The following is a 57,405-nucleotide window of genomic DNA, read 5'->3' as shown; positions in this document are numbered from 1 at the left end:
TGCCTGCTGACCGCCAGCATGATCACAAAGCCGTGTTCGGCCTGCCGTCGCAGTGTTTCCAGGTCGGGGCTGCCAAGAAAGCCCTCCAGGCCGGGAAGGGCCCGGATGCGGGAGAGGAGCGCGTGCCATTCCGAGTCCATCGCGGTCCGTTCGGCGGCGATGCGCCGTACGGCCTCGCCAGGGCCGTTCACGCCGTCGGGATCGCCGGATCCGCCGTCCTGCGCCCCGGACGTCTCGCCGAACTGCTCAGCGAGGCTGATGTGGTCGGCGGCGTCCCGCCTTGCCCGGAGCGCTTCGAACGCGTCGGCCAGGTCCGGACAGGTCGCCCGTAGCTCGTCGACGTCGCCGCGCATGTCGAGGGTCTGGTTGAGCATCACACCGCGCGCCTGCTCCAGCAGTTCGACGGCCCGCCCGGGATCACCGCAGCTCAGCGCCGCCCCGGCGGCCTCACTTCCCAGTCCCTCCATCTCCCCGAGACCGAACTCCCTGTCCGCGCGCGACAACCGCCAGGGAGCCAGCTGCCCGAGCAGGTCGACCGCGCTCTCGTAGGCCTTCAGGGCCCGGCCGGTCTCGTCGGCCTCGAGGGCGGCACGGCCGAGGGCACGGGCCGCCCTGAGCCGGTCCCCGACCGGGCTGACCGTGGAGAGCGCCGCCCGGTAGAGGAGGCGCAGGGCTTCTTCCAGCTCCGCTCGACCCGCACCGGCCCGGTACGCGGTCCGCAGCGCGGCGGCGCAGCCGGTCAGGACGGAGGCCTCGTCAGGGTGGTCGAGGGCGAGGGACACCACAGCGCGGCGGGCGGTGGCCACCGCCTCGCGGAGAGCCCTGGGCGAGGCGTCGTGACGGTACCGCAGCCGCCATGCGGCCGTGAGATTGGCGAGCCGGTGCGTCTGGTCGGGGTGGCCGGGCGGGGAGAGGGCGACGGCCCGGCGGCCGGCGGTGACGGCGGCGGCCAGCTCCCGCAGACCGCCGGTGAAGGCGTACTGGAACATCAACGCCCCGCACAGATGGGAGAGGAGGGCGGGCAGGTCGGGATCGCCGAACTCGGTGACGACGACCGCCGCACGGGCGGCGGTGACCGCTTCGCCGATCGTGTGCGCGGCGTCCGGCGGGTCCTGCCGTTGGTGCAGTATCTGCAGGGCCGCGGAAAGGTTCGACTGGTACATGGCATGGTCCGGGTGGTCGGACGGGCACGAGAGGACGGCCTCGCGTGCCGCCTTGACCGACTCGGTCAGATGTCGCAGCTCACCGCTCCGCTGGTAGCGGGCCTGCAGCCCCAGGCTCATCTGGGATAGGAGTTGAGGCCTGAGCGGATGTCCGGCAGGAGCGAGGCGCAGTGCCTCCTCGGCCGCGCCCATGCCTTCGCGCAGTACGTCGGGATCGCCCGTGCGCTCGTGCCGGGACCGTGACGCCATCGCGAGGTTCAGCAGGTAGAGCGGCCGGTCCGGATCGTCGGGGTGCGCGGTGCGGACCGCCGCGCGGGCCGCGTTCCAGGCATCGGTGAGCTGGGCGAGAACTCCGGTCCGCCGGTAGCGGGCGAGGAGGATGCCGCAGTGGTTGCTCAGCAGAGCCGGTCGCGCTGTGTGGGTCTCCGGCACGGCGTCCACCGCCAAGCCGGCGGCGGTCACGGCTTCCTCGCCCGCCTCGTTGTCATGAGCCACTTCGCTCCACTGATGGAGCGTGGTGGCCGTGTTCGCCATGCGCAGGGGGTACTCCGCCTGCCCCGGTGTGAGCGTCGACATGAGCCGGCGCGCACAGTCCGCGGCTTCCTCCAGCGCGGCACGGCTCCCGGTGTGGTCGTAGACCATCCGGAGCACCCCGGTGAGATTGGAGAGCCGTCCCGCGAGCGCTGGTGAGCCGACGGGTGTCGCGCGGACCGTCTCCCGCCTGAGGGCCACCGCTTCGTCGAGGGCCTCCAGCGATCCGGTCCGTTCGAAGAGCGTCGCCAGCGCGACGGACAGGTTGGACCACGCGGCGACAGCGGTGGCGCCGCCCGCGCTCGCCCTGTCCACCGCACGTCGCGCGGCGGCGATGCTCTCCGTCAGGGCCGACGGGTCTCCCGTCGCCTGATAGCGGACGAGTAACTGGTGTGCCAACGAGGTGAGATGGCCGGCCTCGTCACGATGGCCGGGAGGAATCGTGGCCACGGCGCGGTGACCGATCTCCACCGCTTCGTCGAGGTCCGTCATGTCGCCGGCCCGACGGTAGCGGTCGAGCAGGGAGTTGGCGAGATTGCCCTGGATCTTGAGAAGTGCGGGATCGCCCTGGGCGGCGGCCTCCGCGGCGAGCCGACCGGTGTTGATCGCCTCGTCCAGAGCCCGGGGATCACCGGTTCCGTCGTAGACGTCCTGCAGGGCGAGCATCAGGTTCCCGAGGGTGTTCGCCCTGCCCGGGCTACCGGGCGGTGTGGCCGCCGCCGCTTCCCTGAGGGTGTCGACCGCGTCGGACAGCACCGCGGCGTCGCCTGCCGCGGAGTGTGCCTGCGCGCGCAGAGTCCGTCCGAGCCTCAGCAGATAGCGGTACCGCTCGGGGTGGTGCGCGGGCAGTGAGACGAGCGCCGCGCGGCAGACCGCCGCACACTCGTCGAGGACAGTCGTGTCGTAGGTCGTCTCGTACAGCTCGAAGAGGGCCTGGGCGAGCGGGAGCACGAAATCCTCGGGGCCGTCGAGAGCGTCACCACCGCGGAGCACGGCCCTTCTGGCCGCGTCCACGGACTCCCGGAGCATGTCGGCGTCCGTGTTCCGGGACCCCAACGACCCCAGAACGGCGGAGAGGTTGGTGAGTAGCAGGGCGGTCCCGGGGCCTTCGGGCACGAGGGCGACGGCCTGCCGGGCGTGACTCGCCGCCTCGACGAGCGCCTCCTCGTCATCGGTCCTCTCGAAGTGGGACAGGAGCGCCAGGGAGAGGTTGCTGAGATTACGTGCCCGGCTCTGGACAGGTGCGGAATCGAGGGAGGCGGCCTTGCGGCCGGCTTCCAGGGCGTCCCGCAGATCCTCCGGGGAGCCGGTTCGGCCGTAGCGGGCGTGCAGCGCCCCGATGAGGTTCATCAGGCGGTCCGCCAGGTCGTGCTCCACCAGGTCGTGGTCCGACGGGGCGGCGGACGATCCGTCCTGCACGGTGGTGCCGGTGGAGGTGTCCGTGCCGGTGCCGCCGACGTGACTGGTGCCCGTGGCCGCGGTCTCGGTCGTACGGACGGCTTCGCGTGCCGCCGCGACGGCTTCGTCCAGCAGCCCCGCCTCACCCTCCTGGCGGTAGAGCGTGAGCAGAGCACCCGAGAGGTTGGACAGCCAGGCCGCCCGCTGGTCGGTGCCTGTTGTCGAGGTCGCCGCGAGGTGCCGGAGGACGAACAGGGCCGGCCGCAGGGCTGCGCCGCCCCGGGAGCCCGCCCCGTGTCGTTTCATCGCCGTCACCACCCGGTCCTGGCAAGCACGGAGGGAAAGCCCGGGGGCGGTCGGCGGCCCGGCGCCGGGCACATCCGAGACTGCGGCACGCGCGTAGAAGTCGATGACGGCCCGGGGCGGATCCGCCACACCCTCCGCGATCACAGACAGGAAGTACCAGGCCGCCGTCCGCAGGTCCGCTTGCGCGGCGTCCTCGTCCGTCTCCCGCACCGCGGCGCGCCGGAGATGCAACTGCCCCGCCGCGACAGCCGCTTCCACGTCGTCGAAGAGGTCGCCGACCTGGGCCAGCAGGCGTCCGAGAGCCGCGAGGGAGTCGGCCCCGGTGGCTCCGCCAGCCCCGTCGTCGTCGACGGCGGCGTCTGTGTACGCGCGAACGGCTGCGAGCAGATCCGCGCGCTCGGAGAGCGGGTGGGTCATTCCGCGCTCCCGGCACTCGGTGACGTGTACAGCCACGCGTCCGCCTGATAGTGCTTCACCACGGCGGTCACCCTGGTGAACTCCTCCCGGTTCAACCCGGGATAGCCCGGAGTGAGAACCTGTCCGTAGAGGAACTGGCTGATCAGCACGCCCAGTTCGGCGCCCTCGTGGGCCTTGAGGGCATCGCGCAGCGGGAGGCTGTCCAGCAGGCGGCAGAAGCTCAGGACCGCCTCGCCCTCGTAGCCGTTGGCGCCCTTCTTGAACGTGCCGACGTCGCAGGCCATCCGTAGCCGCATCCGGTCGTCGTGGCGCTCGTTGTCCTCGCGGAGCTGGGCTCCCATCGCGTTGACCAGCCCCGGGAGCGCCCGGGTGATGTCGGTGTCCAGGGGCAGGACGACGTTCATGCCGTCCCCGTTGCGCTGGTGCTCCAGACCGACCAGGTCGAAGCCGATGTCGCCGAGGACCACGCGTACGAGCCGGTCCAGACGGGTCTGCAGTGCCTCCCGGCCCAGGGCGTCGCGGTCGGAGTACCCGACCACGTCGACACCGAAGCCCATGCGCGTTTCGGTGGAACCCCTGAGGGCCTCCGCGGTGACCGCCGTCCCGTGGACGAGCTGCCGCGTCGAGCCCTGCGACGGCGGCACCGACGGCTCGGGCACCTCCGGGATCGGAAGCCGTACGGTGAACTCGTCCCTGCCGGCATGGGGTTGCATCCCCATCGCAGCCTCCTCGGTGAGGTTGTAGCCCGCCCTCGCCGTGACGTGCACCTCGTCACAGCCGGTCGGCGCCAGAAGGACAAACCAGCCGACGTGCGAGCCCAGGCGTACCTCGCCGCCGTCCACCGCGCGATGCCGCCAGCGACAGGCGCGTCCCCCGACCCCGAAGACGGTGATGTCCGGCGTGAGGGCGGGGAGCGGCACTCGCGCCAGCGTCCCGCCGCCGCTTCCGCCTCTGTCGCCGCGCGAGCCCGCGCCGCCAGGGCCGTCGGTGTCCGGCAGGGCGAAATCAAGGTCGTGCGTCAGTACGTACGTCCGCGCCGGCTCGGGCCCGGCCACACTGGTGGGCAGCGCGGCGGTGACAATGAGGTCCCCGGCGTCGAACGAGAAGCCCGCCTCGGCCCATCGAGGCCCCGGCACCTCCGGGTCGAAGTCCACGTCGTAGCGCGCCTTGACCAGATACGCGTCACGGCCCGGCAGTTCGAGCGACCTACCCGGCAGCGCCCGTACCTGCCAGCCGTGGAAGACGATGTTGCCGACCACGGCCCCCGTGGGATGCGGTTCCCAGGAGCGGACGTCGTCCCTCAGGAACAGCCCCACCTTCGCCAGCGGTTGCACGTCCTCGGACGATAACTCCGAAAATCCCTCGACGGGTTCGGGCGGGAACTCCATAAACGGCTCGCTTCCGTTCGCACGCGGGCCCGTCGGCCCCACGCGTCGATGACCATCCACACCTGGACCGTTTCGCTGCATGGCTCGCTCTGTGCAGTGTAGGCAATACGGAAGGTAGTTACCGGGGGGACGGAAACTCGACGAAGACAGGACGCATATGACGGTTCCCGAGTCCGACGGCTTCGACAGGTCGGATCAGCAGTCCCTCGACGAACTGATGGACGCGTACGGGCGCACAGGGGATCTCGACGTCCTTCGGCGCATCGTCCGCGTACTGAGGAGAGCCGTCGCTGCCGCCGACGCGCGGGACACCCTTCACTTTCAGTTGACCGGTGCCCTGCAGATCCTGTTCGCGCGCACCGGCGAGATCGCGCTTCTGGTCGAGGCCGTCGAGACCGGGAGAGCGGCGAGGAGCCGCGACGCGGCGGCGGGCCAGCCGTCGAAGGCCGCCCTGCTGTCGAACCTCGGATCGGCCTTGGAGGAACTCCATCAACGTCAGGGCGGCACACACCTGTTGACCGAGGCCGTCGAGGTGAACCGCGAGGCCGTACGATGCTCCGATCCGGGTGACCGCAACCTACCGGGGCGCATGGCCAACTTCTGCAACGCCCTCCACTCGCTGTACTGCGAGAACATCCGCGAACGCGCCGCGCTGGACGAGGCGGTGGCGGTGGGCAGGAAGGCGGAGGCGCTCACCCGGGACCGGCAGGGGCCGCTGCGCGCCATCGTGACGGGCAATCTACAGAACGCGCTGGTGTCCCTGTTCACACGAACCGACGACGACGGCCTGGTGGACGAGGCGACCATGATGGGGGTGGCGACGATCGCGGCCTTCGCCGCCGAAGACCCGCGCCGGGCGGTCGCCCTGTCCAACCACGGCAACGCACTGCGGGCGTTGGCCGCTCGCACCGGTGACCGCGCGCTGATGGACGCCTCGCTCACCGCCGCGCGGAACGCGGTGGAAACCGTCGGCGGCGACCCCTTGGACCGCACCCTGTGCTTGTCCGGTCTCGCGGCGTCCCTGCGCCTGCTGTACACCGACACCGGCGACGACACACACCTCGAGGAGTACGTCCGCCACACCTCCACCGTCGCGCGCGAGGCGGCGGACGGGCCCAGGGCCGCGATGGCCCTCGCGGATCTGTGCCTCGCCCTTCGGTGGCGCCACGACCGGGACGGCGACCTGCAGTCCCTGCTGTGGGCGGTCGAGGCGGGCCGCCGGGCCCTGGCCGCCACCAGAGAGGGGCAGGCCCACCGCGTGATGGTGATGAACCGGCTAGTCAACGCGCTCCACGTGCTCTCCACCCGCGAACAGGACCCCGAACCACTGGCCGAGGCCGTCACACTGGCACGGCTCGCCGTCACCTGCTACCCGCCCGACCACCCCCATCACGCCGGGAACCTGTACGACCTCGCGCGGCTGCTGCTGGAGACGGCTCGGAGCGGCCGGGACCCCGCGGCCGCACGGGAGGCCGTCGACATCTGCCGCTCGGCCGTGGCCGCGCTGGACGAGGACAATCCGGACCGGGCCGGCGGGTTGCTGATCCTGTCCCAGTCCCTGTGCGAGGCGGGGCCGGAAGGGGAGGCGCTACCGCCGGGCAGCGTGACGCACCTCGAGGAGGCGGTGGCCTCGGCCCGCGGAGCGGTGACCATGTTGCCCGCGGGATCCACGTTGATGCCTGCCGCGGTACGTACGCTCGGCCAGGCGCTGTTCGCTCTCGGCACCGCCCATCCCGACCGGGACCGAGGCCGCGCGGCACTCGAAGAGGCCCACGACGAGCTGACGGAACGCGTCGCCGCACGTCATGATGCGAGGGCGGAGGACCGTATCGCGGCCGCGCGGCTGGCCGGCCGGGCGGCCTACCTGGCCGGGAACCACACCGACGCCCTCGCCGCCTTCGAACGGGCCGTCGATCTGCTGCCGAGGATCGCGCCCCGCGAACTCCTGCGAGAGGACCGGGAATCCGGCCTCGGCGCGGTGGCCGGGCTGGCCGCGGACGCGGCGGGCGCCGCCACCGCCGCAGGACGGCCCGGACGCGCCCTGGAACTGCTGGAGCAGGCACGCGCGCTGCTCCAGTCGGAACTGGTGGGAACCCGGACCCCGTTGGACGCGCTGGAGGACCGTGAACCGGGCCTCGCCGAGGAGTTCCGAGCTCTCCGCTCCCGGACCCAGGCGGCGGAAAGCCTCTCGCCCACGGCCACCGGCTCCGGTCTCGACCCCGCCCTCTCCGACCGCGCCGCCGCCAGGCGCCGCAAGGAATTCGCGGACGACTGGACGGATCTGCTGGCCCGTATCAGGCGGTCCCACGACGACTTCTCACGCTTTCTGCTGCCGCCCACATTCGGTGAACTGCGCGCGCAGGCCGCCGAGGGACCCGTCGTCACCATCTACGCGGGCCCCCTGCGCAGCGACGCGCTGGTCCTGCGTCCGGAAGGTGATCGGCCCGTCGACGTCGTCGAACTGACCGGTCTCTCGTGGGACATCGCGCTGGACCTGGTGGTACGGCTGCGGTCGGCCTGTAGGCGCGTCTACGGCGAACCGAGCTATGGCGGCCGGAAGACGGCCCAGCGGGACCTGAGCAAGGTGCTCGGCGACCTGTGGGACAGGGTCGCCTCGCCCGTGCTGGACGCCTGCGGCATGAGCGTCCCGCCGCCCGGGGGAACAGCCCTGCCCAGACTGTGGTGGTGTCCGGTGGGCATCATGGCCTTCCTCCCGTTGCACGTGGCCGAGCGGTACGCCGAGGCCGGGCGCGGGCCCTCGGTCCTCGATCGCGCGGCCACCTCGTACACCCCCACCATCGGGGCGCTGGCGTACGCACGCCGGGCGACGGGCCCCGACGGCGGGCCGGGCGCCGACGACCCTCCGCCTGCCGACCGACGCCCCGAAGGCGGCACCCTGATCGTCGGGCTGCCGGACACACCGGGCGCACCGGCCCTGCGTTCGGCCGAAGCGGAGTGCGCCGCCCTGGAGCGCCTCCTCCCCGACGCAACGCCCCTGTACGGGCCGGATGCCACCCACACCGCGGTGACGGCGGCCCTGCGCCGCAGCTCAGTGGCCCACTTCGTCTGCCATGGGGTCAGCGACCTACGCGGCCGGGGTTACAGCAGGCTCCTGCTCCACGACCACCAGGCGCGGGCGCTCACGGTGGCCGACGTCTCCCGGCTCGACATCCCCCACGCGGACCTGGCCTATCTCTCCGCCTGCGAAACGACCGACACAGCGCCGAGGTTCGCCGATGAGGCGCTGCACATCACGGCGGCCTTCCAGACCGCCGGGTATCGCAGCGTCATCGGCAGCCTGTGGAAGGTGCAGGGAACCGCCGGCACGCGCATCGCTGAAACTGTCTACACACAGCTGACGGCGGAGGGCACCAGGCCACCGGACCCCACCGCCTCGGCTCGGGCACTGCACACAGCTGTAGCCGCCGTGAGAGCCCGGCATCCGCTGTCCCCGAGCCTCTGGGCGGCCCATGTGCACTTCGGCCGCTGACAAAGGGGGGGGAAGCTCAGTTGTCCGGTCGGTCCCCGGGGGCGGACGAGGCGGATGTCGACAAGGCAGCTTCCTCCCGGAGCAGTTCGATCACGCCGAAAATCAACAACGCCGTGCAGGTACAGATTTGTTTCCCGCACAAGGAGCAGATGGCGCGCCCGATGGTGTGACTCCAGTCGGCGAAGCGGTCTTCCTCGCCGATCAGGTTGTCCGGGTCGAAGTTGAAGGGGGGTCTTGGCGCAGGTGATCCCGGGTCCGCTGATCTGGACGTCCAGGCCACCGAACTCTGCCAGGAAGGCTTCAGCGGCATCGTGCATGCGGACCAGGCCGGTCTTCTCGAGCGTCTTGCGCCAGTGGTCGATCGCGACGTGCCGTCCCGGTCGCCAGCCTGCTGCGCGCAGTGAGCTCTTTCAGTGTGGCCACTGATCGGGTGAGGGGATCGATGCCCACAACGCACGAGGCTCCCGTGCCGTTGGGGGAGGTGTTCGAAGTCTCAACCCACAGGCACAGGAGCCGCGTTGGTTCCGTATTCTGCCGCACTCGACCTGCCCCATGCCCTGGTCGAGTGGGTGACCATGCTCATTGTCGCCCGCGAGGGTGACCGCCGCTGCAAGCTCCCACCGCACCAGCGTGCCCTGGTCGGCCTGGTGTACCTGCGCCGGCACGACACCCTCACTCAGCTCGCCGCCGGGTTCGGCATCTCCGTCGGCACCGCCCACGCCTACACGACAGCCGTCGTCGACCTGCTCGCCGACCGCGCCCCCGGCCTGCTGCGCGCTCTGCGCGAGGCGGATCCGGACTACGTATTGCTCGACGGCACCCTGGCGGAGTGCGACAGGGTCGGCGACAGCCGGGCCGACTTCTCCCACAAGCACCGTCGGCACGGGGTGAACGTGCAGGTGGTGACCGACCCGGTCGGGCAGCTGCTGTGGATCTCGCCCGCACTGCCCGGCCGCGCACACGACCTCACCGCGGCCCGCACCCACCGGATCATCCGGATCTGCGAACGCCAGGGCATCCCCATCCTCGCCGACCGGGCCTATATGGGAGCCGGCCCCTGGGTGACGACACCCCTCAGACGCCCGCCGGGCCGCGATCTCACACCCACCCAGCAAAGCGTCAACCGCGCGCTGTCCGCAGCCCGGGCCCCGGTCGAGCGCGGCATCGCACGACTGAAGTCCTGGCGCATCTTCCGCAAGTCCCGGTGCAGCCCGAATCGAATGACGTCAATCGCCGCCGCAGTCCTCACCCTGGAGCGGCAACGCTGAAAGACCTCAGTGCTCCAGATCCCGCTTCATCTCCTGCGCCCCTGCTTGCCACGGTGGTCAGCGTGCTGCTCACTCAGTCACTGCTGCCGGACGAAGCCTTCATGAAACTCCTCGACCAGGCGTTCACCAGCGGACTGTGGCACAAACTTGCCGCCGGCCGCCCCTACGACGAGCTGGCCGACTTCCTCACCTCTGACGACTACGCGGCCATGGCCGCCTTGGCCGATCCGGCCGTCGGAGGCGCCAGCCCCAGCAAAGGACAGCCCACTTCGACCGCCCTGCAGGCCAAGACCGGGCCCGGCCCCGGCTACGAGCGTGGCGCAGCACTCGACGCCGTCCGTACTCGCTATGCACGCATGCTGCCGATGGTCCGTTTCACACTTGCGCGCCTGGGCGCTGATCCCGTCTTCCAGCGCACGGCCGCGCGGCTGCGTGAACAGGGCTGGCGTGACTGGCACCTGCTGACCGCCATCGTCAATCTGGTCGGAAACCGCCGTATCCAGCGGAAGGGTCTCCAGCCGGCCCTCAATGATTCTGCAGAACGCCTCAGCCAGCTCCACGCTGTCATGACCGCTTCGGAGCGCCCCGAGGACCCGCCTGTACCAGTCGAAGCGTTCACTGAATCCGCCCTCCACTCGCACTTGCATACCGCCACCCTGGCCACGGTCCGTAACCTTGACCTCGTCATTCGCCGCAGCCCTGTCGACCCCCAGGCACTGCTGTCCGTGCTCGGTGACCGTTACGGCTACTGGAAGGACGATGTAGACCATCCCGACCTGTTCGGCACCGCCCAGCCCCGGGCGACGCCCCGGCCTGACCCCGCGCCTCATGACGCTTGAGGCGACAGGAGCGTGAAGAGATAACTACCAGACGCTCGGCATCGCGGTCATCCATGGCGCCGGGCCGGTCTTCCTCGCTGGCCAGGTGCGGGGTTTCGAGGCCCGGTGGGACAGGCACAGCGGCCGGCCGATCAAGCCGGTGAGGCTGTCCGCTGTGGAGAAGGAGCTGCTGGAGTACCTACTGCGGGCTGGTTCCGAGGCCGGACCGGTCCATGCGGAGCTGGCCGCGGAGGTCGACGAGGAGCGGGCTGAGCTGACGGTCTGCCTGCACGAGGGGCGCCTGTGCGCGGTCTACGAGAGCAGCCTTCACACGGTCAGTGAATCGATCCGCAAGCTCAGGCGTGGCCGGCTGGTGTTGCTAGGGGGTGCAGGAGAGGGCCGGTGAGGAGACGGTCGTCGACCTGGACCTGACCTCCAAGGGTGAGCGGGTGGCTGCCATGCGCTAGATACCCTGACTTTCTCTCGACAACGTCCACGACAGGGCCCGCAGCTTCAGTCTGCGGGCCCTGTCGCCTGTTCCGAGTTGGTCACTGTCCCTGCACGGTTTCCATTCGCGAGGTCTTTGCCAGGGTGGGGTGGACGCTGGGGACTTTTTCGCCCGTCGCCGAGGTGAACAGGGCGACGTCGCCGGCCGTGCAGAACTGACCCGGCCCGCAGCCGGACACACCACGGGTCCCGGGGAATCAGCCATGATGTCCCCGGAGCCCGGCTTTATGGAGTCACCCAGTTCAACGAATCCGCTTCCGACGCGTCACGCGCGTTGTCAAAGCGTGCCGAGAATTTCGAGGCGTTCAGGCGTACCGGCTAGCTACGCTCTGTGCATGTCGGAAAAGCGGCGCCCTGAGGGGACACTGGGGCTGGATCCGTGGAGCAAGGGCTCACGCATCTGTGGCCTGTGCGGTGAATACCGCAAAATGACCAGGGCTCACGTGCCGCCCCAAGCTGCCGGGAACACGGGCAACGTGACCAGCGCGACGGTGCGCGTGTACAACGAGGAGCGCACCACTGGTCGCCCCAAGACCGGGGGAATGTGGTTGCGAGGGCTGTGCGGGGACTGCAACGGTCTCGCCGGCGAGAACTACGACGCGGCCTACGGCGACTTCGCCGCGCGCCTTATGGCCTACTTCGGTGCGCGCACGCGTCTGCTCCTGCCGGCAGCCGAACCCGCGCCGCCCGTCGCGGTAGCGCCCGGCCGGGTCGCGCGATCGGTACTGATTGGGATGTTCGCGACCACGCCGCACCTGCGGAAGATGTTCCCCGGCCTGGCACACGACCTTCAGCATCGGCGCCCGCACATCACCATGCCCGACGGTGCAACGCTGAGGATGGCGCTTTACCCCTCGCGCAGTACGCGCCTGGCAAGCATGGCTTACGGGATGAGGGTCCTCACCCGCCGGCAGCACTACAACATCTTCTCCGAAATCTACTTCCGTCCGCTGGCCTGGACGCTGAGTCCCAGTGACGACCGCCTCGACGGCGCTGGGTTGGGGGAGTCGGTGCTCAGCTCGTGGCCGGTCGTGGACCAATGGCTGCGGTACGGAGACGATGTCACCGCACTCGATCTGCGAGACCTGTGTCGCCGTGGAATACCCACAGTCGGTCACCCTCTGCGCGACGGACGCGGTCAGTGGATAGAGACCTTCCAGAACGACACTGCGGCCTTCCTCGAAGGGAACATCCCGGCCTGACGCCCGCTGACTGCCGATCGCCTGCCAGTCCTGCCTGCTCTTGGGAGGCATTCTGCGCCCACCTGCATCGAGGCCAGGCGCGGCCGGGTGTAGGCAGGTAGGGCAGCCCGTGAACAGCACCCCTGGAGACGAGACCTCGTTCTCGTGTCTTCCTGAGTGGGGATCGTGCGTCGACCGGCAGCGCCGCTCACGGACCGGGACCGCCTGCGGTCCCGGGGTCCCGAACCGCGGACCGGCCTCCGGCCGAGACCGGTCGGCGGGACTGTGTGGGAGGACCGCGACTCGGGCCCTGCGAGCAAGACCGAAGGAGAAGCCCTCGGCGGTGCTGGTGCGCAGCGGTCGCTGGGAGTTTCGTGGGCGTCGCCCGGCGCCGACGGGGAGGCGGCACCGGGCGACGCCCAGGAGGACGCCGTGGTGGTGGCCTCCGCCCGGTCTACGACCTCCTGCTCCTTGAGGCTGACGCCGACGCACGGTAGGGGCTCACGCGGTCCGTTCGCCACCGCCTCGCCGTCTCTCTAGCGAACATCTCCAGTCTCCTGCTCCGCGGATGCATGTAGACGTAGCGGTCGGCGGCGAGGATCTGCACGGTGTTGAGCTTGTCCATGAGAGCCCGGGGGATCGTGCCGGCTATGTTCTGCCTTCCCAGGGCCAGCAGATGGCGGGGAGTGATGGGTAGGACGATGGAATGCGCGTCACCGAAGGCCATGTTGTACGACCAGGGTGTGGTGTCCGCGCGCACGGACACCGCCGGATTATCGCCGACCAGGAACTGTCCGCTCTGCGGCGTCAGTACCTCCAAGTGCCATTTCGACGCCATGGCACGCACCTTGTTGAACATGCTCTCGATGCTGGTGCGAAACAGCGCGCCTGTCCCGAAATCCCGGGTGACGTCGGACTGCTGGACGAGGCGCTCGGCGAAGGCATCGAGGGATCCTGAACCTGCCAGATGCAGCCCGGTCTGCCGCAACGCCTCACGGCGCAGCGGCTGCGGAAACCGCTCGACGAGCTCACTGCGGACCTTCACGCGCACAGTCTCGAACGCATTCGTGTACACATCGCGATAGCGGTGTGACCGTACGTAGTGCAGCACGATCAGATCACGCAGGGCCTCAACGTGCAGGGGGTCGGCGAACGGCGTGCCAGCGTGCACAGCCTCGAAGGCAGCGGGAGCCCGCCTTTCCACGGAACTCCACAGATCCTCGGCAGACTGGGAGCCGAAGGCGACGAAGGCGTCGACCCAACCGCATGCCCGGGTGCTCTTCAGCTTGTTCGAGCGTTCTGGGTAGCGCACATCGACGGGACGCACCTGAGGGCCTCGGGCATCCGGCTCGGCCATCGTAAACTGCTTGAGCAGAACCTGAGAGACGAGGTGCTGCCGGGATATCTGAGCTGCCTTCACTCTCCCGATTCTGCCAAGCGCCCGGCGTAGGGTGCCAAGAATTGTCATCCTCCAGGCAGCTGCCTCCGTCAACGGCGTCGTCCTGGTCGTCGTCGGGGGGAGGTGCAGGAAGAGGCGCAGCCGTACCCCAGGCACCGGCCTCTCCCATCGGGAGGTTGATGCCGGTACGGAGGATGAAGTCCGCGGTGGGGTTGCCCTCGGCGTCCCGGTCCAGGTTCGGGGACATGACGTTCTGCCCCATGGGCAGCACCCCCGCGAACGGCTCCTCACGGGCGAGCTTGAGAAGCCGGTCGCGGTCGGCGGTGGAGTTCTGCCCGCTCAGCCGGATCGGCGCCTTCAGGTCTATCAGCAGGGGCCGGGGCGCGTCGTTGGCATCGACCCGGATGACCACCACACTGCACCCGGTCCCGTCGTCGAACGGGACGGGGATGAAGGTCGGCTCCCAGGGCGGGTCGAACTTCTCGCGGCACCCGCTGGCGATCTTGTCGATCGTGTCCTGGGCGTCGACACCGACGACGCGCTCGGTGCCCGGCTCCACCTTGTCGTTGATGCCCACCAGGATCATGCCGCCATAGGTGTTGGCCATCGCCGCGATGGTCGCCACCAGGCTCTTGGAGTACTCGCGCTCTTCCGCACGTGCGGCTGCTGCAGGTTGCCGATCCCCATGGCGTACTCGTCGAAGTGCTTGATCACGTCCCGTGCCTTCTTGCCCCCGGCACTGCACGGTCGAAATCGGTAAGCGCCTCACTCAACAGGTTCTGCGCTGCCTCGGTCTTCAGATGCTTGCGGGTCGCGCAGAACCTGGCGCATCGCGCGGTCGGGGTCTCCCTCGTTGAGCAGCCGATGCACGTCGAGGGACACCTTTCGGTGAGCCATCCAGGCGGACGAATGACCGATATTGGCGCCGTACTCAGTCGGCCGCCATGTGCTCGTGGCCTCGCTCATTCCCCGAAACCCCCTGCAAACGTGGGCAGAACAGGTCAGATTACGGTGCCGGCCGTTCGGGGTGAATTGGTTTTCCTGATGCGCCGTGAGGACCTTGAAGGCGCTCAATGTGGTGATATGCGCGATGCCCGGCCGCCCCCGTAAGGGTGACCGGGCTTCGTGGTGTCGGACGGGTGGAAGGCAGCCGGGCCCCGGGGGCGAAGGCTGCGTCCGTCAGTCGGCTGGGGCGCGCAGGAGCCGATCCCTGGTGCTCTCGGGAAGCACTCGCCGCAGGACCGGTGCGGTGGAGCTGAGGGAGGCGGCAAACGCGGCAACGAGGTCGTGCGGCACGCTGGCGGCGAACGATGCAGCCCACAAGCAGGGGGCGCCCATTGACGGCTCAGCCCATGCCTGCCACCCAGACGAGCCCGCCTCGCCGCCCTCGGTCACCAGGGCGCGCGGGTCGGCATCCTGGATCAGAGGCGGCACCTCACCGAGGCTGAGGTGAGAGGTGAAGGTCGGGTCCACCGCTCCCGCATGCGGCTGGTCGATGTCGCGGAGCCAGCCGTGCGCGGCGACGGCGTCGAGGACCTGCTCGGGACCGGCGAGCGGCGCGGCGGGCTGATCGCGGGCGTCGAGCGCGACGAGGAAGTCGACGAGAACCTCTCCGGGGACGTCGGGGGTGAAGTAGGCGGACCACTGCGCGACCGGCGTGGTGACGTCCTCGCGGGCGGAGACGTGCCAGGCGATCGGCAGCTCGCCCAGGTGGAACGGCTCGTCCGGCAGCACCCACTGCGCCCAACGGAGTGTGTCGGGGCTGATGTGCAGGACGGTGCTGCGCAGGACCTGGCGGTCCTCCGGCGCCTCGTCCGGCTCCTGCCGCCCTCGGATGATCGTCAGACTCGTCCAGCCGAGGCCGGCGAGCGTGTCGGCGACGGCGTCGTAGAGCCGTCCGTCGTCACCGGCCAGGTGCCGTGGGCCGACCCAGTACGCGGTCTGGGCGCTGGTCGGGGTGGACGGGTCGAGCGGGGAGTCGGGGTTCAGGGGCGCCTCCAAGGGGCTGGTGGGAATCTACTTGCCGCCGGCGGTGCGGCGGGGACGGCGCGGGGGCGCCTGGACGGGCACCTGCCAGGCCAGGGCGACGGCGACCTCAGGCGGCAGATGGCCGAGCTGGGTGTCCGCATCCCGCCCTTCGGCGAGGTAAACGACGGGCCGTCCGGTCTCGTCCGTGGCCTGGATGACCTGTTCGAGGCGGTGCGCCATGGGGAAGAACGGATTCATCGCCTGCCGCACTGGCATGCCGCGGTCGAAGGCGGACAAGAGGTCGATGAGAGCGCCGACCGTCATCTCCGGGTGTGTCATGGACAGACTCCTTACGTGGGGGACAGCAGATGGGGTGGCGGCCCGTGGATCGCCCATGGCGGGAGCGCCCCCGTCGGTTGGGGACATCCGGCCTGAGTCCTTAGTGCTAGACGCGCCGGGCGGTCAGCAGCACGCGAGCAACGGCGGCGGCGACGATCTCGGCCGGTGTCTCGGTATCGAAGGACACCTGGTAGCCGCGCACCTTGGACGTACCGGTGACAGCGATCTTCCAGCCCTCGCCGTCGGTGCCTGGGCGACCGAGCGGGAACCAGCCGAGATAGAAGCGCCCATCCTTGCTGTTGACGTGTACGTCCGCCCGGTCATCCACGACGACGTTGAAGTCGTCCGCGGAGAACTGGTCCATGACGAGCGTGGGCTGGCCCGGGCCGAGTTGCCACTCGCGCAGACGCAGCGCCTCGACGGTGGTGGAGAATCCAGGGCTCGCGGAAGCCACGGTCACGAGACATCACCTCTCTGACCTGGGGTTTTCGGGGAAGGTCGTCTACGTTGACATGCTCCTGGCGTATTGGCCAGTCTTTCGCTGATCTTTCCTGTCTGCCCCCGGCGAACTGCTGTCCTTCGTCATCCAATCGAGGCGTTTGACAGCGAACCCAGCCGTTTCGGTCTTTCTGATAGTGAAGCTAGTCGGAGAGGTAATCACGCCGGGGGGACGAATTCCGGTGGTGGAGAGTGCTGCCCCGTACATCGAGGTGTCATGTCGTGTGGCCGGCCAGCGCGGGAGTAAGCGGCGCCACCCATTGTTGGACTGCGCGACGGCTAGTACTCCAGCCGTAGATCGTGATCTTCATGCTTGAGCGGCTTGTCGCCGGTAGTGGCTGGTCTGGGATCGGGCCTGGTGGCGGCGTCGCCAGACGGACCAGCCAAGCCGGTGGACAGGGTCAAAGACGCGTTGGATGACGAGCGTGATGAACAGTCGTTGGATCTCGTTGCAGGTAAGCGGGATCAGCTCGTCGGGTGAGGGATGACGGTCGTGTTCGTTCGCGCGGACGACGGCGAGGAAGGCGTGCGCGAGCATGGCCAGGGTGACCCAGCGGGACCAGGACGGGTAGCGGCGGACCTGGTGCTCGTCCAAGGCCGCCAAGCCCTTGCCGGACTGGAAGAACTCCTCGACCCGCCATCTTGATCCAGCGACGCGCACCAGGGTGGCCAGCGGCACTGTGGTCGGCGAGTAGCAACGGTAGTACGCGAGTTCGCCGGTGCTGCGGTTGCGGCGGATCAGCAACTGCCGGCTCCCGGGCCGGGGGCCGGTGAGGTCGATGACAGCCCAGTCGTAGAAGCGGTGGCCCTTGGCTCCGACCCCTGCGGACAGCTTCTGCCAGGCCCTCCTGGGTACCTTCCTGGCCAGTGTGTCCGCGCGGAACTTCCCGGCTCCTGTGGTGACTTCGTGTGAGCAGGCCACCGCGAGGACGTAGCCGGTGCCGCGTTCCTCCAGCGCGGTGCGCAGCCTCGGGTTGCCGCCATAGACTTCGTCTCCCGCGACCCATGCGGCCCGGTGGCCGGCGTCCAGGAATCGGGTGACCATGCGAGCGGCCAGCTCCGGCTTGGTCGCGAACTCCGTCTTGTCACCAAGGCCGACGGCCCGGCAGCGGTCGGGGTCGGAGGTCCAGGAACGCGGAACGTACAGTTCCCGGTCTACCGCGGCGTGCCCGCGGTGGCCTGCGTAGACCAGGTAGACAGCGACCTGGGCGTTCTCGATCCTGCCCGCGGTGCCGGTGTACTGGCGCTGGACACCGACAGTGTCGGTGCCCTTCTTCACGTCGCCGGTCTCGTCGACCACCAGCACCGCCTCGTCGTCGTGCAAATGCTCCACCACGTAGTCACCCACGTCGTCGCGGACCTGGTCGGCGTCCCACTTGGCCCGCCCGAGCAGGTGCTGCATGCCGTCCGGGGTCCTGTCCCCGGCCCACTCCGCGATGGTCCAGCAGTTCTTGCGCGGCAGATCCGACAGCAGGCCGAGTACCAACTTCCGGGCCCGGCGCCGCGATTCGACCCGCGTGAACCGTCCCGCTATCTGGCTCATCAGGCCCTCGAACTCCTCCTGCCAGCGGGCAGGGTCTACGCTGTGACCTGCGGCCACCGCATGATCTTCAGTCTTCACACACCGATGATCAACGGTGGCCGCACCCGTCTCAACAGCGCGTCAGGGTCGCCCAGCGTCTGCCTGCCGTCCTGTGTCTGGAGGACTTGTGCAACGCGGCGAAGTCTGGTGGGTCCAGTTCGACGAGCGGAGATTGGTCGTCCTCCTGTCCACCAACCTCCGTTAGGGCAACCGTCACGATACCTGGCGAGCTGCGCTGAGGCGTAGCCATGAAGGTCGAACAAGGACGTCGTGGGGCGGGCTCGTTGTCAACGCCATCAAGGGCTGGCCACATCCCAATCCCGGCAGCATCGACACGCTCACTATGGGCGCCTGTATGCCCGCGAGCTGCACCTCGGGCGTCAAGTCCGCTGCAGGCGACCGGCGCGTCGCGCACTGCCGCAGTGGAAGAAGGGCGGCATCGACAGCGCGGAGAACGGCGGCAGCTCCCTCGCGATCCCCAAGGTCGAGAAGAACAAGCAGCTCGCCCCAGGCGGGTGGGCATCGCTGCCTGGCTGCGTGAACGTCCTGGCCGGTTCGCGGTCATGAGCCGGCGCTGAATACGACCGCGCTCCCGCCCGGACGTTGTCTCCGGGCGGCAGCGCGATCGGTGCGCAGTCGGAGGGGGTGGGTCAGGACCTCTACGCCTTGACGGTGCCCCGCTCACCGAGGTCGGGATTCCCGTCCGCGGGCGGGCCCGCGTCGGCATCGGCGAGGGCATCGGCCGGGGTGTCGGTGCCCGCGACACGCTGCGGCAGTTTCGCCGCGATCGCGATCGTCACCACGGCGAGGGCTGCCGCGACGCCGAAGCCCAGTTTCATACCGCTCACCTGGGCGGGCACGGCGGCGACACCATCGGCGATCTGGCTGGTGGTGCGCGACGACATCACGGTCACCATCAGCGCGGTGCCGAACGCCGCGGCGACCTGCTGCAGCGTTCCCAGAATCGAGCTGCCATGGGAGTACAAGTGCGAGGGCAGCGCGCCCATGCCGAGGGCGAAGACCGGGGTGAACGTCGCCGCCAGGCCCACCATCAGCAGCACGTGCAGACCCAGAACCTTCCAGTACGGCGTCGTCATCGCAATCTGTGCGTATCCGGCGAGGGCGAGCGCGATGCCGATCGAGCCGGGCAGCACCAGCGTCCGGCTGCCGAACCGGTCGAACGCCTTTCCGACGGTCGGTCCCAGCAGGCCCATGGCCAGACCACCTGGCATGACCAGCAGGCCGGTTTCGAGCGGGCTGAGGCCGCGCACGTTCTGCAGATACAGCGGCAGCAGAATCATCGAGCCGAGCATCGTCAGGAAGCCGATGGCCATCAGGGCCAGGGACAGGGTGAAGGTGCCGTACCGGAGGGTGCGCAGGTCCATCAGCGGTGTACCGTCGCGCTGCAGCCTGAGCTGGCGGAGCGCGAAAACCGCGATGGCCGCGATACCGGCGGCGGCGATGCCGATGCCGAGCGTCCTGTGGTCGCTCTCACCGACCAGGCTCAGGCCGTACACCAGGCCGCCGAAGCCGAGCGCCGCGACGCAGACGCTGAACCAGTCGATGGAACTCGCCTGCTGCTCACCGATGTTCTCCAGCTTGCGCAGCCCGAACAGGGTCACCCCGGCCGCGATCGGCAGCACGACCACGAACAGCAGCCGCCAGGAGCCGGCCTGCAGGATGACCCCGGACACGGCGGGCCCGAGCGCGGGCGCCACCGACATCGCCAGGGTGACGTTGCCCATCACCTTGCCGCGGTTCTGCGCAGGCACCACGGTCATCAACGTGGTCATCAACAGCGGCATCATCACGGCCGTGCCTGTGGCCTGCACGACACGGCCCGCCAGTAGCACCGCGAAGGCCGGGGCGAGGGCCGACACAGCGGTACCCACGAGGAAGGTGCCCATCGCGAGCACGTACGCCCGCCGGGTGGTGACCCGCTGCAGGAACCACCCGGTGACCGGAATCACCGCGGCCATGGTGAGCATGAACGCGGTGGACAACCATTGTGCCGACTGCTCGGTGATGTGCAATGAATCCATCAGCCGCGGGATCGCGTTGATCATGATGGTCTCGTTGAGGATCACCACGAACGTGGCCAGCACCAGCAGCCGCACCACAATAGGTGTGCCGCCGCCCGCCTCCGCAGCGGTTGGTCGTTCCGGAATCGCAGCTGACATGACAGCACCTCACTGGGGTTCCTGGTCGCAGTCGCCCCGTAGCCGAGGGTCGCCGGACTGGATGGTCGGTAGTCGCACCGATACAGACCGGCGGGCACACCAGAACTCATCGGCCGCCTGAGTGTGCCTCATCGCCGAGTGGATCACCCCCGAATTAAAGCGTGGTGCACATCGCGCCCTGAGGGGGCATCGACTGATCACCTGCATGATCCGATCACGAAGGTCCGGGTCGGCAGCCGGCGCAGGGACCTGGCCTGGTCGGCAAGCTGCCGTAGCCGGGTGTGTGCAGCCGGGATGAGAGGGAGTGGGAGCAGCCGGATCCCGCCGAGGCCGCCGCGATGGCCGAGATCGGACTCCCCGACGAGGAGATCACCACCTGGGTGGACACCACCGCGTTCGGTGGTCAGAAGTTCGATGCGCTGGCCGCGCACGCCAGCCAGGGCGAGAACATCTTCTTCCTCAAGATGGGCCAGAAGAGGTTCACCGAGTTGATGGGCGTCGAGACCTTCGTACGTGTCCAGGACACCACCGGCGCGGCCGTGCCCGAGAACGACCTCTTCGCCGGACTACGCTGATCCGCCCGCCTTCCCGGTTCGAGCACGGCGGCCGCAACCCCACGCACCACACGTACCGAGAGATCATCTCCCGGCCGTGGCGCGCCTGGTGAAAGCAGTGATGGGCCGCGCAGTGAGCCGACTGGGCCGCTACACGGGGCCGCTTCTGATCATGCTGATCTCCGCCTCATGCGGATTCGTGATCGGCTTCGCAGTCGCCGCCGCCCCGAACGGCCCCTGAGCCCCCGTCCCTGCCGGAATCCCGCCACCCCGACAGCCGTAACACCAGGTCAGGCCCGGTACTGAGAGATCAGCACCGGGCCTGATCTGCTGTATGCCTCCGCTTTGGGAGCAACCTCTTGCCCCCACCTGACTCGCCTGGGTGCCGAGTTCCACGAGTTCTCCCCCACCGAGTGCCGCTTCACCGGCCCGCAGCGGCTGACCGGCCAGAGGTGGAGGCCACCGACATCCGCACAGGGTCCGCCCTGCTCATCGCCGGCCTCACCGCTCGCGGCGTCAGCGGGAGTGTCCTGGCGCGCCCTCGGCGCAGCCGCTTCCGGTTGCGGCCGACGTACGGTTGAAGTACCGAGGGCATCACGCACTCCGGCCGCCATGCCGGGTCGTCCTCGGCGAGAGACGAGTCCGGGCCGCCCCAATCGTCGGCGCGGAGACGGGTCGGCATCATGTCCGCCGCGGTCGAAGCAACTCCGCGCGAGCTCATCATGGCTGGGGCCGCACTGAGCACCCGCGCGGGTCCGCGCCCCCACCAAGGGGAGGCGTGATGACCCTTTCCCGGCTGGACATTCATAGGCGGAACCGAGGGGAGCGGACGTTCGTCACGCTTGCCGGTGACATCGGGCCGGCCACGACGCCGCTGCTGCGGGCCGCGTTGGAGCAGTGTCTGCTGGACGGTGTCACCGTGATCGACATCGACCTGACCACGGTCGGCTCCTGCGACGCGGGGGGCCTGGACGTCCTCCAGTCGGCATCACGGCGCGCCGGCCGGGTCCACGCCTGCCTGAGGCTGCAGCACCCGTGCGCGCAGATCACCCGGCTCCTCGATGTCACCGGATCCACTTCGCTGCTCCTTACCGGCCAGGTGAGTCCCGTGCCGCCCACCGCATCCGGCGACCTTCTGAGTACCGCGCCGCGGGCGCCCGGGGACCCCGCTCGTCGGCCGGATCAGCCGGTCCTCAAGGACGGGATCCGGCTTCGCCGGCTGACCCGCTGGCAGGCCGAAGACATGCGCGAGGACATCGCGGACCTGGCTGCGGAGTCCGTCGCGGGCACCCCCGGCGAGGCGTACCACGACCGTGGAGACTTCCTGCACCGCCTGGCGCTCACTGCCCACCGCCCCGGCTTCGCCCTGCTGGTCGCAGAGACGACGGTGCTGGTCGGTTGCGCCTTCGGTTTTCCGGTGGGTCCTGACGGTTCCGGCCGGCGGGGGTTCGACGGAACGCTCCAGGGGATCATCCATCGGCTCACCTCCCGCGCACGGTTCGTCGTCCTCACCCAGGTGGTGGCCCATCCGCACGCTCAGCACCGCGATATCGCCCGCCGCCTGCAGCAGCGTCTGCTCACAGACCTGCACTCCCGCCTCGGGGTCACCCTGCTGCATCCTGCCGACCAGGCAGGACAAGCCGCCTTCTCGTCCTGGGGTTGGCAGAACATGGGTGAGGTCTTCGGGCTGCCCGGCGCCGTCGCCCCCTGTGTGCTGACCCTGTCCGTCGAAGGGCTGGCCTTGGCACGCCGATGATTTGGCAGAGGGGCGATGAGCCGGCGGTCGTACCGGCCGGCTGTCTGCCTCTCCGCGATGGCTGCGCACCAGGCCGCCCGCCACGGCCGGGAGTAGCCTGACACGTACCGAGAGCTTTCGGGCGCACGACCACGGCGGCGCCGTTCCCGGCGAGTGGCAGACACGGGCGGCCGGAAGCCGCCCGGAACGGGATCGCACGATGAACGCCATCACAGAGCCCGCCGAAGGTACGGCACCAGATGAAGGCCGCTCCTACCGGATGCCCTTGCCCCGGCTGCGCCTCACGGCGGGCGTCAGCCATGGCCCGCTGGACGGCGCGTGGTGGCCGCGCTGCGACGCACTGGAACTGGAGCTGCCCGCGCTGGTCGGCTCCTTGGATCCGAGCGTCGGCACCGTCACCCGCGTCACCGTGGGGACCGCCACCTGGCCCGATGCCCCGCAGGAGGTGATGGCGCCCGGCCATGTGATCGAGGTGGTCCTGACCGATCTTGCCGCCGAGGTGCATGCCATCACCGTGGACTGCGGCACCGTGGGACGCTGGGAACTGCTGGTGATCCCCCCGGACGAGCCGGCCGGAGCCGCCACCCGGCTGCTGACCGCTGCCGCCGACCCCGGGAACCCACTGTCGGCTCCGCGCCTGCTGGCACTCGTCGAGAGCGGCCTCGACGGACAAGACACATGGGAGTCGGAAGGAGGGTCCGGACTCAGGTGAGAGGCCCGATCCGGACGGACCCGGGTGACGGGGCCAGTCCCGGGGCATCTACGACCCGTCGATGGAGCGATGACACTGGCAGACCCTGCACCGTCCCAGCCCGCCGCTCCGATCGACTCGGATCATGGCGGGTGAGGGGATGACGGCCGGACAGCGCGCGGACCGCTCCGAGAGCTTCGGGGAAGCTCTGCTGGGAGAGGTCCTCGATCGCGCGCATGAACTGCCGCCCCATCTCATCGGGCCATTGGTCGCTGATGTGGTGGAGCGGCTCGGGGGTCGCCGGCCGCAGGTGCTGCTGCAGGACTACGGCCAACTGCTGCTCGTCCCCCTGCCCGGCGACGGCCTCACGGACGGGGAACCACAGGTGATCGACGACTCCGAGGCGGGCCGCTGCTTTCTCGACGCTCACCCCGTCGAGCTGCCCGAGGACGACGGCGTGCGAATCCTGCTGCCGCTGCTGGACGGCGGCGATCAGGTCGGAGTCATGGCAGTGACGTTGGACAGCGTCGATGAACACGACCGCCGCATGCTGCGCAGGCTCGCCGGCCTGGTGGCCGACCTACTGGTGACCAAGCACGGCTACTCCGACCTCTTCATCGGTGTCCGACGCCGCGAACCGATGAGCGTCGCCGCCGAGATCCAGTGGGCCCTGCTGCCACCGCTGGCGATGATCATGCCTCAGGTCGCCGTGGCCGGGATCCTGGAACCCGCCTATGACGTGGCGGGTGACAGCTTCGACTACGCCCTCAACGCAGACGTCCTCCACGTGGCCATGATCGACGCGATGGGACACGGCCTGGACGCGGCCACGATGGCGACCGTGGCCATCGGCGCCTACCGCCACGCCCGCCGCGCCGGCACCGGACTGCCGGAGATCTACGCCTCCATGGACCGCGCAGTGGCGGACCAGTTCGGCCCCGAGCACTTCGTCACGGCGCAGATGCTGCAGCTGGACACCACGACGGGGCATCTTCAGTGGGTCAACGCCGGGCACCCGTCACCGATGCTCGTCCGTGATCACCGCGTCACACTCCGGCTGACCGGTCCGACGACCCTCCCTGTCGGCTTCGGCGGTCCGCAGCCGCAGACGAGCGAGATGAAGCTGGAGCCGGGGGACCGCCTCCTCTGCTTCACGGACGGACTGATCGAGGAGCACAAGACCGGGGAGGACGAGTTCGGGGAGGACCTGATGATCGACTGGGTGAACCAGTTGGAGAGAACCGGCCGCGGAATCCGGGCGGTGGCGCGGTCCCTGTCCCACACGCTCAAGCGGGCGCGGGGCGGACACACAACGGATGACGCGACGCTGCTCCTGGTGGAGTGGCGCGGCTGACCTCACTCCGGCGGCACCTGCGCGCTTCGGGTGTCGATGAGCATCTGATTCGCCTGGGTGACGTTGTCGGCCCGGACGGCCTGGGCCATCGCGGCGCGGGCGGCCTCGGGTGCTGTGTCCGGCGGAACCACCAGCAGCGAGAAGATGTCCTGTTCGCCTCGGGTGATCAGCACGGTGTCGTCGCCCAGCGCAAAGGAGTCGATGCGCACCACCCGGTCGTCGACGACGATCCGCGTCGGAAGCCCTTCCCAGGCCGTGGTGTCCAGCCCGACGCGCGTGAGCGGGCCGAGATGGCCGGTGAGGGCGCTGAGCAGCGCGGGCAGCTCGGCGGCGATGTCACGCGACCGCGGCCACCACGCACCGTCGAGGACACCTTCGCGCGACTCCGTGGTCTCCAGCCGGAGCAACGCACACCCCGGCTGCACGGCCTCGTGAACACCGCTGGGCAGATGCCGGGAAACAGGCCGTGCATCGGAGCCGGTCATGAGGATCACCCGTCTTCGGGAATCGGGGCGATCACAGGACTCGCCTCGCCTTTTACACGCTACTCCTCGTGCCACGGGCGCCGACCTGCTGGGCACGGGGTCAGCTCGGTCGGGGTGAGGTGCTTCTGTCCGAGGAGCCTGAGCTGGGCATGGCGGGTGCGGTCATGTCGAGCAGAAGCAGGGCATCGTGGTCGGGAGTTCCGGGTTCGGCGGTGTAGACGCCGATGCGCTGGCCTGGGGTGCCCTCGACGTGCAGGGACTGGGATGTGAGGGTGAGCATGCCGACCTGGGGGTGCTGGAACGTCTTGTGGGCGGGCTTGCGTCCGGTGACTTCGTAGCGTTCCCAGAGCCCTGCGAAATCGGGGCTTCTGAGGAGGAGTTCGCCGACGAGGTTGGTCAGGTCGGGGGCGTCGGGGGCGGTTCCGGCGGTGGCGCGCAAGCGGGCGACACAGGCGATGATCTGCCGGTCCCAGTCTTGGAAGAGGTCGCGGGCCGCGGGGTGCAGGAAGAGGTAGCGGGCGAGGTTGCGATGCTTGGCCGGCCAGTCGTCCAGGCCCGCGTAGAGGGCGAGGCCGCCGGGGTTCCAGGCGAGCATGTCCATGCTGCGGCTGATGACGTAGGCCGGATTCGGGCGCAGCGATTCGAGCAGCAGCTTGAGGTGGGGGCGCACGGTGCGGCTCGGGACGGGCGGGGGTTCGGGGGCGTAACGGGCAGCCCGGGCAGCGAGCTCGCGCAGGTGCTCGTGCTCCTGGTCGTCCATGTGCAGGGCGCGGGCGAGCGCATCGAGGACGGCAGGGCTGGGGCGCGTCTCTTTGCCACGTTCCAGGCGCACGTAGTAGTCGATGCTGATTCCGGCGAGGGTGGCCAGCTCCTCGCGGCGCAGGCCAGGGGTGCGTCGGATGCCGGCGCCGACGGTGAGGCCGACGTGTTCGGGGCTGGTCTGGGTGCGGCGGGCGCGCAGGTAGCGGCCCAGCTCGGCTCCCTCGCTGTTCGCGCTCTCGGATGCCATGGCTCCAGTCTCGCCCGCCGGCCAGCCGCTGCGCGGGTCGGTGGGGGGCCCTGTCATTACCCCCGCAGAGCCCGCCCTGCCACCCACACGCAATCCGGGACAAGGTGAATGAGGAAGACGCCGGCACCCCCGCCGCTCGAACCACAGCAGGCACGACCTGCTGGGTCGGGCCCGAGTGAGGGGCTGCGCAACGACATGAACCAGAGAGAGCGAGATGCGGTACATCAAGCTGCGTGGCCTGGAGGTTTCCCGGATCGGGCTGGGTGCGATGGGGATGTCCCACGGCTACACCGGTTCCGGCACCAACGATGCGGAGTCGATCAGGACCGTGCACCGAGCGCTGGAGCTGGGCGTCACGCTCATCGACACCGCCGAGATCTACGGCCCCTACACCAACGAGGAGCTGCTCGGACGGGCGCTGAAGGGGCGCCGGGACCAGGTGGTGCTGGCCACGAAGTTCGGTCTGGTCTCCCACGGGGGCGAGGGCGCCTGGAACCTGGACTCCAGCCCGGCCAACATCCGCGCTGCCGTCGAGGGCTCCCTGAAGCGGCTGGGCACCGACCACATCGACCTGTACTACCAGCACCGGGTCGATCCGAACACGCCGATCGAGGAGACCGCCAGCGCCGTCGCCGAGTTGATCGCCGAGGGCAAGGTGCGCGCCTTGGGTCTCTCGGAGGCCGGCCCGGACACGATCCGCCGCGCCCACCCGGTCACCGCGGTGCAGTCCGAGTACTCGCTGTGGACGCGCGGCATCGAGAAGCAGATCCTGCCCGTTCTGCGGGAGCTGAACATCGGCCTGGTGCCGTTCTCCCCGCTGGGCCGGGGTTTCCTGACGGGCACCGTCCGCTCCACCGACCAGTTCGACGCCTCCGACTTCCGGCGCGGCAACCCGCGCTTCACCGGCGAGAACTTCCAACGCAACCTCGCGATCGCCGACGAGGTGCAGGCCGTGGCCGCCGCAGTCGGCGCCACGCCCGCGCAGGTGGCGCTGGCCTGGCTGCTCGCCCAGGGTGACGACATCGCCCCGATCCCCGGCACCAAGCGGGTCAGCCGCGTCGAGGAGAACACCGCGGCCGACGCCATCACGCTGACCGACGAGCAGCTCGACAAGCTCAGCAGCCTGCCGCCCGCCGCCGGCGACACCCACACCGAAGCCCAGGCACAGATGCTCGAACGCTGATCTCGTCCCCGGCGCGACAGCCCACCCCCGTTTGGAGTAACCCCCTCTTATGCGTGCAGCAGTGATGTACGAAGCCGGAGACGTCCGCGTCGAGGACCGGCCCGACCCGAAGATCGTCAAGCCGACCGATGCCGTGGTGCGCACGGTGGCCACATGCGTGTGCGGCAGCGACCTGTGGCCCTACCAGTCGATGCCCGCCACCGACACCGGCCGCCCCATGGGACATGAGTTCCTCGGCGTCGTCGAGGAGACCGGCGCGGACGTGACCGGCCTGAAGGCGGGCGACCTGGTCGTCGCCCCGTTCACCTACAGCGACAACACCTGCGACTACTGCGCCAAGGGCCTGCACATCTCGTGCCGCAACGGTGGCCGGTACGGCTTCGACGGCGTCGACGGCGGGCAGGGCGAAGCCGTCCGAGTTCCGCATGCGGACGGCACCCTGGTGAAGCCACCGGTGGCCGCCGACTCCGCGCTGCTGCCGTCCCTGCTGGCGCTGTCGGACGTGATGACCACCGGCCACCACGGCGCGGTCACCGCCGGCGTCGGCCGCGGGGATGCGGTGCTGGTCGTCGGGGACGGCGCGGTCGGCCTGTGCGCGGTGATGGCCGCCAAGCGGCTGGCGCCGAGCGGATCGTGCTCGCGGGCCGGCACAAGGCGCGCACCGGCCTGGGCCGGGAGTTCGGCGCCACCGACGTCGTCGCCGAGCGAGGCCAGGAGGGCATCGCCCGCATCCGTGAGCTGACCGGCGGCGTGGACAAGGTGATCGAGGCCGTCGGCACCCGCCAGGCCCTGGACACCGCCCTGGGCGCGGTCCTGGACGGCGGCACCATCAGCCGCCTGGGCGTCCCGCAGTACGAGCAGAGGCCGATCGGCCCGGCCGAGTTCATGCGGAACATCACGCTGACCGGCGGGGCCAGCCCGGCCCGCGCCTACATCGAGCAACTGCTGCCCGACGTCCTCGACGGCACCATCACTCCCGGCCGAGTCTTCGACCGTACTTTCGCCCTCGACCGGACCCCGGACGCCTACCGGGCCATGGCCGACCGTCAGGTCCTCAAGGCCCTCATCCGCCCCTGACTTCCCCCCTCCCACCGCACCGCGAAGGACTTCCCGCTCATGCAGTACGTGACCTTGAACAACGGTGTCGAGATGCCGCTCCTCGGCTTCGGCGTCTACCAGATCCCCGCCGAGGACACCGAGCGCGCCGTCTCCGACGCGCTGGCCGCCGGGTACCGCCTGCTGGACACCGCCGCCGCCTACGGCAACGAAGAGGCCGTAGGCCGCGCCATCAAGGCCAGCGGCATCGCCCGCGAGGACCTGTTCGTCACCACCAAGCTGTGGGTGCAGGACGCCCCCGCCGAGAACAACACCCGCCGTGCCTTCGAGACGTCACTGAACAAGCTGGGCCTCGACTACCTCGACCTGTACCTCATGCACCAGCCCTACGGCGACGTCTACGGACAGTGGCGCGCCATGGAGGCTCTCAACCGCGAGGGCCGGGCCAAGGCGATCGGCGTGGCCAACTTCTACCCCGACCGGCTGCTCGACCTGATCGTCAACAACGAGATCACCCCGGCGGTCAACCAGATCGAGACCCACCCGTTCTTCCAGCGCACCGACTACCAGGCCCTGATGCGCGAGCACGGGGTGCAGATCCAGTCCTGGGGCGGCTTCGCCGAGGGCAAGAACGACCTGTTCACCAACCCGCTGCTGGCCGAGATCGGCAAGGAGTACGGCAAGTCGGTCGCCCAGGTCGTGCTGCGCTGGCTCACCCAGCGCGGCGTCATCGCCATCCCCAAGTCCGTGCGGCCCGAGCGCGTGGCGGAGAACATCGACGCCTTCGACTTCGAGCTCACCGACGACCAGATGGCGCAGATCGCCACCTTGGACACTGGCAGCTCGCTGTTCTTCGACCACCACGACCCCGAGATCGTCACCTGGCTCGCGGGGCGCCGCCTCGACGCCTGAACCGGACAGACCCCGAACAGAGCCAGCCCGCACAGGGCAGCAGAACTGGGAGCCATCTGGGAGCCAACCCGCTCCCCAAGCCCCTTCGAGACCATCCGAGACCACCGCACCCCAACGCCCTGACCAGGCAAAACAGCAAACCGCCCGGTGGCGATCATGACCGAACCTCATTCGGGACGAAGAGGTCGTGGGTTCAAATCCCGCTACCCCGACGCCGTAGTACCAAGTCAGGGGCCTGATCCGCTTAGCGGGTCGGGCCCCTGGGTGGTTTCTGGGGCACTCTTGGGAGCCGTTTGGGAGCCAAGGACGGGAGACGGCTCCCAAAGCTGCTCGCAAGATCACGTATTCGCTGAACGGTCGCTCTCGCCGGTCGCAGACGCTCGCCCCCCGCCCTCGGGGTCCTGAGTGAGCGGTGGCACAGCAAAGAATCGTGGCTACTACCAGCCCAGCGTTTCCTGACTCGCCGCAGCCAGTGATGCAGGTGCCATGCCGAGGCCCACGACAGGGAGCACGGGGCGCGGATGCAGAGTGTCGGCGCTGGTTATTGACGGTTCCGGGCAGGGGCGCCCGGCTCGCTGTCGGTGGATGCTGATGGCGAGCGGGCGGGCAGCGATGTGGTTGTGGGTGTCGTTCGTCTCCGGTCGGTCATGTGGGAGGGGCAGGGCCGTTTCTCGGCTGCCGGTCATTCCTTCGCGGCGCTTGGCCGCATGGAGCATTACGACGTGCGGCAGGCGGGGTCAATCAAAACCGCGACCGCGCCGTGTGGGGGTCAGACAATTGCCCGGCCTCGCGCCTGCCGCGTCCGGGCTGCTCATCCCGCCTGCTCGGCCAGGGAGCGGGCCAGCGCGCGGATGTGCCCGTCGCGCAGGCCGTAGTAGACGAGGGTGAGCAGTTTGCGGGCCGCGGCGACCTTGGCGATGTTCTTGCCGCGGCGGGCCTCGATCCGGGCCCGGTCTCCGGTGATCTTGGGAGTGGCCTTCCGCTGGATCGCCTCCACGGCCGCCCAGCGGACCAGCCTGCTGCCCTGCTTGGTGACGTGACCGCGCCGCACCAGGGTGTCGGACTCGTAGTGGCGCGGGGTCAGCCCGGCCCAAGAACACAACTTCTCGGCGGAGGCGAACCGGTGCACGTCGCCGATCTCCGCAACCAGGACGGCGGCCAGCACCGGGCCGACGCCGGGTAGCCACAGGATGGCTCCGCAGCCGGGGTGCCCGCGCAGCCGGCCGGCTATGCGCTGGTCGAAGATGGCTACCTCGGCGTCGAGGATGTCGATCAAGTGCAGCAGGGAGGTCACGCGCTGGGCGTAGGCGCCGGGCAGGGGTGTCTGCTCCAGCCGACTGCGGCCGTCGAAGCCGAACAGGTCGGAGACGGCGATGAGCACGCCGGCTTTTGCGAGCACGGCGTGGACCTGTGCCTTCAGGCCCGAGCGCAGCGCGACAAGTTTGGCCCGGTAGCGCACCAGTTCGCGAAGTTCCCGCACGTCGGGCGGGGCGATCCAGGACTCCGGCAGCCGGCCCATGCGCAGCAGGTCGGCCAGGTCCGCGGCATCGCGGACGTCGTTCTTCACCCGCCGGTAAGCGAAGCCCTTCACGCCCAGCGGGTGGGCGAGATGGACCTCGGCCCCGGCGGCCCGCAGTGCGTCGACCGCCCAGTACCAGCCGTAGGTGGCCTCCAGCACCACGTCCGGGCGGCTCCCCGCCTTCTCGATCTCAAGCCCCAGCGCGACCGGGTCATTGAGGATACGCACCGTGCTCAGTTGCTCTCCCTCAGCAGTCTGTCGCACGATCACGGACCGCCTGCGATGCAGGTCGATGCCGACGTACTGGTGTCCGTCATACTCACTCACCAGGGGCCTCCTTCGCCGTGACGAACGTGAGCACCCGGGACCTACCCGGGAAACCCACGGGGTGGAGGCCCCGCCCCTTCATCGCATCAAGAGCTGTGGATCGGTGGGCGGAGGTGAGGGCGAGGGTGCCCTCGTGCTGTCGTGATTCCATCGATGGTTCGGTGAGTGCCGAACTGTCCGGCCGATAGCATGCGGAGTCTTGTGCGGGAGATGCCCGCGCTGGTGGCGCCGGAAGCAACCCGATGTCGGAGACGGACCTGAAGCAGCAGCTCGCCGAGCGGTTCCGCGAGGTCAACGGCGACCATCCAATGACCGACGCAGATGACGTATATGTCAGCGCGCAGTTCGTTGCCCTGGAGGAACTGTGCGCAGTCCATGGCCGCGATGCCTATGCGGTCCGCCGGCTGATGCTGGGGCAGTATCTGCCGCTTCCGGGATATCTGCGCTCCAACGGTGCTGAGATGGTGCCGGCCGACCTGTTCGCTCTCGCCGACGAATCCGGCGGCGTAGAGCTGCTCGAAGCGTGGTTCACCGCTCACTGGGCCGACCCGATCACCGGGAAGGCGGAGTGGAATGCGTATCTCAGCGGACAGTACGTGTGTCTGCATTCGGTGACCCCGGCCGCCATTCAGCGCAAGGATTTGCATCGACGCCGTGCGCGCCCGCTTCTCGCGCCCGTGACCCGGAGCCATGGGTAGCGTTCTGCGGATCGGTTGCGGTCGTTCATGCGGCGCGGACTTCGGGACGTTCGACGAGGTGGCCGCGTTCGAAGCGGGCGCCGGCGCGGACGAGGGCGACGAGGTGGGGTGCGTTCACGGCTCGCCACCGCTGCTGGGCGGACTCGACGAGCTTGAAGACCATCGCCAGGGCGGCGGTGCGGGAGCCGGCACCTCGGGTGACCTTGGCCCGTAGGCGGACGGTGGCGAACGTGGACTCGATCGGATTCGTGTCGACGCCCTCGCTGCCATACTCGCCGAGGCCGAGGCCGCAGGACACGACCCCCAGCAACTCCTCCAGCAAGCCGCCGATCAGCGAGCTCTGGACGATGCTCGCCACCCAGCACGGGTCCTGACCTGGCGTGTCCAGCGTCTCAGCGCAAGGCCGGTGCCCAGCGCACGTGCCCGTGCAGCGCAGGCCCGCAGCGCAGCGTGGCGCCCTGGCGAACCAATACAGGCAGCAACGGCTGCGCCGCCCTCGCAGGCGCCGCACATTCGGCGACGCTGATCACACCCGCTCGGGCAGCCTGGGGGTGAGCAGCTCCAGCGCTTCCTCCCAGCGGAAGCGGTCGGCCCCGCCGCCGACCTTTGGCCGGTGGGGCTCGTACGAGCCGATCAGGACGCCCATCTCGCGCAGCCGGTCGAGGCTCTGTCCGTACGCGGGGTGGGCGGCCTGCGCCGAGTTCACGTACGGCAGAACGGCGGTGGGGATGCCGAAGCCGTACGCCTCGCACAGGATGCCCAGGGCGAGCGTGTCGGATATCCCTGCGGCCCATTTGTTGACCGTGTTGAAGGTCGCCGGGGCTACCGCGATGGCGTCGGCGGGCGGCAGCGGACGAGGATCGCCGGGGGAGCGCCACGCAGAGCGGATCGGGTAGCCGGTCTGGGCCTCGATGGCCGTGGCATCCATGAAGCCCAGGCCCTGCGGGGTGGCGATGACGCCGACGTCCCAGTCCACCTCCTGGGCGGCCGTGATCAGCTTGCCGACGTCGCCGGCGACTCCGGCGGCGCACACGACGACATAGAGGAACGGCTTCTTGGTCTGCTGGTCGGGCTGGTCGCTCACGCGGGGACTCCCAGTTGACGGCTGAAGTGGTGCAGTGCAGGCAGGGTACGGCGGCGATCGCGGGCGGCCATGTCGGCGACCAGCTCCCGGACAGCGGGGCGGCGGATGTCCTGGGCCGCGCAGCTCTCGGCGATGCGCAGCGCCTGGTACCCATCGGCGATGCGGCCCTGCTGGCTATAGGAGCGGGCGGCGTCGACCCACAGGGCGGCACGGCGCTCGGGGACCGGGATGTGCCGGCGCATGAGCGGCCGGGCTGTTTCCAGGGCGATGCCTGTGTCACCGAAGGAGACAGCTGCGCTGACCTGATGGAGGGCGACGTTGGTGGGGCTGAAGTTCGCCCAGGCGTCGGGCCGGTCGAAAGCGACGTAGCGAGCCACCTCTCGGGCTTCGGTGAGGAAGTCCTCGGTGGTGTCGCGGTCTCCGTTCCTGCTGGCTGCGGTCGCGCCACGGAGCAGAAGCAGGCCGACCGCTGCCAGGTAGCGCGGCGACCGCTGGTCGTAGGAGCCGGTGAGCTGGTCGGCGGTGTGGCGGATGATGTTCACGGCCTGTGGTGTGTGCTTCTCGCGGACGAGGACGTGGGCGTGAACGCGGACGCTGGCGGCGAGGACGACGGGGTCTCCAGATCGCTCCGCCTCGGCCATGGCGCGACCGGCAGCGAGCCAGGCGTTGCCTTGATCCGCTCGCTTCAGCAAGAGGCTCACTGACGTCTGGTACGCGGTCGCGAGCAATCCGGATGCCTCAGCCGTGCCGGATGAGCCGCCGGCTGCCTGGCGCAGGTCGGCGATCAGTCCCGGCAGGGTGCGCTCCAACTCGGTGTAGTCGCACGTGCAGAACAACCGCCGTACGGCCCGTGTCCGATCGCGCAGCCCATTGATGTCCAAGGCTTGGCCCGTGGTCGCTGGACTGGCACTGGGCAGCAGGACCTGAACCAGATCGTGATGCGCTGCGGCGGGCGAAGGCGGAACCGTGAGCGCGGCAACGCCCGCGGCAAGGAAGGTACGGCGGTGCATGTCCTCTGCCTCAAGGTCCGAGGTGCTGGTACTCGACGCGGCAGCGAGGCCAAGGCGGTGCAGCGGAATGTCCAGCGCTTGTGCGACCTCGCGCAGCATGCGGACATCATCGGTACCCCGGCCACTCTCCAGGCGGCTCACCTTCGACTGGTGATACCCAAGTGCGGCAGCAACGTCTTTCTGCGAGCGCCGCTGTAACACGCGGGCTTGACGGATCACTTCTCCGATCCGTCTCGCCTCGCTCTGTGCCTCGGCCATCTGTGCCACGGCTCCTCCTGCCGTCGCCGATCCTGCCTGCTCAACCGAGCGTAACCGAGGGGCGATTGGCTGTGATGCAGCTCCTGCATAAGTGATGCAGCTCCGGCACACGGCCTGGCTCCGCTGGTGCCTGGCGCGGTTGCGTGGAGAAGCCGCACCGATCCAGGAGGTCACTCATGGAAGTGCACCAAGTCCGTTTTCCCGTCTCCGGCACACCTGCTGCAGCTACGGCCGCACGGCGGCAGCTCGCGGGCGCGATACGGAACTGGGATGCGTTCCTGGGGCCGGAACTCCTGGACACGGCGGAGTTGGTGGCCGCCGAGCTGATCACGAACGCGGTACGGCACGCGGGACACGGGCCGATCTTGGCCGGCGCGCGCCTGAGCGACGCACGTCTGCTGATCGAGGTGACAGACACAAGCCCTGACGTCCCGCAGGTCGGTCTGCCCGCCATGGACGAGGAAGGAGGACGCGGCCTGTTTCTCGTCGCCGCGCTCGCGGATCGCCACGGATTCGATCAGGTGTCACGAGGCAAGCGCTGTTGGGCCGAGTTCAAGGTGAGCACCCCCTGCCAGCCCTCACAGCGCCCTCCCTTGCAGAGGAGTTGACTGTTGACAGCCGTAGGGGTTCCCCCAGTCGCAGCAGAAGTAGTCGCCATCCGGCCCGGCAGCCCGCTTACCGGTTCCGTTGGTGTCGACGGGTCCAAGAACGCGGCGTTGCCACTGCTGGCCGCCGCCGCGGCCATGCACCGACCGGTGCATGTGGGCAACGTTCCGAGCAACACAGACGTCGAGACCATGCTCACCCTGCTTCAGCAGGCCGGCTGGCACGCGGCCCGCCCCGTCAGCGATCCACACACCGTGGTGATCCTGCCGAGCGACAGAATCCAGTCGGTCCCTGATGCCGACACCGCCGCCCGCATCCGGGCCTCGTACTACCTCGTACCCGCTCTGCTGGGTGCTTACGGGCGAGCCCTACTTCCCTGGCCGGGCGGCTGCCGTATCGGGGAGCGCGGGATGGAGCAGCATTTCAAGGTCTACGAGCGCTTCGGTGACCGTACGACCGTCGACGATCACGGCTACCTCGTGGAGGCAGCATCCGCCCGGACCGGAACGGTTTCGATCATGCTGCCCTTCCGCTCTCGGGGCGCGAGCATCGCTGCTCTCCTGCGTGCGGCCGTAGCCGGACGGCCGCTTCGTCTTGGCCAGCCCAACCTGTCACCGGAAGTGCTCAGCATCGTCGAAGCGCTGCAGGTGGCCGGATGGGAGTGCCGGGTCAGCGAATCCGTCCTGACGCTCGCGCCGCACCCGGCAGCCCCCACGGAGACCATCACCTGGAGGGTGCCCGGCGACAAGATCGAGGCCGGAACGCTGGCCTGTGCGGTCGCGGCGACTGGTGGCGACGCGCGCATCTTCGGCGTACGCGGCGATGACGTCGCTCCCCTGGTCGACGCCCTGCGGTCGCTCGGTGTACCCGCCGGCACCGAGGACGACGTGCTCGCTGTGCAGGCCCGGGACGCCCGCTCCGCCAACAAGCCACTGCGAGCCATCGCTTCCCTCTCCCCCGGCGGTCTGGACGCTGACTTCGAACCACCGCTGATGGCGTTTGCCCTCACCCGCCCCGGCACCCATCTGTTCGCTGACACCATCAACCCGGGCCGCCACGGCAACCTCTTGCCCCAACTCGCGCGCCTGGGTGCCGAGATCCACGAGCTCTCACCCACCGAGTGCCGCTTCACCGGCCCACAGCAGCTGACCGGCGCCGGGGTGGAGACCACCGACATCCGTACGGGCTCCGCCCTGCTCATCGCCGGCCTCACCGCTCGCGGCGTCACCACCCTCGGCGGGCTCGAACAGCTCCGGCGCGGCCATGCCGACCTGCCGACCAAGCTGCATGCCCTCGGCGCCGACATCTGCGAGGTCACCCCGTGAGCCGACAGCTCCGGCGGATCATCGCCACGACCGACGTGCATTCCGCCTTCGACTCGGCCGCAGCGATGCTCGCCCACCTCCACAACGCCAGGGCCGACAGCCTGATCGTGGACTGCGGCGACTTCTTCGAGGGCAGCGGCTTTTACCGGTTGGGCAACGGCCGGATCGAGCACCAGGTCCTCACTGGCCTCTACGACCTGCTCGCACCGGGTAACCACGGCTGGCCGCACTACTTCGAGCCGGCGCTGCACGAGATGACCCTGTGCGCCAATGCAGTCGACGAGAACGGCAAGCCCCTCTTCGACCGCGTACGCATCAAACGCATCGGCGGCCGTCGAGTCGCCGTCACCGCGGTGATCGGACCGCAAGCGTTCAACGCGGTTCCCGTCGACCAACGCGCAGGCCATCAGGTCACCGATCCGGCACAGGCCCTGCGGAAGGTGATGCTGGAACACCATCACTTCACCGACGCCTGGATCGTGTTGTCCCACTCCGGCTTCGACGAGGGCTTGAAGCTCGCCGGCGCGTGCCCGTTCGTGGACGTCATCTTCTCCGGCCACTGTCACAGCGATACCTACGGTCCCGTGCACATCGGCGACACCCTCGTCGTCAAGGGCCACGAACTCGGCCTCGGATACGCCACCGCAGGGCCCGTCGACAGCGGCTGGGACGCCCGCCCGTGCACCTTCCCGAACTCGGCCGCGATCCCCGAGGGCCTCACCGCACTGCACAACGAGATCACCCTCGTGGCACGGACGCTGACGAACCCGCTCGGCACAGTGAACGAGCCATACCGCAATACTCCGTTGGACCGACGCCACCTCCTGACCGAGATCGCCGGCCGACTGCACTCCGGTCTCGGCGCGGACGCGGTCATCCTCAACGAGACCGCCCTGCGTCCCACCCCGCTCGGCCACATCCTGACCCTCGGCGACCTGCTGTCCATCGAGCCCTTCGACAACCAGCTCGTCCACGCCTTCCTCCCCGACGAGCACACCCAGGGCCACGACAAGCTGCTCGGCCACCTCACCGAACGGGTCGGTCCGCTGGTCATCACTCCCACGCCTCTGCCGTCGGCGATACGCAGCGTGCTGACCACCGACTACCTCGCCGACAGCTACCTCGGCGGACGTACGCATCAAGCCGGACTGCGGCTGGGGCAGGCCGCACGAAGTGTCCTGGCCACGCCCTTCCCCTCCACTGCCGGCCTCATCGAAGGAGGCGAACAATGATCCTCACCGGGCCCGAGATCACCGCCGCGACCCACGACGGCCGCCTGGTCATCAGCCCCTTCGAGCCGGACCAGGTCAACCCCAACAGCTACAACGTCCGCCTCGGCCCCACGCTGCTGACCTACACCGCCGCTGAGATCGACGCTCACCGCCCCAACCCCACCCACGAGGTCGAGATCGACCAAGGCGGATACGTACTCCAGCCCGGCGAGCTCTACCTCGGCCACACGGTCGAACATGTCGGCTCCGACACCTTCGTGCCGCTGCTGTTCGGCCGCTCCTCCGTCGGCCGACTGGGCCTGTTCGTAGAGATCACCGCCCCGATCGGAGACATCGGCTTTCACGGCCAGTGGACGCTGATGCTCTCCCCGATCCGCCCGTTGCGCGTCTACACGGGCATGAAGATCGGGCAGATCATGTTCTTCGTCTCCACCGGCGCCATCGACCTCTACCACGGCAAGTACCAGGCCGCCGTGGGCCCCCGACCGTCGGCCTACTGGCGCGACCTTACAAAACTTCGGACGGTGGCCTCGTGATCCTCACCGGCCCCGCAATCGCCGCCGCCGTCCAGACCGGCGAGATCACCATCGAGCCGTACGACCCCGCCCGGATCTCCCCGAATGCCTACGACTGGCGTCTCGGCGACACACTCCGCGTCTGCGACGGTGACCTCGACGCCGCCACCCCAACCACATTCATCGAGCAGCCCATCCCCGCCACCGGCCTGGTGTTGCAGCCCGAGATGCTCTACCTCGGCGTCACGCTGGAGAAGACCGGTTCGGAGACGTACGCACAGATGCTCAACGGCGACCGAACCATCGGCGCCCTCGGCATCTGGGTCCACGTCTCAGCCCCGCTCGGACACCAGGGCCACGCCATCCGCTGGACCCTGGAAATCCGGGCCGCGCGGCCCGTGCGCGTCTACCCGGGGATGACCTTCGGAAAGCTCGTCTTCCTCACCGCCTTCGGCGCCCCGGCCAGCTACCAGCAGCAACCCGCCAAGTACGCGTCGACGGACGGCATCGACATCTCCCGCCTCTACGAAGAGACTCCCGGAGGTGTCCTGTGAGCTCCCGCTCGGCCACCGAGCCGCTGGCCGCCACCTTCCTGGACCTGCCCGCCGGAAGCCCCTGCGGCAGTGTCGAACTCTTCCTCGACCTCTATACGGGTGACCGCCCCCTCATCCCTGCACGCGCGTTCATGCTGGGCCCGTCGAGTCCCAGACGCCCTCTCCCCGCTGGGCTCGACCTGCTGCCCGTGTCGGGGAAGTGCCTGGAGGGTTCCGCCTTCGGTCGCTACGTCTCAGCCCTGCGCAGGGGTCTCGCGATGGCGATCGACCCGACCCAGATCGGCGTACTGTACCTGCAGCACCTCGCCTTCGGGGCCGCTCCCGCCCTGATGCGGGCACTCCCCCTGCATCCCCGCATCGCCTTGGTTCATGGCACGGACCTGATCTTCGCCGAGGCCCACCGCGACCAGCTCCAGGTTCTACGCGAAACCGCCAGGGCAGCCGACGCGATCGTCGTTCCGACAGGGGCAATGGCCGACCACCTCCTCAAGCTCGCCCCACAGATCGACCGCCGAAAGATCACCCGCATCCCCTGGGGCATCCCCGACCACCTGCTCACCGATCCACCGCCCCGCCCCACCCGCACGTCCTCCAGCCACCTGCGACTGCTGTACGCGGGACGGCTGACCGCCGAGAAGGGCGTCGAGGCCCTGGTCAAGAGCGTGGCCCCGGTGCCAGGCGTCGAGCTGAGCATCGCTGCCCCCAGAGCCCAGTTCCATGCCCTGGCCCCGCTACTGCAACGGGCCGGCGTAAGGGCCCGCTACCTCGGATGGCTCCGCCGCCCACAGCTGTGGAGAGCGTTCACCGAGCACGACGTACTGGTCATGCCGTCAACCACCCTGGAGGCCATGGGCCTGGTCGCACTGGAGGCCCAAGCCTGCGGGCTGCCCGTCCTCTACCAACCCGTTCCCGGCCTCAGCGAAGCCCTCGCCGCCTCTGGCGTTGCCACCGACTTCACCCAGGCTGCCGCCCTGGCCCGTGACCTCAACCGGCTGCGCACCTCCCTCGGCCTGTTGCCCGCCCTACGGCAGGCGGGCTACGCAAACGCCGCACGCTATCCACTCTCGGCGACCGCACGATCCCTGACCGAACTCGGCCGCCAACTCGCCTGAACGGTTCCGAGCGGTCCGCCACGCCGCTACCCGGCCCGCTCCGCGAACGTCACTACGCTGGCCGGCGGGATGCCCCAGCGAAGAGGGAGACCATGACGTACGACATCGACCGCATCGAAGCCCTGCTCGACGAAGGCGTCCGCGACAAGGTGTACCCCGGCGCCGTGTGGGCCGTCGGAGACGTCAATGGCATCCGCGCCCAAGGCATCGCTGGTGTCCTCGATCCCGACGAGCCGGACGTGCCGATGCGCGCCGACACTGTGTTCGACGCCGCCAGCCTCACCAAGATCCTCGCTGTCTGGTCATGCATCGGCGCTCTGTGGGAGGACGGCGCCCTCGACCTCGACCAGCCGCTCGGCACCTTCTGGCCGGAGGTCTCCGGCCAGCCCCTCGACGCCGTGACCACCCGTCAGCTGCTGACGCACACGGCTGGCCTTCCCCTGCGTGCCCAGCTGAAGAACCTCTACGGCACCGACAAGGAGGACATCCGCCGAGGCGTGCTGCACGAGCAACTCCACCGGCCACCAGGCGAGGCCGTCGAGTACACCGACCGGGCCGCCCTCATCCTCGGCTACCTCGCCGAACGCCTCTCCGGCCAGACCTTGGACCATCTGGCCACCGTCCGCATCTGGCAACCACTGGGCATGGATAGCACCCGCTTCGGCCCACTGCCCGATCAGATCGCGGATCGCTGTGCCCCGACCGAACTCGACCGGGACACTGACACCCACCTCAAGGGAACCGCCCACGACTTCTCTGCACGCCTCCTGGGTGGCGTCTGCGGCATCGCAGGCGCCTTCACCGTCCTCGACGACCTCGCCGCCTTCCTCCGCTACATGTTGGACACCAGTACCGCACCGCAGCGAGCCGGCTTCGGCCCCGGCTGGACCGCAACGTCACTGACCATCCAGACCGGCACCTTGGCACCCGTGCGTGGCCTGTTCTGGCACACCGCTCCCGGGACCGCCCCAGTCGACGATGTCTGGGTCCACTACGGATTCACCGGAACCGGCACATGGATCTCACCCCGCCAAGGCCGGTGGGCCGCACTGCTGACGAACAAGCTTTACTACACCCGTGACCGGCAGCCCTTGGCCGACGTACGCAACGCCTTCCGTGGTCTGGCCTTTTCGCCAGGTGGATCCGCGCCTATGTGATTCGATCCCTCTGCAGAGGCAATGCTCGGCGGGCCCCGCATGTTGAAGTCGCCTCGACTGTCATACGCGGGTGCCATGCTTCCCGGATGGCCAGCAAGAACAAGCGACGGCGTGGGCAGGTCGGGCCCACCGTACCCGCGAAGCAGAGCAACTCAAGTAGTGGACCCGACGGTTCCCTGTGGATGCGGACGCGCTCAGGGGCGCGGGCGGGCCGCGGGTTTCACTACCAGGATGCCGTCGGAGCGTGGCTGTGCGGCCGCGTACTGTCCCGCGCTCTCGTCATCGATCGCATTGTCCCGGAGGGATTTGAAGACCTCTCCTGTGAAGGCCCGACGCCCTGGCACGTCCAGGTGAAGTCACGCCAGGAAGGTTCCTGGGGTCATTTTGGGAGCCGTTTGGGAGCTGACTTCAATAGCGGGCTCCCGGGTCGCCGCCAGAGCCTGGCCGCCCCAAACGGCATGTGGCGCGCCCTGCACGCCGTGGTCGTCGGTGATCCGCTGCAGCTGGCACCCGTCGTTGTCCTACTGTGGACCGCGCAGCGTGCCCTACGCGAAGAAGATGGCATGGGCTGGGAATGGCCGCCCAGCCGCACCTCGGTACAGCAGCTGGCCGACCGCACCAACCACTATGGCACCCTGCTGCCCGCCGAGCTCCCCGACGTTCCCACGCGGTGTAGACCGCGGTGATGGGGCTCCTTGAAAATGGCTCTGGCCGCAGTTTCGTGAACCACTGCGCCTGGTGCGCCAGCAGAGAGACGCACCGGTCGGCCGTGGTCCCGACCGTAGGGCATGCTGTTGCGGTGAGTGATCCTCAACCAGCATGGCAGCAGTGGCTGAACAGCTTGGACCTGCCGCAGAAGGCCGTCGCGGAGTCGCTGCGTGCCCAGTTCAGCACCCTCGGCGTAGCCGATCCTGTCGACCTGATCAAGTCGGAGGTCATGGAAGACCTTCCGCAACTCGCGCGATTCGTGCTGCTGCGGAGCCTGTGGCGCGGCGCGATCGACGGCTGGTCCGACGCGGTCTTGCTCGGTCAACTGCCCGCCGCGCAGAGGCTTCTTGCCGCCGGGGCGGACAGGGAGGACCTTGTTCGCTTGGTCCGAGCAGTTGCCTATGAGGCGGTGTTCGCGACGCTCGACGAGCTGGACGCCGGCGGCGCTGTGAACGTGTCGGGCGTGGAGGCCGGCTGGGTGGTCATGGAGTCGGGCGAAGATGGCTCCCCGACCGGGCGAGCCCTGTCGGGCCTGCATGAAGACCTCCTGACAATGGATCCCAGCGGGCGCGACGGAGCTGACCTCTGGCAGTGAGGGCAGACCTTTGGGCTGGTCATTGCAGCTCACAGCTGGGTGAGGATCCGGGTCCGGAGAAGCTCGAACGAGGCTCGGCCATACATGGCTCGCTTGAGCGTTTTCACCCGGTTCACGTGCCCTTCGACGACGCCGGAACTCCACGGCAGGGTGAGGCCCGCGGTGACGGCGTCCAGGTCCTGGCGGAGGAAGCCGGCGAAGCCCCGCATCGGCTTCGGCGCTTCCTGTTCGGCCTGGCGGATCCGTTCCAGCAGCAGGCAGCCGCGTCGGTGACGGACGAGATCGGCGAAGGCGCGAGCGAGGTCGCAGGCGCGGGTGATGTCAGGGCAGGCAAGCCGGACCTGAAGGAGCCGTTGATCCTGGCTCTTGGTGAGGGTGTCGCGGGGCTGCATGATCCAGGAAGTGATCTTGCGGGGGCTGGGGATGTCGCCCCGGACCGGTTCGGCGGTACCTGCCCGCAGGGCGGCGAGGTGCTTGCGGACGACCTGGCGGCTGCCCCGGTAGCCGCGTTCGTGGATCTCCTGGAACAGGCGGGTGCCGCTGACCTGGCCTTGAGTCTCGGCGAACCGAGCGTTGAGGTATGCCTTGAACGGCTCCAGTACCCCGTTGGGGCGGCGGTCGCGGGCCGAAGCCAGCAGTTGGTCGAGGTCGGTGTCGCGGAAGCGGGGCACGGTCTTGCGGTCGAGGTTCAGCCGCCGGGCGATCGCGCTGATCGTCCAGCCCTTCTCCACCAAGCGGTGGATGTCCTCGTAGCGGTGACGGGTCCGCTCGACGATCTGGGTGCGGGGCAATTCCGGTACCGGCACTTCCATCGGCACCGGTTCCGGCACCGTAATCTCTGGCTCCTGTTCGGCGCGTTTGGGCAGGCAGTCGCGGTGCTGGTGGCAGGTTTTCTCCACCGTGGCAGACAGGTTCTGAAGCAAGTGCCAGCGATCAGCGACTTCCAGGGCGCTGGGGGCGGCCTCCTTGACCGCCTTGGTGTAGGCGCTGGCCCGGTCCCGGCAGATGATCTCGGCGCCGGGGTGGTCCCTGAGCCAGGCTGCGAACGTCTCCGAGGTGCGGTCGGGCAGCACGTCCACGACCCGGCCGGCCTCGACGTCGACCAGCACGGTGCCGTAGGTGCAGCCTTTGCGGAAGGCGAACTCGTCCGCCCCCAGCACCCGCGGCGCCCGGTCCGGCACCGTCGGCGCCGTCAACAGCCTGAGCAGTCGGGTCCGGCCCGCGGCCATCCGCAGACGCCGGCACAGCCTGGCGGCCGGACGGCCGCCGAGCTCGATCGCGATCGACCGCAGCCAGCCCGTCAGCCCGGTGCTGGAGCGGCGGTGCCGCTCGGACAAGCCCGGCACCTGCTCGACGAACGTCTTGCGGGAACAGATCTTCCGTTCGCAGAAGTACCGACGCACCCGCAGCCGGACAATGACCTAGCGAGGGCCTAACGGCCGCTCGTCCAGGGTGCGTTGATACATGCTGTGTACGCGTCTCGCCTGCTTGCGGCAGTCCGGGCACCGACCCGGACGAGCCGTCGACACCGCCTCCACCACCAAGACGCTGGAGAAGTCGCTCACCCGCTCCACCCGAACATCGATCCCGGAAAACAGCACATCGTCGACCGTCTTGCTCGCCACGGCAGGAGACACTCTGCCGAAACGATCCCTCGTTCCCGCTGCTGACCTGGGGATTCACGAAACTGCGGACAGAGCCATTTTCAGAGAGCGCCAACAGCGGGGCCTCGCCGCGCGTCCACCGGCGCTGCAACAACCTCACGTTCAGCATCAGCAACGCGATTCCTACGACAGCTTCATGGTGTACGGCACACCCGACCGAGGCCCCTACCGCTACGGTCCCAGCAGCTGCTGGGTGTACGTGACCGCCGCCGGCGCCGAGGGGCAATGGATCCTCGAGGAGGGGATGGCGCTGCGCCGCATCTTCGAACGGCTACGGGGCGACGGCGGTATCGACCTCGCCCGGGACGTGTACGGGATCAGCCCCTCCCGCGGCGTCGTCCTCGGGGCGCGGGAGGACCTGCCGGGGCCTGCTGCCCGACGGTCGAGTCGGGCAGCATCCATACGACCCGAGGGAAGGAGGCCAACGTCGTGGTCCTCATCCTCGGCACAGACGCGCGACGCCCCGGCGCCCGCGCCTGGGCTGCCTCCCGCCCCAATCTCCTGTTCTTCATCGGCAACCGCGACGCTTGGCGTGACCAGCGGTTTTTCGCCACCCTCGCCGACACGCTGCCCACGCACGACTGGCGACGAGGGCGACCCCTCCCCACCTCTACCGGGGGCGTTCGTTAGGCGAGCGCGGAGACCGCCGAGAGTGTGGACGCGATGAGGGACACAAGGCCGGGCACGCCTCCGCACTTCTGCTGGATCTTCTCCAACAGCCCTCTGGCCACGGCCCGCCCCTCGGGGTTGTCCAGCGTTTGCTCGGCTACCGTGTCCAGGAAGCCGACGCACAGCTCGTAGTCCTCGACTTGGTCCCGTTCACGCTCCATGCCCTGCCGGATCCGCACCAGGAGCTCGGTGATGCCTTGTAACTCCTCCCGACCGAGACCGGAGTTGTCCTGGCTCTGGGTCGAGTGGAAGGCCCCCGGCTGGTTCTGCACGTTCTGCATGGATCCGCTGTTCTGAATGCCTGTGTTGGTGCCACCCGGCTGTTGCCTGCGACCGAACATCACACTGCCCCTCCTGCCTTCTGATGAGAGCCCACGGCCCCCGGCTGGTTCTGCACGTTGCTCATTTCACCGGTGTTGATGATGCCGCTGTTGAGGACGACCGTGATTCGTTTCCTGTACTCGCCGGTGTCCACGTTGTGCTCGACGAGGAAGCCCTCGACCGCAGCGAGGACGCGGCCCTGCATCATCTCGATGTAGCGGCGGGCGTCGTCGTACTGAAGCATGTCGTCCATGTATCGGGTCGAGTAGACCTCGCGCAGGCTCACCGGCCCATTACCGGGGTCCTGGGCGGGCCGCAGCTCGCTGTTCTTGGCTCGCTTGAAGAGCCGGACCACGAACCAGCCCGTGTCCACGGCGGCGAGGTACGCCGTGCGCCGCCGCCATGCCCACCCGGCGCCTGCCGCCTTCCTCTCCGCCTCGCGTACAACGGGGTGGACCGGGTTGACAACGTGGGGGCGGACGACGACCCGCAGGTAGTGGTTCTCGTAGGCGAAGCCCACGAAGATCGAGGCCACCAGTTCGCCGTCCCAAGAGGTCATCCGCACGCACAGAAAACGTCGGGCGACCTTCGGCGCACGTTGCGCGTTCGCTGCCATTACGCCTTCCCGGGCCAGTGTGACCAGCCCCTCCCACCATTCGGGCGTCAGCGCCTCCCAGCGGTCAGCCGCGATAGCCGCGACACCGAACACCTCCTGCTGGCTGTCGGGGTGGTAGTCCGGCAGTGGCTTTATGGGACGCTGCAGTTCACGGGCTACATGCGCGTGCAGGTCGTCCGGGGTGAACCGGACTACCCCCTCACCAGGGCGGGACCCGGCCAACAGTTCCTCCACACCGGGTAGAGCCCGTAAAGGGCTCTTTCCGTCTTCAGAGCCCTGGCCGTCGTCCTCGTCCCTCGGCTTGGCCGGCGTCACGTCAATACCGATCTGGGTCTCGAACCAGACCTTGCCGGCCCCGACGAAGTGGTACTTCGCTCCCGAGGCACGGACCTGGTTCTGATACGGCACGACCTCCCCATACGACGTGTCCCGGATCCGCTCCACCGCCCGTCGGAACCGACGGGGCACATCGGCACCCCACGTCTCACCAGCGTCGGCGCCAATCACCGCGCGTAGCTGCCTCTGGGCGAGCACCCGATCCATATAGAAGGCCGCCCACAGCCCGATCAGGACCACCAGCGGCGCCAGGTAGGCGAGCGGTGTCAGCACCCACAGCCCGCCCGCCGCACAGGCCAGGACAGTGAGAGCACGACGCAGCCACAGCAGGCGTTGAACCTGCGCGCACGCGTTCAGTACGGGCTCCAGGTCGAAGCCCTGCGACGGCACCGGCCGCCCTCCGGCCGCGATCCGGCAGCGCACCCATCGCGCGTACTCGTGGCCAACCAGTACCCGTGGCTGACTGGGCGCGGTCGGCTCCTCCTCGTCGTCCAACAGCTTCTTCAGCTTGTCTTGCTCACCAGCGATGGCCCGCTTCGCGGCCTGCTCCAGGCGCCGCTCGCGCACCTTCTTGGGGGTGAGTCTGTCGCCGAGCTGCTTTGCCTTCTTCCGCCGCCACTTTCCGAGCTTCTCGGCGAACTCCTCGGCTCTGTCCGGCCGCAGGTGCGCGACCGCGCACAGTAATCGGGTGGGCTCGGTCATTCCGCCTATGCCATGGCCGGCCGGATGGTGGCCATTCACCCCGTACAGCGGCACCGTCGGCACCTTCAGCAGCGACCAAGCTTCGTCTGCCTTGCCTTTCGCAGATCTTGCTGACTCCGTGTCCATGCACCCCCCCGATGAGCGATCGTGCCCCACCCAGGCGGTCGCTGCCTAGCACGCCTAAGCGCCCCAATAGCACCAAATCGGCGCCGATGGACGGAAGTTCGGACGCGACGATGCACCGGAGCGGGTTCGGTGGCGAGGAACCGCTGCCGGGCCCGACCGGGGCAGCCGACCGGTTCGCCCTCGCCGGTTACTACCTCCAGCGCTTCCCACCCGCGCGTACGCCGTCCTGCTCAACGTCATGCACAACGCCGCCCAGCCCTTCGGCACCCCGGCCCCGGCCCACCCCAACGTCTCGACCACCATCTGGCGCACCCTGGCCGGCTCCACCCGCGGGATCTACGCCTTCGAATGCTCCTTCAGCCTCGACATCGTCTGAGCTCACCTCGACGGCCTCGACTTCAACCGCGCCACCCGCCTCGGTCTGACCGCCGGCGGCCTGGTACGCGACATCACCCCCCACTACGAGCCCCGCGAACCTCTCGGCTTCGCCCTGACGTGAGCCTTGCACCCGCACGGCCGAAGGCACGCCGCACGGGCCGAGCAGCACCGGTAGGCGTTCGGGTGCCTCCTGGGTCACTCGGCGACGTCAACGCCGTAGCCGCGGGCCAGGTCGGCTAGACCGTGGTCGTAGCCCTGCCCGACGGCACGCAGCCGCCAGCCGTCGCCTCGGCGGTAGATCTCGGCGAGGATCATGGTGCGCTCGGTGGTGGCAGCGTCGAGGGTGGCCCGGGCGGTCGGGGCCGCGCCGATCCCGCCGGTGGCGGTGATCTCGATGGCGCCGATGTCGGAGAACGTAGCAGTGCCGTCGATCGCGGCGGCGATGACGACCCGGTGGACCTCCAGGGGCAGTCGCTCCAGGTCAGCGGTGACGGCCTGTTCCGTGGGGCCGTCCGTAGCGAGCCGTACGGTGCCGTCCGGATGCTCGGGTGCGCCGTAGAAGACGAAGTCCTCATCTCCTGCTACCTGCTCATGCGCGTCGAGTGCGAAAGCGACGACGTCCACCTCGCAGGTGGTGTGCTGACCCCACGCGGCGGCCACCGTCCAGGCTGTGTCGGCGTCGGGCAGGTCGATGACGGCGCCTCGGACCAGTACGTCTGCCGTGTCCGGCTGGTTCCCGGCCGTGCTCTGTGCCGGCGCGGGTATCGGGGCAGGGGCGGGTGCGAGGAGCCAGTCGGCGTCGTGCACACGCAGTCCGAGGGAGGCGATGCGGCTCATGCGCCGGTCCGATTCGCCGCCTGGCAGCACCACGATGTCGGTCACTCTGGCCGAGAGGTTGACCGCTGCGGAGGCACCGAGATCGACAACGCGAGCGCGTGCCGCCGCGGCCTCCTGGTGGGTGCCTCCCAGGACCAGGACCCGTCGCCCGGCCAGCGACCGGTCTGCGCCGGCAGTGGGTGTGGTCGGTGCAGTGGTGCGCTGGGCGGGGACGTTCGGCGCGGGCGTGGCCTGTGCAGTCGTAGCGTTCCCAGGTGTCTCGGCCGTGCGGCGTTGCCCGGCGGTGCCGATGCGGGCGGTGCCCTTGGCCTGACCGGGCTGCACATTCTCCAGCAGCCGCAGGTAGGTCGGCTCGTCCACGAGGGGGACGCCCTCGGCCGTGGCACGACGCAGTTTGCCGGATGCGGCGCCGGGATCGTTGGTGACGACGACGCTGGTCTGGCCGCTGACCGAGGTCATCATGTTCAGCCCGGCCGCCACCGAGCGGGCGACCAATTCCTCGCGGGAGATCTGGGTGTCCCCGGTGATGGCGACCTTCATCCCCTGCACTAGTGGCCCGCCCGCCGCCAGGCGGCCGGGATTGCGGTAGGCGCAGGGAGTCTTGGGGACGTAAGGCTTGTAGTCCTGGCGGGGCGGGCAGGTCAACAGTGGCAAGGGGAGGCCCAGTTGCTCGGCGGCGTCGAGCGAGCCGTGCAGGACGCCTGAGAGTACCCGTACGTCGTCTCGTGCGTCGTGGGGGACTTCCAGCCGGCGTACGTTGTCGACGGTCTTGCCGTACGCCTGCGCGGACGCGCCGCACGAGTTGTTGCCGATCATGCCGCCCAACGCGCAGTGGCTGTGGGTGGAGGGCTTCGGCCCGAACTGCAGTGTGTGGTCGGACAGCCGCTGGTTGAGTGCGTCGAGGACGATGCCCGGTTCGACCACGCAGGTGCGCGCGTCGGGATCGACGGAGATCAGGGCCTGGCAGTACTTGGTCCAGTCGATCACCACGGCGGTGTTCGTCGTCTGTCCCGCCAGGCTGGTGCCGCCACCGCGGGACAGCCCCGGCGCGCCGAACCGGGCGCACACCCGCACGGCCTCTGCCCCGGCCTCCACGGTGCGCGGGACGACGACTCCGATCGGCACCTGCCGGTAGTTGGAACCGTCCGTGGCGTACGCGCCTCGGCTCCCGGCGTCGAACCGTACCTCCCCGTCCACGGCCTCGCGCAGCGCCGCCTCCAGGCCGGCCACGTCCACCGCGGAGGCGTCGAGGGGGGATGTGCCACTCATCCGGGGCATCGGGGGCAACCGCCTTCCTGGACCGTGCAGGACGTCCTGGGCCGTGCGGACGGCGGCCCTGTCGCCGTCATCCACCGCGAGTACCCGCCCTTGCAGTGTGCAAGGGCGGCTTTTCGGGCGCCCGCCGGACGGCGCGGAAGCGGCGGTGCGGTGAGGGCGGCACGGCAGTACGGGACAGACGTCGGCGGCGCCGGACCTATGGGGTCGGCACATGAGCCCGGTCGGGTGAGGTCTCCATGCCGAGCGTGCGGTACGACCCGCACGTGCTGCGGCCGCTGGGCACCACACTCAACGCGGCGGCCCGCGCGCTGGAGACCGCCTGGCGGCGGGCCAGCTCAGAGCCTGTCGTCGGTCACGGTCAGCTCCCTGCTCAGTAGGCCCGTCCAGCTCTCCGCGATGGCGTCGACCAGTTGCTCGCGCTGGCCGCCCCAGCGGCCCGGGGTCCAGTTGCGGGCGGCGTAGTCGAGCTGGACGATTGCCAGCCCCCCACCCCCCGACCGGCTCACCACAGCCGTCCGCAAGAAGGACCGCGGTGACCGCCTCTACCTGGACGTACAGCGCAACGGCTACGCCCAGACCGCGGCCGCCCCCTTCACCGTACGGGCCCGCCCCGGTGCGCCCGTCGCCGTCCCCGTCTCCCGGGACCAGCTCGCCGACCCGGCCCTCAGGCGCGCCCGCGGAGGTTTGGCCTAGCAACCTGCGGCCACCCGAAAAAAGGAGGTGGCCATGTCGAACGCATATAACGCATCAGGGTCACAGAATTCGCAAAAGTAACAAAATCGAAGGAGTCACGCACTGGCTACAACAACAGCACGATGGGCCACCGGCCGAGCCCGATGCAGGTGCTGCGCGAGGCGCGCGCCCAGTTCGCCGAGCTGACCGGCCTGACCGCCGAGTCCGTCACGTCGTTCGGGCAGACGGAGGACGGCTGGTCGCTGGAGGTCGAGGTCCTCGAACTCGTTCGAGTGCCCGACACCATGAGCCTGATGGCGAGCTACCTGGTCGAACTCGATCCGCAGGGGCAGCTCACCGGTTACCGGCGCCTGCGCCGCTACGAACGCGGACGCGCCGACGCACACCGGCCCGGCGGCCACTAGGCCGCCCGCTCGCAATCACAGTCCCACACACAGACAAGGAGGCGCGGTTGGCATGACCGTTGTTCCGGCACAGACGTCCGGTGGCGGAGGCGGCAGCAGCGGCCTCTACGACGTACTGGAACTCGTCCTCGACAGGGGGCTGGTGATCGACGCGTTCGTGAGGGTTTCCCTGGTAGGCATCGAGATCCTGAAGATCGACGTGCGTGTCGTCGTCGCCAGCGTGGACACCTACCTGCGCTTCGCGGAGGCGTGCAACCGGCTCGATCTGGAGGCCGGTCCGCACAGGACCCCGGGCCTGCCCGACCTCGTCGGCGAGGTCACCGAGTCCGGTGCGCGCGGCAAGGCCAAGGGCGCGCTGTCCGGCGCCGCGGAGACCGTCTCCGACGCCTTTAAGCAGGCCCGTGAGGAGCACTCGGACGAGACCCGGCCGCGGGCCCGCAAGCCTACGTCGGCGCGCCGGAGGGAGGAGCAGGAGTGAGCACGTACGTCTACGGGATCACGGCCGCCACGCACCCCTCGCTGCCGGAGGGCATGGGCGGTGTAGGCGATCCGCCGCGCGGGATACGCATCCTCAAGGCGGGCGAGCTGGCGGCGGTCGTCAGCGACGCGCCCGAGGGGCTGCGCCCCAAACGGCGGGACCTGCTCGCCCACCAGAGCGTGCTCAGCGAGGCCGGCGCGGGCGGCTGCGTGCTGCCGATGCGGTTCGGCAGTGTCTCCCCGGACGACGACACCGTCACCGGCGTGCTCACCGAGCGCGCCGAGCACTACAAGGAGCGCCTTCGGGCGCTGGACGGCAAGGTCGAGTACAACGTCAAGGGCAGTCACGTCGAGGAGGCGGTGCTGCACCGCGTGATGGCCGAGAACCCCGAGATCCGGTCCCTGGCGGAGGCCAACCGGCGCTCCGGCGGCGGAGGTTACGAAGACAAGCTCCGGCTCGGTGAGCTGGTCGCGGCCGCCGTACAGGCCCGCGAGGCCGACGACGCCCGCGAGATCGTGCACGCCCTTGAGCCGCGGGCCGCCGCGGTCAGCGACGGCCCGCCCTCCACCGGCTGGCTGGTCAACGCGTCGTTCCTGGTGGACCGGTGCTCGGCAGACGAGTTCCTGGCCGCCGTCGAAGAGGCCCGCAAAGACCTGCCCCACCTCGATCTGCGCGTCAACGGCCCGCTGCCGCCGTACAGCTTCGTCGAGCCCGGCCCCGCCGAGCCCGCGAGCACCACGGCGGGGGCCGACGCGGGAGCGGAGTGACGCCATGGGTCTCATCTCCGAGGTGCTGCTGCTGCCGTTCGCTCCGGCGCGCGGCAGTGCGTGGGCAGTCAGGCAGGTACTGCGCGAAGCCGAGCGCATCTACTACGACCCGGCCACGGTACGGGCCGAACTGGCGCGACTGGAAGAGAAGTTGGAAGCGGGCGAGATAACCGAGGAGGAATACGACCGCCGGGAGGACGAGCTCCTGGACCGGCTGGAGATCGGCATGCGCGGGGGCGCGGGGACAGGTGAGGGGACAGCACGATGAATCGAGTGGCACTCGGCCTCGCGGTAGGGACCGGATATCTCCTGGGACGGACGAAGAAAGCGAAACTCGCCCTCGCCGTGGGCAGCATGGTGGCGGGCAAGAAGCTGAACCTCGGCCCGCGCGGAATCGCGGAGCTGGTCAACCAGCAGATGGTGAACAACCCGCAGTTCAAGGAGATCGGGGATCAACTGCGCGAGGAACTGCGGGGCGTGGGCAAGGCGGCCTCAGGGGCCATGGTCGAACGGCAGATGAACGCGCTCGCCGACCGGCTGCACGGGCGGACCGCGCAGGTCCGCGACGAGCTCGCCGGCGTCGTGCCACAGCCCGGCGGGGAGGAGGCCGAGGGGGAGGACGCGTACCCGGACGAGTACGAGGAGCGGGAGGGCCGCGAGGCCGAGGAGGAGACCGAGCCCGCGGGCGAGGCCGCAGACCGGGGCGAACCGGCCCGGAAGGAAGCGGCCCAGGAGAGGCCCCCCGCGAGGAAGGCACCCGCCAAGAAGGCGCCCGGGAAGAAGACCGCAGAGAAGGTGTCGGCGGACACACCGGCCAAGAAGAGGCCCCCCGCGAAGAAGGCCCCCGCCAAGAAAGCGGCGGCGAAGAAGACGGCGGCCGGGCGCCCGGCCGCGAAGAAGACGGCCGCGGCCGGCGACGCGACCCGCGCTGCCCGCTCCCGGCGGCCGAAGGGTGATGGTGACCGATGACCGAGGCTCTGGGATCCGTGACCTCCACCGCCGACAGGGCGGCGGGCGGCGCGACGAAGAACAACCCCTTGACCGACCTCGCCCACAGCGAGGCCGCCGACCGGCTCAAGGCCGAAGCACAGGACTACCTCGCAGCCCAGGCCGAACGGCTGCTGGCCGGCTTCGGCCACAAGCTCGGCGAGACCACCGGCAAGCTGACCGACATCGCCGAGGGCAACAGCCCCGGCTTCGCCAAGCTCGCCCTCGACACCGGCCGCAAGCTCGCCGAGGGCAAGGGCCCGCTGCGCTCGGCCCTGGAGCTGGGCGCCTCCCGTGCCAAGGAGAGCGTCATGGGCGCGCTGAAGAGCCTCGGGGGCGGCAAGGGCAAGCGCAAGCGCGGCGGGGGCAACAAGCCCATCGTCATCATCGAGTCCGTCGACGTCGGCGTGCCGCTGCGCACCGCCTACGACCAGTGGACCCAGTTCCAGGACTTCAGCACCTTCGCCAAGGGCGTCAAGAGCGCGAGCCGCGCCGACGACACCCACTCCGACTGGCAGCTGAAGGTGTTCTGGTCCAGCCGAAGCTGGAAGGCCCACACCATCGAGCAGGTGCCCGACTACCGCATCCAGTGGACGTCGGAGGGCGCGAAGGGCACCACGAAGGGCGTCGTCTCCTTCCACCGGCTGGAGGAGAACCTCACCCGAGTCCTGCTGGTCATGGAGTACTACCCGAGCGGCCTGTTCGAGAAGACCGGGAACATCTGGCGGGCCCAGGGCCGCCGCGCCCGGCTGGACCTGAAGAACTACGTCCGCTTCATCACCCTCAAGGCAGAGGCCGACGAGGGCTGGCGCGGCGAGATCCGCGACGGCGAGGTCGTCCGCAGCCACGAGGACGCGGTCGAGGAGGAGGAGCGGGAGGCCGCCGAGGGCACGGAGGGGGAGCCCGAAGAGGAGGAGGGCCCTTACGCCGAGGAGGAAGAGCCTGAGGAGGAGGAAGAGCCCGAAGAGGAGCCCGAGGGAGAGGAAGAGCCCGAAGAGGAGCCTGAGGAGGAGGAAGAGCCCGAAGAGGAGCCTGAGGAGGAGGAAGAGCCCGAGGGGGAGGAAGAGCCTGAGGGGGAGGAGGAGGCCGAGGAAGAGGAAGAGCCCGAGTACGCCGAGGGCGGGGGCCGCCGATGACGACGCCCAGCCGACTGCCCGAACCGTACGGCCCGAGCAGCGGGGCCAACCTCGCCGACATTCTCGAGCGCGTGCTCGACAAGGGCATCGTCATCGCGGGCGACATCCGCATCAACCTGCTCGACATCGAACTGCTCACCGTCAAACTCCGGCTCGTCATCGCCTCGGTCGACAAGGCCAAGGAGATGGGTATCGACTGGTGGGAGAGCGACCCGGCGCTCTCGTCCCGCGCCCGTCGCGACGAACTCGCCCGGGAGAACGCGGAGCTGCGCGAGCGGCTGGCGCGGCTGGAGGAACTGGAGCTGGACCGCGGCCGACGGGAGCCGGACCGCCTGGAGCGGGGCCGCGTGGACCAGGACCGTGCCCGTAAAGAGGCACCATGACCGGACTGCGGTACGTCTACGCCGTCTGCTGGCCCCTCGGCGCGCCCCTGGGCATCCGCTGGGGCGGCAGACCAGCCCTCGCCTCGTGATCGAACAACTCGGCGAATGTTGTCGGGCATGCTCTCACGCTTGGCGGAGCGACGAGAGGAACGCGCACCGGGTCGGGCTTGGCACTTCGCCGGGCGTGATCGGCAGGCTTGATCCACTCTGGGGGAGCCGTCCGGGGCCGACCACAGCCGTTCCGGCGAACGTCCCCGGTCAGAGCAGTAGCTAGGGATTACCGGGGCTGCTGGTCAGCCGCGGGCGCGGAGGCTGGCTTCTTCGAGGTCGAGTTCCCGCTGGATCCGGCGCCGGGTGGCATTGCTGATCTTGTTCGCTTCGTAGAGGCGCTGGAGCTCGGCCGCTTCGATTGCGATGAGTGTCCGACGTATCTCGCGGTAGGCGTCGGCAGGACGGGCGTCGGGGTCGCTGTAGTGGGCATCTTCGGCCTGGTGGATGCGCGCCTCCAATTGGCGACGGGCCTGTTTCAAGGCGGTCTCGGCGGCGGCACCCAGATCCGCGAGCTGATCCAGATCGCCAAGCTGTTTGAGCTCTTCGAGAGCGGCCTTCGCAATGTGTCGGCGGGTCCGGACCTCCTCGCGCACGGAGTGCTCCGGCTCCAGAGCGATGCCGGAGAGGCGTACGACAGGGGCGAGGGTGAATCCCTGGAAGATGAGGGTGAGCGCGACGGTTCCGGTGGTGAGCATGAGGATGAGGGCCCGGTGCGGCAGCGGCGCCCCTGTGTGGGTGGTCAGGGGGATGGAGAGTGCGGCGGCCAGCGGCATGACGCCTCGGGTGCCTGCCCAGGACAGGACGGCCGGAACGCGCCAGGAGAGGCGACTGTCGCCCTCTCTGTGCCGGTATTGGATCAGGGCAGAGAGCGGGAAGATCCACAGCAGGCGGATCGTGAGCAGAGTGAAGACGATCACCGGGACCCACAGCGGCCAGCCGTGCTCGTCGTGCGCGAGCTGACGGACGAGAGAGGGGAGTTCGAGGCCGATGAGAGCGAAGACGACGCTCTCCAGCAGGAAGGTCACGGTGTCGTAGACGGCGTGGACCTGGAGGCGGTTGGGGGCGCTGCTGAGTTTGTGGCCGGCGCTGCCGAGGACGACCCCGGACACAATGACGGCAGTCACTCCGGAGGTGTGCGAATCGTCCGCGATGACGTACGAGGCGTACGGCGTGACCAATGCGATCACGGTCTCCAACATGGGGTCCTCGGTCCGTCTGCGGATGAGAGTCACCACTGCGGCGACAGCCGCGCCGATGAGGGCTCCTCCGCCCGCAAGGATCAGAAACTGTCCGACGGTTCCAGACACGGTGATGGCGCTGCTGGAAACCGCGGTGGCCACGGCGACCTTGTACAGGACCAGGGACGTGGCATCGTTGAACAGGCTTTCCGCCTGCACCATCACCTGCACACGGGGTGGGAGGGAAAGGCGCCGACCGAGCGCGGAGACCGCCACGGGGTCGGTGCTGGCCAGGACAGATCCGAGGATGAACGCGGACGCCGTGGTGAGCGGTGTGATCGCTCGCGCGACGTACCCGACAGCGATGGCTGAGGCGAGAACCAGGCCGAAGACCAAGCCGGTCACAGGCCGCCACACGGTGCGCAGGTCACGGACAGAGATTTCCCCGGCCGAGGCGAAGAGTAGTGGCGGCAGCACCAACACACTGATCACGTGCGGCGGCAGGCGGACCCCGGGGACCCAGGGCATCAACCCAACGATCAGACCGGCAACCACCAGGAGCGAAGGGGCGGGCATACGCCAGCGCCGAGCGCCGGTCGTCACGGCTGTGGCCAGGACCACGAGCAGCAGGATGACGGTCAGGCCGGTCATGGAACGTCCCCGGTGGGTTACGGCTTGTTACCCCCTCTGACCAGGTGCTTAATCAACGTAACCGACCTCGGGCCGTGATGCAGCTCACATGGGGCCGCGACCGTCCAGGGTGCGGCAGTCGTTACGGCGGCGCACCGCCGGCTTCCGTCCGCCGAGGCACCGGTTCAGCGCCGTGGTGCCGTCGGCCCTTTCACTGCCCGGCCTTGGGTCAAGGCCCGATGCCCACCGACTTCCACTCGACGTGCCAGTAGATCACCACACCCGGGCCGCGGTAGCGCTGGTGTCACTCGGCCATCAGGTTCGAGGACCAGAAGTCGAACTTGCCGCTGGCGGAGACGCACGCCGTGCCGCTGCCCCACCACATCTCGTCCCGGGCAGCGAAGGTGGCGTTCACCAGCTTCACCAGCGCGGAGAGAACCAGCTCAGGAGACTCGGCGCCCACCTCGCCCCCAGACCAACCTCCGCTGGCGCGGAAAGCACGTACGGTTGGCTTCGTTCGCTTTCGGGGTAAATAAGGCCGGGCCACTACTGCAGTGCGTGGACCGCGGCTGAGAACACCGAAGGCATCCGGGACGCTGCCGGCACGATGAGGCGGGCGGTGCTGGGACGGCCGCCTGCGGCCAGCAGGGCCCTGGTGAGCAGCCGGTGGCGCCGAGTCAGCCGCACCCAGGCACGCTCATACTCGTCCGGTCGCCCGGCGGCCAGGCAGCGGACGGCGGCCCCGGCCGTGGCCAGTGCGAGGGCGATGCCCTCGCCGGTGAGGGCATCCAGGTAGCCTGCGGCGTCGCCGACGAGCAGGACACGGCCGGCGGTTCTGCGCCGCACCCGCTGCCGCAGTGGTCCGGCTCCGCGTACCTCCGTCGCGACCGAGCCGCGCAGCGACGCGGTGAGGGTCGGGAAGCCGGCCAGGTGCTCGTCGTAGCCGCGACGGTTGCGGCTGAGGACCGCGACGCCCACCAGGTCGTCGTCGACCGGTGTCACATAGGCCTCGCCGTGCCGGGCCCAGTGGACCTCCACGAAGTCCGTCCACGGCTCGGCGCGGTAGTGCCGGCGAAGTCCGTAGCGGCCATGGGGGCGGCCCGGCAGTTCCAGCCCCAGGCTGCGGCGCACCGGGGAGTGCAGGCCGTCGGCGGCGATCAGCCAACGGGCCGTGGTTCCAGCGGCGGTGACCGTGTCTGCGCTCTGGTGTACCTCGCCGACCTTGCCCGGCAGCATGCGCACGCCGAGGCTGAGCGCGCGCTGGTGCAGTGCGGAGTGCAGCGTTGTACGGCGGATTCCCCGCCCACTCCGGCCGCGGAATGACGCTTCGGCGCGGGTGGTGCCCTCCACGTAGCGGATGCCGCGCAGTTCGCGGCCGGTGATCTCGACGCCCAGTGTTCGCAGCGCGGCGACACCGCCGGGCATGACTCCTTCTCCACAGGCCTTGTCCACGGGCGCGGTCCGGGGTTCAACGACGACGGCCTCCAGGCCGGCGAGCGCTGCGTGGATGGCCGCGGCCAGTCCGGCGGGTCCGCCGCCGGCCACCAGTACGTCGATCATGCCGACGCCGGCGTGGTCGCGGCGGCGAGCGCCCGGTTCTCGCAGCGGATGCGCACGGTGAGCAGGGCGGCGTTGAGT

General features: G+C 69.3%; 48 protein-coding genes and 9 pseudogenes (1 of these 57 only partly in view). 33 read left to right on the top strand and 24 right to left on the bottom strand.

Features of this window, described 5'->3' with window-relative positions; translation table 11 throughout:
* Nucleotides 1-3,851 carry the 5' portion of a CHAT domain-containing protein gene (locus ACWC91_RS27035; RefSeq protein WP_450640077.1) on the bottom strand. 1,108 nt of this gene lie to the left of the window's left edge, so 3,851 of the gene's 4,959 nt are visible here — the first part of the coding sequence; the start codon lies at nt 3,849-3,851; its stop codon lies beyond the left edge, outside the window.
* The gene (locus tag ACWC91_RS27030) at nt 3,812-5,149 is read right to left on the bottom strand and encodes a hypothetical protein (RefSeq protein WP_390876840.1); all 1,338 of its coding nucleotides are present in this window, start codon (nt 5,147-5,149) and stop codon (nt 3,812-3,814) included. Before ACWC91_RS27030 ends, ACWC91_RS27035 begins: the two co-directional genes overlap by 40 nt.
* 211 nt (nt 5,150-5,360) lie before the next feature.
* Here ACWC91_RS27030 and ACWC91_RS27025 point away from each other — a divergent pair, with 211 nt between their 5' ends.
* Entirely contained in the window at nt 5,361-8,693 is a 3,333-nt protein-coding gene (locus tag ACWC91_RS27025) for a CHAT domain-containing protein (RefSeq protein ID WP_390876839.1), read from the top strand.
* 170 nt (nt 8,694-8,863) lie between these two features.
* Here the strand turns inward: ACWC91_RS27025 and ACWC91_RS27020 are convergent.
* Nucleotides 8,864-9,094 (bottom strand): annotated as a pseudogene (locus tag ACWC91_RS27020) (SUKH-3 domain-containing protein); the annotation flags it as partial.
* Between the two features lie 117 nt (nt 9,095-9,211).
* On the opposite strand from ACWC91_RS27020, the gene ACWC91_RS27015 reads away from it, so the two are divergent.
* From ACWC91_RS27015 to ACWC91_RS27000, 4 genes are all read left to right on the top strand, one after another.
* Nucleotides 9,212-9,961 (top strand): transposase family protein, encoded by a 750-nt coding sequence (locus tag ACWC91_RS27015; RefSeq protein WP_390876838.1) that lies wholly within the window; start codon nt 9,212-9,214, stop codon nt 9,959-9,961.
* 62 nt (nt 9,962-10,023) lie between these two features.
* Nucleotides 10,024-10,800, top strand: a complete 777-nt coding sequence (locus ACWC91_RS27010; RefSeq protein ID WP_390876837.1) for a hypothetical protein — start codon at nt 10,024-10,026, stop codon at nt 10,798-10,800.
* Nucleotides 10,801-10,939: 139 nt separating this feature from the next.
* Complete coding sequence (locus tag ACWC91_RS27005; protein ID WP_390876836.1) at nt 10,940-11,185, top strand: hypothetical protein; 246 nt, start codon at nt 10,940-10,942, stop codon at nt 11,183-11,185.
* 436 nt (nt 11,186-11,621) lie between these two features.
* Entirely contained in the window at nt 11,622-12,488 is an 867-nt protein-coding gene (locus tag ACWC91_RS27000; RefSeq protein ID WP_390876835.1) for a hypothetical protein, read from the top strand.
* Nucleotides 12,489-12,921: 433 nt separating this feature from the next.
* On the opposite strand, the gene ACWC91_RS26995 is transcribed toward ACWC91_RS27000, so the two are convergent.
* The 7 genes and pseudogenes from ACWC91_RS26995 to ACWC91_RS26965 all read right to left on the bottom strand — a co-directional run bounded on the left by ACWC91_RS26995 (nt 12,922) and on the right by ACWC91_RS26965 (nt 20,433).
* On the bottom strand, nt 12,922-13,887 hold the full coding sequence (locus ACWC91_RS26995) for a DUF4238 domain-containing protein (protein ID WP_390876834.1): 966 nt from the start codon (nt 13,885-13,887) through the stop codon (nt 12,922-12,924).
* A gap of 415 nt (nt 13,888-14,302) precedes the next feature.
* Nucleotides 14,303-14,452, bottom strand: a pseudogene (locus tag ACWC91_RS26990) (hypothetical protein); the annotation flags it as partial.
* A gap of 593 nt (nt 14,453-15,045) precedes the next feature.
* Nucleotides 15,046-15,867: a DUF317 domain-containing protein gene (locus tag ACWC91_RS26985; protein WP_390876832.1), complete on the bottom strand. Its 822-nt coding sequence runs from the start codon at nt 15,865-15,867 to the stop codon at nt 15,046-15,048.
* Nucleotides 15,868-15,882: 15 nt separating this feature from the next.
* Nucleotides 15,883-16,173 (bottom strand): hypothetical protein, encoded by a 291-nt coding sequence (locus ACWC91_RS26980; protein ID WP_390876831.1) that lies wholly within the window; start codon nt 16,171-16,173, stop codon nt 15,883-15,885.
* 106 nt (nt 16,174-16,279) lie between these two features.
* Nucleotides 16,280-16,633 carry a DUF317 domain-containing protein gene (locus tag ACWC91_RS26975; RefSeq protein ID WP_390876830.1) on the bottom strand — a complete coding sequence of 118 codons (354 nt, stop codon included), beginning with the start codon at nt 16,631-16,633 and terminating at the stop codon, nt 16,280-16,282.
* 345 nt (nt 16,634-16,978) lie between these two features.
* The gene (locus ACWC91_RS26970; RefSeq protein WP_390729985.1) at nt 16,979-18,214 is read right to left on the bottom strand and encodes an IS701 family transposase; all 1,236 of its coding nucleotides are present in this window, start codon (nt 18,212-18,214) and stop codon (nt 16,979-16,981) included.
* A 698-nt stretch (nt 18,215-18,912) separates the two neighbouring features.
* On the bottom strand, nt 18,913-20,433 hold the full coding sequence (locus ACWC91_RS26965) for an MDR family MFS transporter (RefSeq protein ID WP_390729983.1): 1,521 nt from the start codon (nt 20,431-20,433) through the stop codon (nt 18,913-18,915).
* A gap of 311 nt (nt 20,434-20,744) precedes the next feature.
* Here ACWC91_RS26965 and ACWC91_RS26960 point away from each other — a divergent pair.
* The 6 genes and pseudogenes from ACWC91_RS26960 to ACWC91_RS26935 form a co-directional block, all read left to right on the top strand.
* Nucleotides 20,745-21,008: pseudogene (locus tag ACWC91_RS26960) on the top strand (PIG-L family deacetylase); the annotation flags it as partial.
* Nucleotides 21,005-21,100, top strand: coding sequence for a DUF7848 domain-containing protein (locus ACWC91_RS26955; RefSeq protein ID WP_450726080.1), 96 nt, complete (start codon nt 21,005-21,007; stop codon nt 21,098-21,100). The pseudogene ACWC91_RS26960 and the gene ACWC91_RS26955, both read left to right, overlap by 4 nt.
* A gap of 250 nt (nt 21,101-21,350) precedes the next feature.
* A pseudogene (locus tag ACWC91_RS26950) lies at nt 21,351-21,508 on the top strand (UDP-N-acetylglucosamine 1-carboxyvinyltransferase); the annotation flags it as partial.
* Between the two features lie 260 nt (nt 21,509-21,768).
* The gene (locus ACWC91_RS26945) at nt 21,769-22,743 is read left to right on the top strand and encodes an STAS domain-containing protein (RefSeq protein WP_390877680.1); all 975 of its coding nucleotides are present in this window, start codon (nt 21,769-21,771) and stop codon (nt 22,741-22,743) included.
* A 199-nt stretch (nt 22,744-22,942) separates the two neighbouring features.
* Complete coding sequence (locus tag ACWC91_RS26940) at nt 22,943-23,455, top strand: DUF5994 family protein (RefSeq protein ID WP_225076988.1); 513 nt, start codon at nt 22,943-22,945, stop codon at nt 23,453-23,455.
* A 139-nt stretch (nt 23,456-23,594) separates the two neighbouring features.
* The gene (locus tag ACWC91_RS26935; protein ID WP_390877692.1) at nt 23,595-24,788 is read left to right on the top strand and encodes a PP2C family protein-serine/threonine phosphatase; all 1,194 of its coding nucleotides are present in this window, start codon (nt 23,595-23,597) and stop codon (nt 24,786-24,788) included.
* Nucleotides 24,789-24,790: 2 nt separating this feature from the next.
* Here ACWC91_RS26935 and ACWC91_RS26930 read toward each other — a convergent pair whose 3' ends face one another.
* Both ACWC91_RS26930 and ACWC91_RS26925 read right to left on the bottom strand, forming a co-directional pair.
* Nucleotides 24,791-25,273, bottom strand: a complete 483-nt coding sequence (locus ACWC91_RS26930; protein WP_450640080.1) for a DUF5994 family protein — start codon at nt 25,271-25,273, stop codon at nt 24,791-24,793.
* Nucleotides 25,274-25,373: 100 nt separating this feature from the next.
* On the bottom strand, nt 25,374-26,282 hold the full coding sequence (locus tag ACWC91_RS26925) for a helix-turn-helix transcriptional regulator (RefSeq protein ID WP_390877683.1): 909 nt from the start codon (nt 26,280-26,282) through the stop codon (nt 25,374-25,376).
* Between the two features lie 214 nt (nt 26,283-26,496).
* On the opposite strand from ACWC91_RS26925, the gene ACWC91_RS26920 reads away from it, so the two are divergent.
* From ACWC91_RS26920 to ACWC91_RS26910, 3 genes and pseudogenes are all read left to right on the top strand, one after another.
* Nucleotides 26,497-27,465 carry an aldo/keto reductase gene (locus tag ACWC91_RS26920; protein ID WP_390877684.1) on the top strand — a complete coding sequence of 323 codons (969 nt, stop codon included), beginning with the start codon at nt 26,497-26,499 and terminating at the stop codon, nt 27,463-27,465.
* A 49-nt stretch (nt 27,466-27,514) separates the two neighbouring features.
* A pseudogene (locus tag ACWC91_RS26915) lies at nt 27,515-28,542 on the top strand (zinc-binding dehydrogenase).
* A 39-nt stretch (nt 28,543-28,581) separates the two neighbouring features.
* Entirely contained in the window at nt 28,582-29,433 is an 852-nt protein-coding gene (locus tag ACWC91_RS26910; RefSeq protein WP_390877685.1) for an aldo/keto reductase, read from the top strand.
* An 811-nt stretch (nt 29,434-30,244) separates the two neighbouring features.
* Here the strand turns inward: ACWC91_RS26910 and ACWC91_RS26905 are convergent.
* A complete protein-coding gene (locus ACWC91_RS26905; protein WP_141363668.1) occupies nt 30,245-31,279 on the bottom strand; it encodes an IS110 family RNA-guided transposase in 1,035 nt (344 codons plus the stop codon).
* Between the two features lie 242 nt (nt 31,280-31,521).
* On the opposite strand from ACWC91_RS26905, the gene ACWC91_RS26900 reads away from it, so the two are divergent.
* Nucleotides 31,522-31,977: a DUF6058 family natural product biosynthesis protein gene (locus ACWC91_RS26900; protein ID WP_384436176.1), complete on the top strand. Its 456-nt coding sequence runs from the start codon at nt 31,522-31,524 to the stop codon at nt 31,975-31,977.
* A 25-nt stretch (nt 31,978-32,002) separates the two neighbouring features.
* Here ACWC91_RS26900 and ACWC91_RS26895 read toward each other — a convergent pair.
* Nucleotides 32,003-32,227: pseudogene (locus ACWC91_RS26895) on the bottom strand (IS256 family transposase); the annotation flags it as partial.
* A gap of 3 nt (nt 32,228-32,230) precedes the next feature.
* On the opposite strand from ACWC91_RS26895, the pseudogene ACWC91_RS26890 reads away from it, so the two are divergent.
* Nucleotides 32,231-32,503, top strand: a pseudogene (locus ACWC91_RS26890) (mobilization protein); the annotation flags it as partial.
* Here the strand turns inward: ACWC91_RS26890 and ACWC91_RS26885 are convergent.
* Together ACWC91_RS26885 and ACWC91_RS26880 are read right to left on the bottom strand one after the other, a co-directional pair.
* A complete protein-coding gene (locus ACWC91_RS26885) occupies nt 32,504-33,061 on the bottom strand; it encodes a flavoprotein (RefSeq protein ID WP_141363666.1) in 558 nt (185 codons plus the stop codon).
* Nucleotides 33,058-34,329: a helix-turn-helix domain-containing protein gene (locus ACWC91_RS26880; RefSeq protein ID WP_141366879.1), complete on the bottom strand. Its 1,272-nt coding sequence runs from the start codon at nt 34,327-34,329 to the stop codon at nt 33,058-33,060. Before ACWC91_RS26880 ends, ACWC91_RS26885 begins: the two co-directional genes overlap by 4 nt.
* 176 nt (nt 34,330-34,505) lie before the next feature.
* Here ACWC91_RS26880 and ACWC91_RS26875 point away from each other — a divergent pair, with 176 nt between their 5' ends.
* The 8 genes from ACWC91_RS26875 (at nt 34,506) to ACWC91_RS26840 (ending at nt 42,133) form a co-directional block, all read left to right on the top strand.
* Nucleotides 34,506-34,937, top strand: a complete 432-nt coding sequence (locus tag ACWC91_RS26875; RefSeq protein ID WP_141363664.1) for an ATP-binding protein — start codon at nt 34,506-34,508, stop codon at nt 34,935-34,937.
* A 3-nt stretch (nt 34,938-34,940) separates the two neighbouring features.
* A complete protein-coding gene (locus ACWC91_RS26870) occupies nt 34,941-36,260 on the top strand; it encodes a UDP-N-acetylglucosamine 1-carboxyvinyltransferase (RefSeq protein ID WP_141363662.1) in 1,320 nt (439 codons plus the stop codon).
* On the top strand, nt 36,257-37,492 hold the full coding sequence (locus tag ACWC91_RS26865) for a metallophosphoesterase (RefSeq protein WP_390728944.1): 1,236 nt from the start codon (nt 36,257-36,259) through the stop codon (nt 37,490-37,492). Before ACWC91_RS26870 ends, ACWC91_RS26865 begins: the two co-directional genes overlap by 4 nt.
* Nucleotides 37,489-38,028: a dCTP deaminase gene (gene dcd / locus ACWC91_RS26860; protein WP_141363658.1), complete on the top strand. Its 540-nt coding sequence runs from the start codon at nt 37,489-37,491 to the stop codon at nt 38,026-38,028. Before ACWC91_RS26865 ends, dcd begins: the two co-directional genes overlap by 4 nt.
* Nucleotides 38,025-38,561, top strand: coding sequence for a dCTP deaminase (locus tag ACWC91_RS26855; protein WP_384436168.1), 537 nt, complete (start codon nt 38,025-38,027; stop codon nt 38,559-38,561). Before dcd ends, ACWC91_RS26855 begins: the two co-directional genes overlap by 4 nt.
* Complete coding sequence (locus ACWC91_RS26850; RefSeq protein ID WP_450643683.1) at nt 38,558-39,673, top strand: glycosyltransferase family 4 protein; 1,116 nt, start codon at nt 38,558-38,560, stop codon at nt 39,671-39,673. The genes ACWC91_RS26855 and ACWC91_RS26850 overlap by 4 nt, the downstream gene beginning before the upstream one ends.
* Before the next feature lie 92 nt (nt 39,674-39,765).
* Nucleotides 39,766-40,830: a serine hydrolase domain-containing protein gene (locus ACWC91_RS26845; protein ID WP_384436162.1), complete on the top strand. Its 1,065-nt coding sequence runs from the start codon at nt 39,766-39,768 to the stop codon at nt 40,828-40,830.
* A 799-nt stretch (nt 40,831-41,629) separates the two neighbouring features.
* A complete protein-coding gene (locus ACWC91_RS26840; RefSeq protein WP_384436156.1) occupies nt 41,630-42,133 on the top strand; it encodes a hypothetical protein in 504 nt (167 codons plus the stop codon).
* 29 nt (nt 42,134-42,162) lie between these two features.
* Here ACWC91_RS26840 and ACWC91_RS26835 read toward each other — a convergent pair whose 3' ends face one another.
* The 3 genes from ACWC91_RS26835 to ACWC91_RS26825 form a co-directional block, all read right to left on the bottom strand.
* On the bottom strand, nt 42,163-43,542 hold the full coding sequence (locus tag ACWC91_RS26835; protein WP_384436237.1) for an ISL3 family transposase: 1,380 nt from the start codon (nt 43,540-43,542) through the stop codon (nt 42,163-42,165).
* Nucleotides 43,543-44,423: 881 nt separating this feature from the next.
* Nucleotides 44,424-44,747, bottom strand: a complete 324-nt coding sequence (locus ACWC91_RS26830) for a hypothetical protein (RefSeq protein WP_384436153.1) — start codon at nt 44,745-44,747, stop codon at nt 44,424-44,426.
* 59 nt (nt 44,748-44,806) lie between these two features.
* On the bottom strand, nt 44,807-46,567 hold the full coding sequence (locus ACWC91_RS26825; RefSeq protein ID WP_390728940.1) for a hypothetical protein: 1,761 nt from the start codon (nt 46,565-46,567) through the stop codon (nt 44,807-44,809).
* Between the two features lie 238 nt (nt 46,568-46,805).
* On the opposite strand from ACWC91_RS26825, the gene ACWC91_RS26820 reads away from it, so the two are divergent.
* Nucleotides 46,806-46,943: a hypothetical protein gene (locus ACWC91_RS26820; RefSeq protein ID WP_384436148.1), complete on the top strand. Its 138-nt coding sequence runs from the start codon at nt 46,806-46,808 to the stop codon at nt 46,941-46,943.
* Between the two features lie 197 nt (nt 46,944-47,140).
* Here the strand turns inward: ACWC91_RS26820 and ACWC91_RS26815 are convergent, their stop codons facing one another.
* Together ACWC91_RS26815 and ACWC91_RS26810 are read right to left on the bottom strand one after the other, a co-directional pair.
* Nucleotides 47,141-49,051 (bottom strand): TerD family protein, encoded by a 1,911-nt coding sequence (locus ACWC91_RS26815; protein WP_390728939.1) that lies wholly within the window; start codon nt 49,049-49,051, stop codon nt 47,141-47,143.
* Between the two features lie 344 nt (nt 49,052-49,395).
* Complete coding sequence (locus tag ACWC91_RS26810; protein ID WP_172633074.1) at nt 49,396-49,566, bottom strand: hypothetical protein; 171 nt, start codon at nt 49,564-49,566, stop codon at nt 49,396-49,398.
* Here ACWC91_RS26810 and ligD point away from each other — a divergent pair.
* From ligD to gvpJ, 8 genes and pseudogenes are all read left to right on the top strand, one after another.
* Nucleotides 49,553-49,750, top strand: a pseudogene (gene ligD, locus ACWC91_RS26805) (non-homologous end-joining DNA ligase LigD); the annotation flags it as partial. The gene ACWC91_RS26810 and the pseudogene ligD overlap by 14 nt on opposite strands.
* 36 nt (nt 49,751-49,786) lie before the next feature.
* Nucleotides 49,787-50,157, top strand: a pseudogene (locus tag ACWC91_RS26800) (gas vesicle protein GvpO).
* 52 nt (nt 50,158-50,209) lie between these two features.
* Nucleotides 50,210-50,635 (top strand): gas vesicle structural protein GvpA, encoded by a 426-nt coding sequence (locus tag ACWC91_RS26795; protein ID WP_141363643.1) that lies wholly within the window; start codon nt 50,210-50,212, stop codon nt 50,633-50,635.
* Nucleotides 50,632-51,402 (top strand): GvpL/GvpF family gas vesicle protein, encoded by a 771-nt coding sequence (locus ACWC91_RS26790; protein ID WP_384440464.1) that lies wholly within the window; start codon nt 50,632-50,634, stop codon nt 51,400-51,402. Before ACWC91_RS26795 ends, ACWC91_RS26790 begins: the two co-directional genes overlap by 4 nt.
* Nucleotides 51,403-51,406: 4 nt before the next feature.
* The gene (locus ACWC91_RS26785) at nt 51,407-51,670 is read left to right on the top strand and encodes a gas vesicle protein GvpG (protein WP_141363639.1); all 264 of its coding nucleotides are present in this window, start codon (nt 51,407-51,409) and stop codon (nt 51,668-51,670) included.
* On the top strand, nt 51,667-52,371 hold the full coding sequence (locus tag ACWC91_RS26780; protein ID WP_390728938.1) for a hypothetical protein: 705 nt from the start codon (nt 51,667-51,669) through the stop codon (nt 52,369-52,371). Before ACWC91_RS26785 ends, ACWC91_RS26780 begins: the two co-directional genes overlap by 4 nt.
* Nucleotides 52,368-53,525 (top strand): SRPBCC family protein, encoded by a 1,158-nt coding sequence (locus ACWC91_RS26775; protein WP_390728937.1) that lies wholly within the window; start codon nt 52,368-52,370, stop codon nt 53,523-53,525. Before ACWC91_RS26780 ends, ACWC91_RS26775 begins: the two co-directional genes overlap by 4 nt.
* A complete protein-coding gene (gene gvpJ, locus ACWC91_RS26770; protein ID WP_376549539.1) occupies nt 53,522-53,908 on the top strand; it encodes a gas vesicle protein in 387 nt (128 codons plus the stop codon). Before ACWC91_RS26775 ends, gvpJ begins: the two co-directional genes overlap by 4 nt.
* Nucleotides 53,909-54,201: 293 nt before the next feature.
* Here the strand turns inward: gvpJ and ACWC91_RS26765 are convergent, their stop codons facing one another.
* From ACWC91_RS26765 to ACWC91_RS26755, 3 genes are all read right to left on the bottom strand, one after another.
* On the bottom strand, nt 54,202-55,788 hold the full coding sequence (locus tag ACWC91_RS26765; RefSeq protein WP_376408435.1) for a Na+/H+ antiporter: 1,587 nt from the start codon (nt 55,786-55,788) through the stop codon (nt 54,202-54,204).
* 283 nt (nt 55,789-56,071) lie between these two features.
* A complete protein-coding gene (locus ACWC91_RS26760; RefSeq protein WP_172633073.1) occupies nt 56,072-56,230 on the bottom strand; it encodes a hypothetical protein in 159 nt (52 codons plus the stop codon).
* Between the two features lie 83 nt (nt 56,231-56,313).
* Entirely contained in the window at nt 56,314-57,327 is a 1,014-nt protein-coding gene (locus ACWC91_RS26755; protein ID WP_141363630.1) for an NAD(P)/FAD-dependent oxidoreductase, read from the bottom strand.
* Nucleotides 57,328-57,405: the final 78 nt, after the last annotated feature.

This window comes from Streptomyces sp. NPDC001204, assembly GCF_053598035.1.
The sequence above is the reverse complement of the archived record's forward strand: the minus strand, read 5'-3'. Positions and strand labels throughout refer to the sequence as shown.

What these genes read in the sequence shown, in the direction of transcription:
- ACWC91_RS26795 (WP_141363643.1), top strand. Translation starts at nt 50,210, where the DNA reads ATGACCGTTGTTCCGGCACAGACGTCCGGTGGCGGAGGCGGCAGCAGC.
- ACWC91_RS26945 (WP_390877680.1), top strand. Translation starts at nt 21,769, where the DNA reads ATGACCCTTTCCCGGCTGGACATTCATAGGCGGAACCGAGGGGAGCGG.
- ACWC91_RS26920 (WP_390877684.1), top strand. Translation starts at nt 26,497, where the DNA reads ATGCGGTACATCAAGCTGCGTGGCCTGGAGGTTTCCCGGATCGGGCTG.
- ACWC91_RS26925 (WP_390877683.1), bottom strand. Translation starts at nt 26,282, where the DNA reads ATGGCATCCGAGAGCGCGAACAGCGAGGGAGCCGAGCTGGGCCGCTAC.
- ACWC91_RS26775 (WP_390728937.1), top strand. Translation starts at nt 52,368, where the DNA reads ATGACCGAGGCTCTGGGATCCGTGACCTCCACCGCCGACAGGGCGGCG.
- ACWC91_RS26825 (WP_390728940.1), bottom strand. Translation starts at nt 46,567, where the DNA reads ATGGACACGGAGTCAGCAAGATCTGCGAAAGGCAAGGCAGACGAAGCT.
- ACWC91_RS26765 (WP_376408435.1), bottom strand. Translation starts at nt 55,788, where the DNA reads ATGACCGGCCTGACCGTCATCCTGCTGCTCGTGGTCCTGGCCACAGCC.
- ACWC91_RS26845 (WP_384436162.1), top strand. Translation starts at nt 39,766, where the DNA reads ATGACGTACGACATCGACCGCATCGAAGCCCTGCTCGACGAAGGCGTC.
- ACWC91_RS26910 (WP_390877685.1), top strand. Translation starts at nt 28,582, where the DNA reads ATGCAGTACGTGACCTTGAACAACGGTGTCGAGATGCCGCTCCTCGGC.
- ACWC91_RS26880 (WP_141366879.1), bottom strand. Translation starts at nt 34,329, where the DNA reads ATGGCCGAGGCACAGAGCGAGGCGAGACGGATCGGAGAAGTGATCCGT.
- ACWC91_RS26830 (WP_384436153.1), bottom strand. Translation starts at nt 44,747, where the DNA reads ATGCAGAACGTGCAGAACCAGCCGGGGGCCTTCCACTCGACCCAGAGC.
- ACWC91_RS26780 (WP_390728938.1), top strand. Translation starts at nt 51,667, where the DNA reads ATGAATCGAGTGGCACTCGGCCTCGCGGTAGGGACCGGATATCTCCTG.
- ACWC91_RS27025 (WP_390876839.1), top strand. Translation starts at nt 5,361, where the DNA reads ATGACGGTTCCCGAGTCCGACGGCTTCGACAGGTCGGATCAGCAGTCC.
- ACWC91_RS27000 (WP_390876835.1), top strand. Translation starts at nt 11,622, where the DNA reads ATGTCGGAAAAGCGGCGCCCTGAGGGGACACTGGGGCTGGATCCGTGG.
- ACWC91_RS26930 (WP_450640080.1), bottom strand. Translation starts at nt 25,273, where the DNA reads ATGACCGGCTCCGATGCACGGCCTGTTTCCCGGCATCTGCCCAGCGGT.
- ACWC91_RS26875 (WP_141363664.1), top strand. Translation starts at nt 34,506, where the DNA reads ATGGAAGTGCACCAAGTCCGTTTTCCCGTCTCCGGCACACCTGCTGCA.
- ACWC91_RS26785 (WP_141363639.1), top strand. Translation starts at nt 51,407, where the DNA reads ATGGGTCTCATCTCCGAGGTGCTGCTGCTGCCGTTCGCTCCGGCGCGC.
- ACWC91_RS26965 (WP_390729983.1), bottom strand. Translation starts at nt 20,433, where the DNA reads ATGTCAGCTGCGATTCCGGAACGACCAACCGCTGCGGAGGCGGGCGGC.
- ACWC91_RS26980 (WP_390876831.1), bottom strand. Translation starts at nt 16,173, where the DNA reads ATGACACACCCGGAGATGACGGTCGGCGCTCTCATCGACCTCTTGTCC.
- ACWC91_RS26755 (WP_141363630.1), bottom strand. Translation starts at nt 57,327, where the DNA reads ATGATCGACGTACTGGTGGCCGGCGGCGGACCCGCCGGACTGGCCGCG.
- ACWC91_RS26970 (WP_390729985.1), bottom strand. Translation starts at nt 18,214, where the DNA reads ATGAGCCAGATAGCGGGACGGTTCACGCGGGTCGAATCGCGGCGCCGG.
- ACWC91_RS26940 (WP_225076988.1), top strand. Translation starts at nt 22,943, where the DNA reads ATGAACGCCATCACAGAGCCCGCCGAAGGTACGGCACCAGATGAAGGC.
- ACWC91_RS26820 (WP_384436148.1), top strand. Translation starts at nt 46,806, where the DNA reads ATGCACAACGCCGCCCAGCCCTTCGGCACCCCGGCCCCGGCCCACCCC.
- gvpJ (WP_376549539.1), top strand. Translation starts at nt 53,522, where the DNA reads ATGACGACGCCCAGCCGACTGCCCGAACCGTACGGCCCGAGCAGCGGG.
- ACWC91_RS26900 (WP_384436176.1), top strand. Translation starts at nt 31,522, where the DNA reads ATGTCGGAGACGGACCTGAAGCAGCAGCTCGCCGAGCGGTTCCGCGAG.
- dcd (WP_141363658.1), top strand. Translation starts at nt 37,489, where the DNA reads ATGATCCTCACCGGGCCCGAGATCACCGCCGCGACCCACGACGGCCGC.
- ACWC91_RS26815 (WP_390728939.1), bottom strand. Translation starts at nt 49,051, where the DNA reads ATGAGTGGCACATCCCCCCTCGACGCCTCCGCGGTGGACGTGGCCGGC.
- ACWC91_RS26935 (WP_390877692.1), top strand. Translation starts at nt 23,595, where the DNA reads ATGACGGCCGGACAGCGCGCGGACCGCTCCGAGAGCTTCGGGGAAGCT.